The sequence below is a fragment of the Streptomyces sp. A 4/2 genome (assembly GCF_940670765.1).
Lineage (GTDB): Bacteria > Actinomycetota > Actinomycetes > Streptomycetales > Streptomycetaceae > Streptomyces.
Genome location: NZ_CALNVW010000061.1, coordinates 1 through 57,087, shown reverse-complemented (window position 1 = coordinate 57,087; position 57,087 = coordinate 1). Strand labels below are relative to the sequence as shown.

Annotated in this window: 52 protein-coding genes; 23 read left to right on the top strand and 29 right to left on the bottom strand. The window is 71.3% G+C overall.

Annotated elements, in window-relative coordinates; translation table 11 throughout:
- Positions 1 to 274 precede the first annotated feature (274 nt).
- The 8 genes from NBY69_RS35810 to NBY69_RS35775 all read left to right on the top strand — a co-directional run bounded on the left by NBY69_RS35810 (position 275) and on the right by NBY69_RS35775 (position 9,300).
- Positions 275 to 2,494 (top strand): right-handed parallel beta-helix repeat-containing protein, encoded by a 2,220-nt coding sequence (locus tag NBY69_RS35810; protein WP_250306447.1) that lies wholly within the window; start codon positions 275 to 277, stop codon positions 2,492 to 2,494.
- Between the two features lie 186 nt (positions 2,495 to 2,680).
- A complete protein-coding gene (locus NBY69_RS35805; RefSeq protein WP_250306446.1) occupies positions 2,681 to 3,439 on the top strand; it encodes an SDR family NAD(P)-dependent oxidoreductase in 759 nt (252 codons plus the stop codon).
- Positions 3,440 to 3,479: 40 nt separating this feature from the next.
- Positions 3,480 to 4,223, top strand: coding sequence for a FadR/GntR family transcriptional regulator (locus NBY69_RS35800; RefSeq protein WP_250306445.1), 744 nt, complete (start codon positions 3,480 to 3,482; stop codon positions 4,221 to 4,223).
- The gene (gene dgoD / locus NBY69_RS35795; RefSeq protein ID WP_250306444.1) at positions 4,220 to 5,365 is read left to right on the top strand and encodes a galactonate dehydratase; all 1,146 of its coding nucleotides are present in this window, start codon (positions 4,220 to 4,222) and stop codon (positions 5,363 to 5,365) included. The genes NBY69_RS35800 and dgoD overlap by 4 nt, the downstream gene beginning before the upstream one ends.
- 5 nt (positions 5,366 to 5,370) lie before the next feature.
- Positions 5,371 to 6,249 carry a hypothetical protein gene (locus NBY69_RS35790; protein ID WP_250306443.1) on the top strand — a complete coding sequence of 293 codons (879 nt, stop codon included), beginning with the start codon at positions 5,371 to 5,373 and terminating at the stop codon, positions 6,247 to 6,249.
- The gene (locus NBY69_RS35785) at positions 6,237 to 6,890 is read left to right on the top strand and encodes a bifunctional 4-hydroxy-2-oxoglutarate aldolase/2-dehydro-3-deoxy-phosphogluconate aldolase (protein WP_250306442.1); all 654 of its coding nucleotides are present in this window, start codon (positions 6,237 to 6,239) and stop codon (positions 6,888 to 6,890) included. The genes NBY69_RS35790 and NBY69_RS35785 overlap by 13 nt, the downstream gene beginning before the upstream one ends.
- A 50-nt stretch (positions 6,891 to 6,940) precedes the next feature.
- Positions 6,941 to 7,888, top strand: a complete 948-nt coding sequence (locus NBY69_RS35780; RefSeq protein ID WP_308409520.1) for a sugar kinase — start codon at positions 6,941 to 6,943, stop codon at positions 7,886 to 7,888.
- A 404-nt stretch (positions 7,889 to 8,292) separates the two neighbouring features.
- Positions 8,293 to 9,300: a TIGR03842 family LLM class F420-dependent oxidoreductase gene (locus tag NBY69_RS35775; protein ID WP_250306441.1), complete on the top strand. Its 1,008-nt coding sequence runs from the start codon at positions 8,293 to 8,295 to the stop codon at positions 9,298 to 9,300.
- A 165-nt stretch (positions 9,301 to 9,465) separates the two neighbouring features.
- Here NBY69_RS35775 and NBY69_RS35770 read toward each other — a convergent pair whose 3' ends face one another.
- Positions 9,466 to 9,825 (bottom strand): SH3 domain-containing protein, encoded by a 360-nt coding sequence (locus tag NBY69_RS35770; RefSeq protein WP_250306440.1) that lies wholly within the window; start codon positions 9,823 to 9,825, stop codon positions 9,466 to 9,468.
- A 183-nt stretch (positions 9,826 to 10,008) separates the two neighbouring features.
- On the opposite strand from NBY69_RS35770, the gene NBY69_RS35765 reads away from it, so the two are divergent.
- Complete coding sequence (locus NBY69_RS35765; protein ID WP_250306439.1) at positions 10,009 to 10,899, top strand: LysR family transcriptional regulator; 891 nt, start codon at positions 10,009 to 10,011, stop codon at positions 10,897 to 10,899.
- A 169-nt stretch (positions 10,900 to 11,068) separates the two neighbouring features.
- Here NBY69_RS35765 and NBY69_RS35760 read toward each other — a convergent pair whose 3' ends face one another.
- Positions 11,069 to 12,118, bottom strand: a complete 1,050-nt coding sequence (locus NBY69_RS35760) for a biotin/lipoate A/B protein ligase family protein (protein ID WP_250306438.1) — start codon at positions 12,116 to 12,118, stop codon at positions 11,069 to 11,071.
- 127 nt (positions 12,119 to 12,245) lie between these two features.
- Positions 12,246 to 13,091, bottom strand: coding sequence for a hypothetical protein (locus NBY69_RS35755; RefSeq protein WP_250306437.1), 846 nt, complete (start codon positions 13,089 to 13,091; stop codon positions 12,246 to 12,248).
- A gap of 200 nt (positions 13,092 to 13,291) precedes the next feature.
- Between NBY69_RS35755 and NBY69_RS35750 the strand changes: the two genes are divergently transcribed.
- Positions 13,292 to 14,107 carry a hypothetical protein gene (locus tag NBY69_RS35750; protein ID WP_250306436.1) on the top strand — a complete coding sequence of 272 codons (816 nt, stop codon included), beginning with the start codon at positions 13,292 to 13,294 and terminating at the stop codon, positions 14,105 to 14,107.
- Here the strand turns inward: NBY69_RS35750 and NBY69_RS35745 are convergent.
- From NBY69_RS35745 to NBY69_RS35725, 5 genes are all read right to left on the bottom strand, one after another.
- Complete coding sequence (locus NBY69_RS35745; RefSeq protein WP_250306435.1) at positions 14,088 to 15,473, bottom strand: sensor histidine kinase KdpD; 1,386 nt, start codon at positions 15,471 to 15,473, stop codon at positions 14,088 to 14,090. The two genes, NBY69_RS35750 and NBY69_RS35745, sit on opposite strands and share 20 nt — an antisense overlap.
- Entirely contained in the window at positions 15,470 to 16,132 is a 663-nt protein-coding gene (locus tag NBY69_RS35740) for a response regulator transcription factor (protein ID WP_250306434.1), read from the bottom strand. Before NBY69_RS35740 ends, NBY69_RS35745 begins: the two co-directional genes overlap by 4 nt.
- A gap of 75 nt (positions 16,133 to 16,207) precedes the next feature.
- A complete protein-coding gene (locus NBY69_RS35735) occupies positions 16,208 to 16,966 on the bottom strand; it encodes a phosphatase PAP2 family protein (RefSeq protein ID WP_250306431.1) in 759 nt (252 codons plus the stop codon).
- On the bottom strand, positions 16,963 to 17,568 hold the full coding sequence (locus NBY69_RS35730) for a phosphatase PAP2 family protein (RefSeq protein WP_250306429.1): 606 nt from the start codon (positions 17,566 to 17,568) through the stop codon (positions 16,963 to 16,965). Before NBY69_RS35730 ends, NBY69_RS35735 begins: the two co-directional genes overlap by 4 nt.
- Positions 17,565 to 18,200, bottom strand: a complete 636-nt coding sequence (locus tag NBY69_RS35725) for a DedA family protein (RefSeq protein WP_250306428.1) — start codon at positions 18,198 to 18,200, stop codon at positions 17,565 to 17,567. Before NBY69_RS35725 ends, NBY69_RS35730 begins: the two co-directional genes overlap by 4 nt.
- Before the next feature lie 135 nt (positions 18,201 to 18,335).
- Between NBY69_RS35725 and NBY69_RS35720 the strand changes: the two genes are divergently transcribed.
- Positions 18,336 to 18,707 (top strand): BlaI/MecI/CopY family transcriptional regulator, encoded by a 372-nt coding sequence (locus tag NBY69_RS35720; protein WP_250306427.1) that lies wholly within the window; start codon positions 18,336 to 18,338, stop codon positions 18,705 to 18,707.
- A gap of 74 nt (positions 18,708 to 18,781) precedes the next feature.
- Here the strand turns inward: NBY69_RS35720 and NBY69_RS35715 are convergent, their stop codons facing one another.
- Genes NBY69_RS35715 through NBY69_RS35705 form a run of 3 tightly spaced genes read right to left on the bottom strand, consistent with a single transcriptional unit; the run spans position 18,782 to position 21,427 of the window.
- Positions 18,782 to 19,537 carry an FAD:protein FMN transferase gene (locus NBY69_RS35715; protein WP_250306483.1) on the bottom strand — a complete coding sequence of 252 codons (756 nt, stop codon included), beginning with the start codon at positions 19,535 to 19,537 and terminating at the stop codon, positions 18,782 to 18,784.
- 34 nt (positions 19,538 to 19,571) lie between these two features.
- Positions 19,572 to 20,015: an FMN-binding protein gene (locus NBY69_RS35710; RefSeq protein ID WP_250306426.1), complete on the bottom strand. Its 444-nt coding sequence runs from the start codon at positions 20,013 to 20,015 to the stop codon at positions 19,572 to 19,574.
- An 11-nt stretch (positions 20,016 to 20,026) separates the two neighbouring features.
- Positions 20,027 to 21,427, bottom strand: coding sequence for a ferric reductase-like transmembrane domain-containing protein (locus NBY69_RS35705; protein ID WP_250306425.1), 1,401 nt, complete (start codon positions 21,425 to 21,427; stop codon positions 20,027 to 20,029).
- 251 nt (positions 21,428 to 21,678) lie between these two features.
- Between NBY69_RS35705 and NBY69_RS35700 the strand changes: the two genes are divergently transcribed.
- On the top strand, positions 21,679 to 22,413 hold the full coding sequence (locus NBY69_RS35700) for a response regulator transcription factor (RefSeq protein WP_250306424.1): 735 nt from the start codon (positions 21,679 to 21,681) through the stop codon (positions 22,411 to 22,413).
- Positions 22,410 to 23,834, top strand: coding sequence for a cell wall metabolism sensor histidine kinase WalK (locus tag NBY69_RS35695; protein ID WP_250306422.1), 1,425 nt, complete (start codon positions 22,410 to 22,412; stop codon positions 23,832 to 23,834). Before NBY69_RS35700 ends, NBY69_RS35695 begins: the two co-directional genes overlap by 4 nt.
- Before the next feature lie 79 nt (positions 23,835 to 23,913).
- Here NBY69_RS35695 and NBY69_RS35690 read toward each other — a convergent pair whose 3' ends face one another.
- The 7 genes from NBY69_RS35690 to NBY69_RS35660 form a co-directional block, all read right to left on the bottom strand.
- Positions 23,914 to 25,080 carry an acyl-CoA dehydrogenase family protein gene (locus NBY69_RS35690; RefSeq protein ID WP_250306421.1) on the bottom strand — a complete coding sequence of 389 codons (1,167 nt, stop codon included), beginning with the start codon at positions 25,078 to 25,080 and terminating at the stop codon, positions 23,914 to 23,916.
- An 89-nt stretch (positions 25,081 to 25,169) separates the two neighbouring features.
- Positions 25,170 to 26,018: a thioesterase II family protein gene (locus NBY69_RS35685; RefSeq protein ID WP_250306420.1), complete on the bottom strand. Its 849-nt coding sequence runs from the start codon at positions 26,016 to 26,018 to the stop codon at positions 25,170 to 25,172.
- Entirely contained in the window at positions 26,015 to 27,523 is a 1,509-nt protein-coding gene (locus NBY69_RS35680; RefSeq protein ID WP_250306419.1) for an FkbM family methyltransferase, read from the bottom strand. The genes NBY69_RS35685 and NBY69_RS35680 overlap by 4 nt, the downstream gene beginning before the upstream one ends.
- A complete protein-coding gene (locus NBY69_RS35675) occupies positions 27,520 to 28,818 on the bottom strand; it encodes an alpha/beta fold hydrolase (protein ID WP_250306417.1) in 1,299 nt (432 codons plus the stop codon). Before NBY69_RS35675 ends, NBY69_RS35680 begins: the two co-directional genes overlap by 4 nt.
- Before the next feature lie 98 nt (positions 28,819 to 28,916).
- Positions 28,917 to 29,864, bottom strand: coding sequence for a chlorinating enzyme (locus tag NBY69_RS35670; protein ID WP_250306415.1), 948 nt, complete (start codon positions 29,862 to 29,864; stop codon positions 28,917 to 28,919).
- On the bottom strand, positions 29,861 to 31,705 hold the full coding sequence (locus NBY69_RS35665; RefSeq protein ID WP_284350276.1) for an amino acid adenylation domain-containing protein: 1,845 nt from the start codon (positions 31,703 to 31,705) through the stop codon (positions 29,861 to 29,863). The genes NBY69_RS35670 and NBY69_RS35665 overlap by 4 nt, the downstream gene beginning before the upstream one ends.
- 369 nt (positions 31,706 to 32,074) lie before the next feature.
- A complete protein-coding gene (locus NBY69_RS35660) occupies positions 32,075 to 33,790 on the bottom strand; it encodes a hypothetical protein (protein ID WP_250306411.1) in 1,716 nt (571 codons plus the stop codon).
- A 630-nt stretch (positions 33,791 to 34,420) separates the two neighbouring features.
- On the opposite strand from NBY69_RS35660, the gene NBY69_RS35655 reads away from it, so the two are divergent.
- Complete coding sequence (locus tag NBY69_RS35655) at positions 34,421 to 36,223, top strand: gamma-glutamyltransferase family protein (protein WP_250306409.1); 1,803 nt, start codon at positions 34,421 to 34,423, stop codon at positions 36,221 to 36,223.
- A gap of 41 nt (positions 36,224 to 36,264) precedes the next feature.
- Positions 36,265 to 37,092 carry an inositol monophosphatase family protein gene (locus tag NBY69_RS35650; RefSeq protein WP_250306407.1) on the top strand — a complete coding sequence of 276 codons (828 nt, stop codon included), beginning with the start codon at positions 36,265 to 36,267 and terminating at the stop codon, positions 37,090 to 37,092.
- A 283-nt stretch (positions 37,093 to 37,375) separates the two neighbouring features.
- Here the strand turns inward: NBY69_RS35650 and NBY69_RS35645 are convergent, their stop codons facing one another.
- Positions 37,376 to 38,179: a nucleotidyltransferase family protein gene (locus tag NBY69_RS35645; protein ID WP_250306404.1), complete on the bottom strand. Its 804-nt coding sequence runs from the start codon at positions 38,177 to 38,179 to the stop codon at positions 37,376 to 37,378.
- 87 nt (positions 38,180 to 38,266) lie between these two features.
- On the opposite strand from NBY69_RS35645, the gene NBY69_RS35640 reads away from it, so the two are divergent.
- Positions 38,267 to 39,682, top strand: a complete 1,416-nt coding sequence (locus tag NBY69_RS35640; protein WP_250306403.1) for an NAD(P)/FAD-dependent oxidoreductase — start codon at positions 38,267 to 38,269, stop codon at positions 39,680 to 39,682.
- 60 nt (positions 39,683 to 39,742) lie between these two features.
- Here the strand turns inward: NBY69_RS35640 and NBY69_RS35635 are convergent, their stop codons facing one another.
- Positions 39,743 to 40,318, bottom strand: coding sequence for a TerD family protein (locus tag NBY69_RS35635; protein ID WP_250306401.1), 576 nt, complete (start codon positions 40,316 to 40,318; stop codon positions 39,743 to 39,745).
- Between the two features lie 151 nt (positions 40,319 to 40,469).
- On the opposite strand from NBY69_RS35635, the gene NBY69_RS35630 reads away from it, so the two are divergent.
- The 7 genes from NBY69_RS35630 to NBY69_RS35600 all read left to right on the top strand — a co-directional run bounded on the left by NBY69_RS35630 (position 40,470) and on the right by NBY69_RS35600 (position 45,778).
- On the top strand, positions 40,470 to 40,919 hold the full coding sequence (locus NBY69_RS35630; RefSeq protein WP_250306399.1) for a sec-independent translocase: 450 nt from the start codon (positions 40,470 to 40,472) through the stop codon (positions 40,917 to 40,919).
- 52 nt (positions 40,920 to 40,971) lie between these two features.
- Entirely contained in the window at positions 40,972 to 41,202 is a 231-nt protein-coding gene (locus NBY69_RS35625; RefSeq protein WP_250306482.1) for a hypothetical protein, read from the top strand.
- Between the two features lie 42 nt (positions 41,203 to 41,244).
- On the top strand, positions 41,245 to 41,766 hold the full coding sequence (locus NBY69_RS35620; protein ID WP_250306398.1) for an O-acetyl-ADP-ribose deacetylase: 522 nt from the start codon (positions 41,245 to 41,247) through the stop codon (positions 41,764 to 41,766).
- 49 nt (positions 41,767 to 41,815) lie between these two features.
- Positions 41,816 to 43,285 carry a DNA-3-methyladenine glycosylase 2 gene (locus NBY69_RS35615; RefSeq protein WP_250306397.1) on the top strand — a complete coding sequence of 490 codons (1,470 nt, stop codon included), beginning with the start codon at positions 41,816 to 41,818 and terminating at the stop codon, positions 43,283 to 43,285.
- 12 nt (positions 43,286 to 43,297) lie between these two features.
- Complete coding sequence (locus NBY69_RS35610) at positions 43,298 to 43,804, top strand: methylated-DNA--[protein]-cysteine S-methyltransferase (protein WP_250306396.1); 507 nt, start codon at positions 43,298 to 43,300, stop codon at positions 43,802 to 43,804.
- A 226-nt stretch (positions 43,805 to 44,030) separates the two neighbouring features.
- Positions 44,031 to 45,191 (top strand): glycerate kinase, encoded by a 1,161-nt coding sequence (locus NBY69_RS35605; protein WP_250306395.1) that lies wholly within the window; start codon positions 44,031 to 44,033, stop codon positions 45,189 to 45,191.
- A 137-nt stretch (positions 45,192 to 45,328) separates the two neighbouring features.
- Entirely contained in the window at positions 45,329 to 45,778 is a 450-nt protein-coding gene (locus NBY69_RS35600) for a MarR family winged helix-turn-helix transcriptional regulator (protein ID WP_250306394.1), read from the top strand.
- Positions 45,779 to 45,859: 81 nt separating this feature from the next.
- Here the strand turns inward: NBY69_RS35600 and pssA are convergent, their stop codons facing one another.
- From pssA to NBY69_RS35555, 9 genes are all read right to left on the bottom strand, one after another.
- Positions 45,860 to 46,717 (bottom strand): CDP-diacylglycerol--serine O-phosphatidyltransferase, encoded by an 858-nt coding sequence (gene pssA, locus NBY69_RS35595; RefSeq protein WP_374211379.1) that lies wholly within the window; start codon positions 46,715 to 46,717, stop codon positions 45,860 to 45,862.
- Positions 46,710 to 47,354, bottom strand: coding sequence for a phosphatidylserine decarboxylase (locus NBY69_RS35590; protein ID WP_250306392.1), 645 nt, complete (start codon positions 47,352 to 47,354; stop codon positions 46,710 to 46,712). The genes pssA and NBY69_RS35590 overlap by 8 nt, the downstream gene beginning before the upstream one ends.
- 169 nt (positions 47,355 to 47,523) lie before the next feature.
- Positions 47,524 to 48,729: an acyl-CoA dehydrogenase family protein gene (locus tag NBY69_RS35585; protein ID WP_250306391.1), complete on the bottom strand. Its 1,206-nt coding sequence runs from the start codon at positions 48,727 to 48,729 to the stop codon at positions 47,524 to 47,526.
- A gap of 27 nt (positions 48,730 to 48,756) precedes the next feature.
- Entirely contained in the window at positions 48,757 to 49,260 is a 504-nt protein-coding gene (locus tag NBY69_RS35580) for a MaoC family dehydratase (protein ID WP_250306390.1), read from the bottom strand.
- A 3-nt stretch (positions 49,261 to 49,263) separates the two neighbouring features.
- A complete protein-coding gene (locus NBY69_RS35575; RefSeq protein ID WP_250306388.1) occupies positions 49,264 to 50,238 on the bottom strand; it encodes a CoA ester lyase in 975 nt (324 codons plus the stop codon).
- Complete coding sequence (locus NBY69_RS35570; protein WP_250306387.1) at positions 50,235 to 52,247, bottom strand: protein meaA; 2,013 nt, start codon at positions 52,245 to 52,247, stop codon at positions 50,235 to 50,237. The genes NBY69_RS35575 and NBY69_RS35570 overlap by 4 nt, the downstream gene beginning before the upstream one ends.
- Before the next feature lie 9 nt (positions 52,248 to 52,256).
- Positions 52,257 to 53,618, bottom strand: a complete 1,362-nt coding sequence (gene ccrA, locus NBY69_RS35565) for a crotonyl-CoA carboxylase/reductase (RefSeq protein ID WP_250306385.1) — start codon at positions 53,616 to 53,618, stop codon at positions 52,257 to 52,259.
- Between the two features lie 395 nt (positions 53,619 to 54,013).
- Positions 54,014 to 54,847, bottom strand: a complete 834-nt coding sequence (locus NBY69_RS35560; protein WP_374211378.1) for a TetR family transcriptional regulator — start codon at positions 54,845 to 54,847, stop codon at positions 54,014 to 54,016.
- Between the two features lie 73 nt (positions 54,848 to 54,920).
- Positions 54,921 to 56,702 (bottom strand): 3-hydroxyacyl-CoA dehydrogenase family protein, encoded by a 1,782-nt coding sequence (locus NBY69_RS35555; RefSeq protein WP_250306381.1) that lies wholly within the window; start codon positions 56,700 to 56,702, stop codon positions 54,921 to 54,923.
- Positions 56,703 to 57,087 lie beyond the last annotated feature (385 nt).

The following is a 57,087-nucleotide window of genomic DNA, read 5'->3' as shown; positions in this document are numbered from 1 at the left end:
TTATCGATAGCGACCTCACCATCGGGGAAGTTCCGGGCAGCGGTCAAGGGTTGGCAACAGCAGCGTTACCTGTTCGCAACCTGCGAGGGGTGTGAACTCGGTTTCTTGCGGCGGGTTTTGAAAGATCCCTTGACACGCGCCGCCGCCGACCCGCTACTTGGCGCTCAGCGATTATCGATTAGCCGGAGCATCGCGTAACGAGGGCTCGGCCGGAGGCGCTGTTCGCCCCGGATCGAGGACCCGGTTCCGGTAGGTATCTACGAAAGGGCACTACATGTCCAGATTCTCGCGACGTGATCTTCTCAAGGCCGCCGGGGCCGTCGGCGTAGGCGCGTCCGCAGCCTTCGTCGCCGGGCCGGCCTACGCCGGTACCGGCGCCCGCCGGGGCCGGGCCGAGGACCAGAAGTCCTTCTTCGTGGCTACGGACGGGAAGGACTCGAACCCGGGTACCCAGGCCGCGCCGTTCGCCACGCTGGAGAAGGCGCGCGACGCGGTCCGCGCCTGGCGGGGGGCGGCCCGTGGCCGTGCCACGGCGCCGGTGACCGTCTTCCTCCGGGGCGGCACGTACCGGCGGACGCAGAGCTTCACCCTCGACGCGCGGGACTCCGGTACACCGGGCGGGCCGGTCACCTACGCCGCGTACAACGGCGAACAGGTCCGGCTCGTCGGCGGCGTGGACCTCCCCGCCACCGGGTTCGGGGCGGTCACCGACGAGGCGATCCGCGACCGGCTCCCGGCCGGCTCGCGCGACATCGTCCGCGAGTTCGACCTGAAGGCGCTCGGGATCACCGACTACGGCCAGATCGTCCAGGCCGGCTACGGCCTGCCGCGCTCGGTCACCCCACCCGAACTCTTCTTCAACAGCGAGGCGATGACCCTCGCCCGCTACCCGAGCACCGGGTTCCTCACCACCGGCCAGGTCCTCGACCCGGGCGGGAACCCCCGTAGCGTCCTCGGCGACCCCGACAAGATGGCCGCCGAGTTCGCCAAGGGCGCCACGTTCAAGTACACCGACACCCGGCCGTCGACCTGGGCCGACACCAGCGACGTGTGGATGCAGGGCTACTGGTTCTACGAGTGGGCCGACGGCAACCTCCAGATCAAGGCGATCGACCCGGCGGCGCAGACGATCTCCACCAGGACCGCCAGCATGTACAGCGTCAAGGCGGGCCAGCGTTACTACTACTACAACGTGCTGGAGGAGCTCGACTCTCCTGGCGAGTGGTACCTCGACCGGTCCACCGGGAAGCTGTACCTGTACCCGCCGAGCGACCTGTCCGGCGCTTCGGTGCAACTGTCGCTGCTGGCCGACCCGATGGCCGTCCTCGACGGCTGCTCGAACGTCACGTTCTCGAACCTGGCGTTCGAGGGGTCGCGCAGCGACGGCATCGTCATCACCGACGGCACGTCCAACACGGTCGAGGGCTGCACCCTGCGGCTCCTGGGCGGTCGCGCGGTCGCGATCGGTGACTCAAGCGTCTCGGCCGGGCCGCGCGGCGGTTCGGACAACGAGGTCCGCGGCTGCCACATCCAGGCCACCGGCCAGGGTGGCGTCGCCCTCGCCGGCGGTGACCGGGCCACCCTCACCCCGGCGAACAACCGGGTGGTGGGCAACGAGATCCACGACTACAGCCGCCTCCAGCTGACGTACAGCCCCGCGGTCGAACTCGCCGGTGTCGGAAACCATGTGGCCAACAACCACATCTACGATGCGCCGCACGTCGCCATCGTCTTCCGCGGCAACGACCACGTGATCGAGTACAACGAGATCAACGACGTGGTGAAGGAGACCAACGACGCAGGGGCCATCTACGCGGGCCGGGAGTGGACCGGACGCGGCACGGTCATCCGCTACAACTTCCTGCACGACATCGTGGGCAGCGGCGGGTCCCTCTTCGCCTCGGGCATCTACCTCGACGACTGCTTCTGCGGCACGACCGCGTTCGGCAACATCTTCTACAAGGTCGACACCGCCTTCCAGATCGGCGGCGGCCGGGACAACACCATCAGCAACAACATCATCCTGTCGTCCAGCCACTCGGTGACGCTCGACGAACGGGGACTCAACTGGGCGGCGGGGGACCTGGCACCCGGCGGCGCGTGGGGGATGTACGACCTGCTGGCCGCCGTTCCCTACCAGCAGGAGCCGTGGCGGACGCGCTATCCGCACCTCGTGACCATCGCCGACGACCAGCCGGCGTACCCGAAGTACGACGTCGTCGAGTACAACGCGCTCTGCTCCGTCCCCGCGCTGAGCATCGCCCCGTCCGCGCGCACGTACGGAACGGTCGACCACAACCTGACACTCACCGCCGACCCCGGCGTCGTGACGGTCGTGGACGGGAAGCCGACCCTGGGCAACGACGACGTGATCGCCGCTCAGCTCTCCGGCTACCAGCGGATACCCATGGACCGGATCGGGCTCGACGCGAACCGTGCGACCGGGAGCCACCGTCCGGGACGCCGTCCGGGCCGAAGCCGGAAGATAAATTAGTAATTAATCTTGACGGTGGCCCGGTTGCCCCGTCAGGCTGTACCAGCGGAACGAGGGGTCCGGCCGCCTGGGTCAGGAGGCCGGACCCCGTGCCGTGGGCGCGTCGGCGGAGTCCTACGCGCACCACCGCACCGAGCCGACCGCTTCACCACCCGAGTCCACCACCCGAGGAGTCGACCCCGCCCCATGAACGGAAACACCCGCTTCGCCGACAAGGTGGCCGTGGTCACCGGAGCCGCCTCGGGCATCGGGGCGGCCACCGCCGAACGGCTCGCCGAGGAAGGCGCCGCGGTGGTCCTCGCCGACATCGCCGCGGACCCCGGCGAGAACGTCGCAGCCGGTATCCGCGCACAGGGCGGCCGGGCCGTCTTCGTCCGCGCGGACGTCTCGGACGAGGGCGACTGGGCACGGATCGTCTCCGCGGCACACACCTTCGGCCCCGTCGGCGTCCTGGTGAGCAACGCCTACACGGTCGACGTCACCCCCGCGCACGACATGACCGTCGCCTCGTGGGAGCGCCAGCTCGCGGTGAATCTCACCGGGGCGTTCCTCGGCTTCCGCGCGGTCCTGCCCGACCTGCGTGAACAGCGCGGCGCGGTGGTGGTCACCTCCTCCGTCCACGCCCACAAGGGCATCCCCGGGCACCCCGCCTACGCGGCGTCCAAGGGCGCGCTGCTCTCCCTGTGCGGACAACTCGCGGTGGAGTACGGGCCCGAGGTGCGGGTCAACGCGGTACTGCCGGGTCCCATCCTCACCGCGGCCTGGGACCGGGTGTCGGAGGAGGACCGCAGGAAGAGCGTCACCGAGACCGCCGCGCAGCGCTTCGGAACGCCCCAGGAGGCAGCGGCAGCCATCGCGTTCCTCGCTGCCGACGAGGCGTCCTACATCACGGGATCCAGTCTGCTCGTCGACGGCGGCTGGTCCGTCCTGAAGGCCTCGGCCTGACCGGCGCCGTACCCGACGCACATCAGAAAGGCACACAGACATGACGCCATACGCGCGTCGCGGAGTGCACGGCCAGACCGTGGAGACTCTCGCGCGCCGGGTGCTGAGTGGCGAGATTCCCGAGGGGGCGACCCTCGACCTGGTGACGCTGCAGGGCGAGTTGGACGTCAGCCTGACCACCCTGCGCGAATCCCTGAAGGTCCTGGCGGCCAAGGGAATGGTCGATGCCCGCCAGAAGCGCGGAACCTTCGTCCGCGCCCGCTCCGACTGGAACCTCCTGGACGCGGATGTGCTGCGCTGGCAGTTCGCGGTCGCCACCGGGACGGGTACCGACCTCGGGCTGCTGCGCGATCTCGGTGAGGTCCGCGGCATCATCGAGCCGGCCGCCGTCCGGCTGGCCGCCGAACGCCGCACCGACACCGACCTCGCGGCCCTCGAAGCGGCCCTGACCGCCATGAGCGAGCAGGAGGGCGGCGCGACCCACGCGGTCGAGGCGGACCTCGCTTTCCACCGCGCGCTCCTCGCGGCCACCCACAACGAACTGCTGGACCGTATGGAGATGGTCATCGAGTCCGGCCTCGCGCACCGCGACGAGATCGTGCACTCCTCGCCGCACGGCGAGGACCCCGTACCCAGCCACCGTGCCGTCCTGGACGCCGTACGCGACCAGGACCCGGCCGCGGCCGAACGCGCCATGCGGGCTCTGCTCGACCAGGCCGTACGCGACCTCGACCGGGCGCACGGAAGCCGACCTGCCGCAGACGAGGGGACCACGGCCCTGTGAAGATCACGCGTATCGAGACCTTTCTCGTACCGCCCCGCTGGCTGTTCTGCCGGATCGAGACCGACGAAGGCGTCGTCGGCTGGGGCGAACCCGTGGTCGAGGGCCGGGCCGAAGTGGTCCGTACCGCCGTCGACGTCCTCGCCGAATACCTGATCGGCCAGGATCCGCTGCGTATCCAGGACCACTGGCAGGTGCTCAGCAAGGGCGGCTTCTACCGGGGCGGCCCGGTACTCTCCAGCGCCGTCGCCGGCATCGACCAGGCGCTGTGGGACATCGCCGGCAAGTCCTACGGCGCCCCCGTCCACGCCCTGCTCGGCGGCCCGGTCCGCGACGAGGTGCGGGTCTACGCCTGGGTCGGCGGCGACGAACCCGCCGAGCTCACCGAACAGATCACCGCCCAGGTCGAGGCCGGCTTCACCGCCGTCAAGATGAACGCGGCAGGCCGCACCTCACCTCTCCCCACCCCCGCCGAGACCGCCGGCGTCGTCGACCGGGTGGCCGCCGCCCGCGCGGTTCTCGGCCCCGGCCGTGACGTGGCCATCGACATGCACGGCAGATTCGGACCGGCCGGCGCGCGCCGTGTCCTGCACGCCATCGAGCCCCTGCACCCGCTGTTCGTGGAGGAACCCCTCCTTCCCGACCAGGGACACCTGCTGCCCTCCCTGGTCGCCGGCACCTCCATACCCATCGCCACCGGCGAACGGCTCTACGGGCGCGCCGAGTTCCTGCCCGCACTCACGGCCGGCATCGCGGTCGCCCAGCCGGACCTCTCGCACGCCGGGGGCATCTCCGAGGTCCACCGCATCGCCTCGCTCGCCGAGACCTACGGGGCACAGCTCGCCCCGCACTGCCCCCTCGGCCCCATCGCGCTCGCCGCCAGCCTCCAGGTCGCCTTCGCCACCCCGAACTTCCTCATCCAGGAACAGAGCCGGGGCATCCACTACAACAAGGACGCCGACCTGCTGTCGTACGTGGTCGACACCGAACCCTTCCGCTTCGTCGGCGGACGGGCGCGGCGCACGGACCTGCCGGGGCTCGGCGTCACCGTCGACGAGAAGGCCGTACGCGCGGCCGACCGGACCGGGCACGCCTGGCGCAACCCGGTGTGGAGGCACGACGACGGCGCCTTCGCCGAGTGGTGAGCACGGTGACAGCTCCCCGCATCGAGACCGACCCGGCCCACGGCGGACGGTGGACGTCCCTGCGTGCCGCCGGCCGCGAATGGCTCTGGCACCGCGACGAGCCACGCCGCCCCGGCGCCGTTCCGGGCGACGCCTTCGCCGACGCCGGTGGACTGGAGGAATGCGTACCGACCGTACGCGGCACACCCGACCACGGCGCTGCCTGGACCCGGCCCTGGCAGCGGTCCGACGGCACCGAGTCCGTCGACTGCCCGGACTTCCGGCTCAGCCGCCGGATCCGCAGCGACGGGGACCGCGCAGTGGCCGACTACCGGCTCACGGCCGAACCCGGCTACCGCTTCCTGTGGGCCGCGCACGCGCTGCTCGCTCTCTCGGAGGAGGCCCGTATCGGGATCAGGGACGGAACGCCGACCCGCCTCTACCCCGACGGCGGCGCCCGGTGGATCCCCTGCTCCTGGCCGTCGCAGCCCGGACGGACGGGAGGGCTCGACCGGCTCGGGCCGGACGACGGGACGGCCGTCGGCGCCGTCGTCGACACCCCGCAGGTGTACGTACGCGACGGCGCGGCCACCTTGCGCATGGCCGTCGAAGCGGAGGGGCAGCCGGTGTCCGTGGCGGTGTGGCGCAACCTCGGCGGCTTCCCCGAGCAGGAGCCGTACCGGTCCGTCGGGGTCGAGCCGATGCTCGGCCGGGTCTTCGACCTGGCGGCCGCAGGGGACGGGGACGCCGCGTGCGTCCCACCCAGTGGCGAGGTCCGCTGGCGTCTCACCCTGACCGCGCAGACATCTGAGCCGTGCGCACCACCAGCGCCCCGCACGGAACCGGAAGCCGACACGGCACCGGAAGACACAGACAGGAAGGAAACCCGCCCGTGGATCTGCTGACCGCGCTGCGCACCCACCGGATCGTCGCCATCGTGCGCGGCGACGACGCGGACGCCGCGCTCAGGACCGTACTGACCCTGGCGGAGGAGGAACTCCCGCTCATCGAGGTCTCTCTGAGCGGACGGGACGCACTCGACGTCATCCGCCGGGCCCGCGCCGAACTGGGCCCCGCCGCACCCCTGGGCGCAGGCACCGTACTGACCGCGCAGGACGCACAGGCGGTACGCGACGCGGGAGCCGACTTCGTCGTCACCCCTGCGGTCTGCGAAGCCGTCACGGAGGCCAAACGGCTCGGGCTGCCCGTGCTCGGCGGGGTGATGACCCCTACCGACATCGTCGCCGCACAGCGCCTCGGCGCCGACGCGTTCAAGATCTTTCCTGCGGCGCAGGCCGGTGGCCCGGGATATCTGAAGGCGCTGCACGGGCCGTTCCCGGACGCGCCGTTCGTGCCGGTCGGGGGAGTGGACGCCGACGTGGCCCGGACCTACCTCGCGTACGGGGCCACCGCGGTGGGTGTCGGCTCGCCGCTGATCGGTGACGCGGCCGACGGCGGCAGCCTCGACGCCCTCCGCGAGCGGGCGCGCGCCTTCCGCGACGCCGTGGGCGCCGCCACCTCCGGGGACGCGGGCGGAACCGAGTGACGGTGACGCACACGCCCTCCGGATCCGGCCGGCGACCGGTGGCGGGACCGGTGACCTGTATCGGCGAGACCATGGCCGCGCTGGTTCCCGAACCCACCGGCCCGCTGGACGGCGCCGGTCTGCTCGGGATCCGGATCGCGGGCGCCGAGTCCAACGTGGCGATGTACCTCGCCGATCACGGGGTGCCCGCCCGTTGGGTCTCCGCGCTGGGTGACGACCCGTTCGGACGCCGGATCCGCGCCGAGGTGGCCGCGTCCGGGGTCGATGTCAGCGGCGTACGCACCGACCCGGACCGCCCGACCGGACTCCTCGTCAAGGACCCCGGCACCGAGAGCACCCGGGTCCACTACTACCGCCGCGGCTCCGCCGCCTCGGCCATGACCCCGGACCTCCTGGACGACGAGGCCGTGCGCTCCGCCGGGCTCATCCACCTGAGCGGCATCACCCCGGCGCTCTCGGCGGGCTGCCGGGACCTGGTCACCGCGCTGCTGGAGCCCGGCCTCGCCGAACGCCCGTGCCCGGTGAGTCTCGACGTCAACTACCGGGCCGCTCTGTGGGCGGACGGTGCGGCGGCCACCGTGCTGCTCGGGCTCGCCCGGCGGGCGGACATCACGTTCGTGGGCCTCGACGAGGCGCAGGCCTTGTGGGGAGAGGGACTGACCGACGCCGCTGCCGTACGGGACCTGCTGCCACAGCCGCCCGTTCTCGTCGTCAAGGACGGTGCGCGGGCCGCCACCGCCTTCGACGGAGCCGGGGTCCACACCGTGCCCGCGCGCAGGGTCGAAGTCGTCGAACCGGTGGGCGCCGGTGACGCGTTCGCGGCCGGGTTCCTCGCCGGGCTGCTGCGGGGCGAGGACACCGTACGGGCGCTGCGGCTGGGGCATCTGACGGCGGGCGCGGCACTGCGGGTGCCCGGCGACCACGGCCCGCTGCCCAACCGGGCCCGCCTTGCCGAACTGCTCGACGCGGCCCCCGGGGAGTGGGCAGAAGGCGAGTGACCCGGCGATCGGTTTCCGCGGCGCCGGGTGCGCTCCGCGGAAACCGGCCGCGGTTCCGGAACCTCGTTCACCAGCCAGGAGCGCTCGGCGCCGCCCGTGCTCACGGAGGACCGGTGGGCGCGTGCGGGACCTCTTCCCAAAGCCCGGACAGCGGTCCAGAATCGTCCCCCTACTCGCGTTCGGGGCGGCGTTGCACAAGGTTCGGTGCTGCCTCATGTGGAACGATCCGCCGGAGCACGTCACTCAAGGGCGGCGCCCCCAGCACCTCTGCCCGTGTGCGGGCCACCTGCCAGTTCCTGACCCGCCCCACCCGCGCGCCGCAGCACGCACCTGGATTCGCGTACCGGATCCCCGCGCCGGGGTTCGCGCACCCGGATCCCCGCACCCGGACAAGGAGCCCCGTCATGGACTTCGGCCTCGTCCTGCAGACCGATCCGCCCGCATCGGCCGTCGTGGAACTGATGCGGCGCGCCGAGCGCAACGGCTTCAGCCACGGCTGGACCTTCGACTCCGCCGTGCTCTGGCAGGAGCCGTTCGTCATCTACAGCCGCATCCTGGAGCACACCACCGATCTCGTCGTCGGGCCCATGGTCACCAACCCGTCCACCCGGACGTGGGAGGTCACCGCCTCCACCTTCGCCACGCTCAACGAGATGTACGGCAACCGCACGGTCTGCGGGATCGGCCGCGGCGACTCGGCGATGCGGGTCGCGGGCCGCAAGCCCGACACCCTGGCCACGCTGGGCGAGGCGATCGGTGTCATCCGCGACCTCGCCGAGGGACGCGAGGCCGGGGTCGACGGCCGGACCGTACGGCTCGGCTGGGTGAAGGACGGGAAACTGCCCGTCTGGATGGGAGCCTACGGTCCCAAGGCGCTCGCCCTGGCCGGGCAGCGGGCCGACGGCTTCATCCTCCAGCTCGCCGACCCCTTCCTCACCGCGTCGATGGTCACCGCGGTGCGGACGGCGGCGTCCGACGCGGGCCGCGACCCGGACGCGGTGACGATCTGCGTCGCCGCGCCCGCCTACGTCGGTGACGACCTCGCGCACGCCCGCGAACAGTGCCGCTGGTTCGGCGGGATGGTCGGCAACCACGTCGCCGACCTGGTGGCCCGCTACGGAGCGCACTCCGGGCTGGTCCCGGAGGCGCTCACCGCGTACATCGAGCAGCGTGAGGGGTACGACTACAGCCACCACGGCCGCAGCGGCAACCCCGACGCCGCGTTCGTGCCCGACGAGATCGTGGACCGCTTCTGTCTGCTCGGCCCCGTCGAGGCCCACGTCGAGAAGCTCCGGGCACTGCGGGACCTGGGCGTGGACCAGTTCGCGGTGTACGCGATGCACGACGCCCGGGAGGCGGTCATCGACGCGTACGGCGAACACGTCATTCCGGCGCTCAACGGATCCCACTGAGGTCCAGCGGATCGTCAGGGCGAGGAGCCTGCCGCAACGGCGTCCCCCGCAGCAGTGCGCTGTGGCCTCCCGCCACCTGCCGGGAGGCCACAGCGCACTTGAGGGCTTCGACACACGAGCGGGGGCGCGCAGAAAGAGCGTATTCCCACTCAGTGGCCCGGCCCGTCAGCAGGGTTTGGTTGCCCCGCCGTCGTCCAGGTTGCCGTCGTAGATCCAGCCGCTGATCTCGGTGCCCTCGATGCGCGCGTGGGTCCACGTGTTGCCCGCGGAGTTGTACACGTAGCAGTGGTAGTAGAGCTTCGCACCGTAGATCGTGGCCGTGGTGGGGCAGTCGGCGTTCGGACCGGTGCGCAGCGGCGCGGAGCTGCCGGACACGTACCCGTAGCCGGCATCCTTGTTCGCCCACCCCGGATGCGTACACGCCGCGGCTGTGGCGGTCGCTGCGCCTGCGGTCGGGGCGGAGACGAGGGTGGCCGAGACGGCCAGGACGGGCAGAGCGAATCCGGTCAGCAACTTGTGTCTCATCGTGTTCCCCATTCGATGATCGGCCACCGGGCGGCGGCGCGAGGTTCTGACGACCTCCTCTGAGCGGTGTGCTCGGAGGAGGACCTGCCTCAGGATGCGGTGGGGGAAGGGGGGCGAACAATTGTCAGCTGTACATGGTCTGATAACCCCACAGTTATGTGGTGGGGGCTGGGGGGCACTCGGGTGGAGCTGCGAGACATCGAGATTTTTCTGACGCTGGCCGAGGAGCTGCACTTCGGCCGGACCGCGGACCGCCTGCACGTGTCGCAGGCGCGGGTGAGCCAGGTGATCGCCAAACAGGAGCGACGGATCGGCGCGCGCCTGTTCGCCCGCAGCAGCCGCCGGGTCGAACTCACCCCTATCGGAGCTCAGCTACGCGAGGACCTCAGCGTGGGCTACCAACGAATACTCGACGGTACCCGTGCGGCCACCGCGACTGCCCGCGGAGCCACCAGCACGCTGACCCTCGGGTTGCACGGAGCCCAGGCGCACGAGTGTGCGCACATCATCGATCTCTTCCGCGCCCGGCATCCCGAGGTGGACATCCGCATCCAGGAGATCCACTTCACCGACCCCTTCGGCCCCCTCCGGGACGGCTCGGTCGAGGTGGCGACCTCCTGGCTGCCGGTCCGTGAGCCGGACCTCACCGTCGGTCCGCTGGTCGGTTCCGAACCCCTGATCCTCATGGTCGCCAGTGATCATCCCCTCACCTCTCGTGATGAGGTCGGCATGGAGGACCTGGCCGAATGGTGCCTGCCACAGTCCGCGCTGCCCATCCCGGAGTACTGGCAGCAGGTGCTCGTCCCCACCCACACCCCCGGCGGCCGGCCCATCCGGCGTGGCCCGAAGGTCTCCACGTTCCAGGAGGTCGCCGCCGTGGTCGCGGCGGGCGAGGCGATCTGCCTCGTCCACGGCGACGCCGCCCGCTACTACCAGTGGCCCGGCCTCCGGTATCTCCGCCCGTACGACGTCCCGACGGGCAGCTGGGTCCTGATCTGGCCGACGGCCGGAGAGACAGGTCTCGTCCGCGCGCTCGCGCGGGCGGCACAGGACGCGGGCAGGCGGGCAGGGTGACCCAATGCCGGACACATGCGATATTGCTGCGGGAGTGCGGAGCGGCGGGTTGCGATGCCCGCTGCCGCAAGCCACGAACGTGATTACGGAGCGGGGCGGACGCGGGCGCCGCATGACGGCAGCATCCCGCCCGGCCGCTGTGAGCCGGGCGGGATGCTGCCGGACAGGCCTACGGCACGCGCGCCGTCCACTCCGCCGTGCTGAACTTGGTCTCCGCCAACTCCCGTGCCCGCGCCATCTCTTCGCCCGTCACCGTGCTCTCGGTGAGCCCGTAGCGGCTGCGGAAGGAGGCGATCATCCGCTCGATGACCGCCTCGCGCGGCAGGCCCGTCTGCCGGGCCAGCGGGTCGACGCGCTTCTTGGCGCTCTTGGTGCCCTTGTCGGAGAGCTTCTCCTTGCCGATGCGCAGCACGTCGAGCATCTTGTCGGCGTCGATGTCGTACGCCATCGTCACGTGGTGCAGCACCCCGCCGCCCGCGATGCGCTTCTGTGCGGCGCCCGCGATCTTGCCCGCCTCGGTGGCGATGTCGTTGAGCGGCTGGTACCAGGCCTTGATGCCCATGTCGGAGAGCGCGCCGAGAACCCAGTCGTCCAGGTACGCGTAACTGTCGGCGTACGACAGACCGGACACCAGGGACTCCGGGACGGACAGGGAGTACGTGATGGTGCTCTTCGGCTCCACGAACATCGCCCCGCCGCCGGACACCCGCCGGACGACGGTGATGCCATGGCGCTCGGCCCCGGCCGGGTCGACCTCGTTGCGCAGCGACTGGAAGCTGCCGATGATCACGGCGGGGGAGTCCCACTCCCAGACCCGGAGCGTCGGCGGGCGCCGTCCGGCGGCGACCTCGGCGGTGATGACCTCGTCCAGGGCCATGTGGAGGGCGGGGGACTGCGGGCGGTCGTGGATCAGTTGCCAGTCGTGGTCGCTCCACTCGGTGGCGTGGGCCAGGGCCCGGCGTACGGCGATGGCGACGCCCTCCGCCGAGAGGCCCAGCATCACGGTGGAGTCGGGCAGCGCCGCCGTGACGCGGGCGGCGAGCCCCGCGGCGTCGGTGTTGGCCGGGGCGCCTTCCAGCGCGGCGTCGATCATCAGGATCGCCTCGTCCGGCTCCAGGAAGAAGTCCCCGGCCACCCGTACGTTGCGCAGCGCGCCGCCCTCGACGTCCAGGTCGACCACGACGAGCTTGCCGCCGGGAACCTTGTACTCACCGTGCACCGCGACTCCTCCAGTTTCGCCCGACTCTTCCGCGAATCGGCTCTGATCAGGCACAACGTCACCGCTGTTCGGTTTAATCCGCACACGCGCAGTGACAGGCCGGTTCGCGGGGCGGCCCGCCGGGTGGTCAGCCCGCCCGGTGCGCCGCTCGGGGCCTCGGCGCCGCGCGGCGTTCGCTCACGGCCAGGTGGTTGACGAGGAGCAGGATCGGCACCAGCAGGGCGAGGGTGACGGGGCCGGTGCCCCAGCCGAGGCCGCTGCGCTGGGTGGACACGCCCATCCAGTCGGCGAACGAGGCGCCGAGCGGCCGGGTCAGCACGTACGCCCACCAGAAGGCGGCGACCGCGTTGAGCCCGAGGAAGCGCCGGGCCAGCGCGGGTACCGCGATGAGCGCTGCGAAAGCCACGCCCGAGGTGAGGTAGCCGAGGTGCAGGGTTCCGGCCGTGAGGTCGCCGACGGCGGTGCCCAGGGCGAAGGTGGTGAGCACGGTCGCCCAGTAGAAGCCCTCGCGGCGGCGGGTGCGGATGCTGTGGATGGAGAGGGTGCCCTCGGAGGCGTACCAGGTCATCAGGACGGCGGTCAGGACGACCGAGAATCCCACGGTCGAGACCAGGTAGGGGACGCCCGCCACCACATGGACGACGTCGGCGGCCATCGTGCCGAACACGCTCACCATCACGATCGCCGACCAGTACGTCCAGGCGCCGTAGCGGGCCGTGCGGAACTGGAGCACCAGCAGGGCCACCAGACCGACCAGCCCGATGCTGCCGGCCGGGATCGGGCCGAGTACCCGGGCGAGGTAGTCCGAGGCGGTCTCGCCCGCCCCGGTGGTGAGTACCTTGACGATCCAGAACCAGGCGGTGACCTCCGGTACCTTGCTCCAGCCCTGCACGGCCCGCGCTGCGCCTGCGCTGCGCGGGCCTCCGTTCTCGGGTGCCGGTTCGACGGCCGGTCGGGTCACTGGCTCTCGCATGGTCTGTTCCGCCCCTCCAGGCGCCGGGCGCCGTGTCAACTGCCGTTCCCCGTCCGGGCATGCCGCGGCCGGGGAATCCGGCGGGCAGCCGTGGACCGCCCATCGAGCGTCTACGTTACTGTAGACGTACAGAGGTGGCAGCCGGTCCGCGGGGCGGCGCTCAGGATGTGTTCAGGTTCCCGGTGGCACGGTCTGGCGTCATGACATCCGATACGTACAGCAGGCCCGGCGCCGCCCGCGGTCACGGCCTGCGCTGGAACAAGGTTCCCGAGGTCACCCTCTACTTCTGGGTGATCAAAGTGCTCTGCACGACGGTCGGCGAGACCGGGGCCGACTACCTCAACTCCCAGCTGGGGCTGGGGCTGACCGGCACCTCGCTCGTCATGAGCGTGCTGCTGGTGGCGGCCCTGGTCTGGCAGTTCCGCTGCCCCGCCTACCGGCCGGGCATCTACTGGCTGGCCGTGGTGCTGATCAGTGTGGTCGGGACTCTGATCAGTGACAACCTCACCGACAACCTGGGAGTGCCGCTGCAGGACACCACCGCGGTGTTCGCGGTGGTGCTCGCGGTGGTGTTCGTCGCCTGGTTCAGGGCCGAACGCACCCTCTCCATCCACAGCATCGACACGGTGGGCCGCGAGGTCTACTACTGGCTGGCCGTCCTGTTCACCTTCGCGCTGGGCACCGCCGCCGGCGACCTGGTGGCCGAGCAACTGTCCCTGGGCTACTGGGTGTCCGCGGTGCTCTTCGCGCTGGCCATCGCCGCGGTCGGGGTGGCGCACTTCGCGATGGGCCTGAACGCCGTATGGAGCTTCTGGATCGCCTATGTGCTCACGCGCCCGCTGGGGGCGTCCATGGGTGACTACCTCTCGCAGCCGACCGGCGACGGCGGGCTGGGCCTGGGGACCGTGGTCACCAGCGTGCTGTTCCTGGCGGTGATCCTCGCCCTGGTCGTGTATCTGACCGTCGCGCGCAGGGACGCCACGGAGCGCGTGGAGCTCACCCGGCCGGCAGACTGACCACGAACCGCGCCCCGGTGGCGTGCAGTTCGTCGTAATGGACATCACCTCCGGCGGAGCGGGCCAGGCGTCGCGCGAGCGAGAGACCCAGGCCCGCTCCGGTGTGCCCGTCGTCGGGCGTAGCGCGCTGTCCGGGGTGGAAGAGGTACGGCGTGAACGGACCCGGCACCCCCGGCCCGTCGTCGGTGACATCGATCCGTACGGCGCCGGGCAGCCGGACGGCCCGCACGGTGACGCCCGAACCGGCATGGCGCAGGCCGTTGTCGAGGAGCGGGCCGACGATGCGTTCGAGCAGCGCGGGGGAGACCCCGGCGGTCAGTTCCGGGTCCTCGCCCACGACGGTGACTCCCGGTGCCCGGGGACCGTCGGGGCCCTCCTCGGCAACGGTCTGCGCCAGCCGGTCCAGCACCGGCAGTACGACGGCGGTACCGGGCGAGCTGCGGGCGCCCGCCCGCGCGTCGTCGAGCAGGGTCTCGCAGATCGCCCGCATGGACTGCGCGGCGTCGGCGACGGCCGTGTGGCAGGTGCGGGTGTCCTGCGCCGAACGGGGACGGTCCTGCAGCCAGTCGAGTTCGGCGATGATCCGGGCCAGCGGGTTGCGCAGCTCGTGCGACAGCTCCTTGGTCAGCTGCTGCTCGTGCCGCAGCACGGCCCGTATCCGGTCCAGGAGCGCGTCCAACGAGCCGCCCAGCTGGGTGAGTTCGGTGGGACCCGCCCGGCCGCGGAAGCGTTCGTCGGAGTCGGCGGCGCTCCACCGGGCGGCCTGGTCCGTCATGGTGTGCACCGGGCGCAGTGCCCGGCCCACTGCCAGCCGGGTCAGGGCGTAGGTGCAGGCCAGCATGGTGACGTCCAGTGCGACGGACGCGAAGAGCAGGGTGTCGGCGGAGCTGAGGTAGGGCGCGAGGTCCAGGGCGGTGACCACCACGGCGCGGGAAGCGGCGCCGCCCGCGGTGGGGACGGGAACCGCGCACAGCCGGACCGCTCGGCCGGTGTGCAGGGTCGTACAGCCCTGCCCGCCGTGTCCGGCGAGAGCATCGGCGGCGCGGGTGAGGGGGTGCGTGGCGGAGGTGCTCGGCGGATGTTCGAGCAGGTGCCCGCCCGCGTAGATCCACACGTTGTCGTCCAGCAGTGTGTCGTTCGGCGACTCCAGCACGTGGACGGAGCCGCCACCGGTGTCGACCGTCGTGGCGACCGCGGTGGCCCGGGTGCGCAGGTGGTCGTCGGCCTGGTGCTGGAGGTGCTGCCGGGCGACCGTGTTGAAGACGACGGTGAGGATCGCCATCAGGAGCGCCGCGGTGGTGACCGCGACCAGGGAGAGCCGGCCGCGCAGGGTGCGCGGCCACCAGCGGGACGGGAAGGCCGTCATGAGAGCCGGTGGCCGACCCCGCGGGCCGTGCTGATCGTCAGCTCGCTGCCCGCGTCGCGAAGCTTGCGGCGCAGCCGGGTCAGGTACTGGTCCAGGGTGTTGTCACTGACCTGCGAGCCCTCCGGCCAGCCCGCCCTGATCAGTTCGCGTCTGCGGACGAGACCTCCCGCCGATGCCATGAGCGCGGCCAGCAGCCGGAACTCCGTCGGGGTCAGCCCGGCGGAGGTGCCCCGGACCGTCATGGAGTGCCGTACGGCGTCCAGGACCAGGTCTCCTGCCGTGGCGGGGGCCGTCGGGCCGGTGCGCTTGAGCGCCGCTCGCAGCCGGGCGGCGAGCTCCGCGAGGTGGAACGGCTTGGGCAGGTAGTCGTCGCCGCCCGCGGAGAACCCGGTGAGCCGGTCGGTGAGCCGGTGATGGGCGGTCAGGAAGATGACGGGGGAGAGGAAACCGTTCGCCCGCAGCGCCTGGCAGACGTCCCGGCCGTCGGCGTCGGGCAGCCCGACGTCCAGCACCACCGCGTCGACGCCGTCGGCCGCCAGCCGCAGGGCGCTCGCGCCGTCCTGCGCCGGGACCGTCTCGAAGCCCTCGTCGCGCAGGCCGCGCCGCAGGACGTCCCGCAAGGCGTGATCGTCCTCGACGACCAGGATCCGCTGCTGCACGGTCGGCCTCCTCTCTGCGGCGTGGGTTGTCAGATCTACGGTTCTGCGGTGAGGTGCCGGATCTGCGGCGGGTCGTCAGATCCGCGGCGAGCGGTCCGACAGGTGGGCGGGTCCGGCGGGTCCGGCGGGTCCGGCGGGTTCGGCGGGTTCGGCGGGTTCGGCGGAGGGCGGCCGGGACCGTGGCCCGTACCGTCCGATGTCCGGGCGGAACCGGACCAGCAGCAGGATGCCGACGCTCAGCCAGAAGACGCTGAACAGCCAGCCGCCGATCACGTCGGTGGACCAGTGGACCCCGAGATACACCCGGCTCAGCCCCACCAGCACGGCCCAGCAGCCGATGAGCGTGGCGAGCACCCGCTTGTTGCGCGGCGCCCGCAGCAGCACCGCCGCCATGAGCAGGCCCGCCGTGGCCGCGGACGTGGTGGTGTGCCCGGAAGGGAACGACCAGCCCGAGGCGCGGGCGGCCCAGTCGCCCATCGGCGGACGCGGTCGCGCGAGGGCGGACATCACCCCGTACCGCACCAGCTGGACCGCGCCGAGGAAGGCGAGCGCGGCGACGGCGGAGACCACCCGCTGCCGCGCACCGCGTCCGACCACGACGCCCGCCAGCGCGGCGAGCAGGTACGGGATCACTCCGGTGCCCGTGGAGGTGATGCCGCGCGCCACGGCGACCGCCATCGCGGGCCGGTGCCGCACCGACCAGGACTCCAGCGCACTGTCCATGAGCAGCGGAGCGCCGTGGTGGCCGGCCACCTCCACGGCCAGCAGCGTGAACGCCACCAGGCAGCCGAGCGCCGCCGGCAGGGCGGGACCGGCGGCGCTGCGGTGATTCACGACGAGACCAGCAGCGGACGCAGCCGGGTGTCCGTGAGCCTCCTCGCCAGGGTCTCCGGCCGTCGGCGCAGGGCTGTTGCCAGCACCAGTGCGACCAGCGCGCCGACCAGCGCGCCCACGGCCACGTCGTGCGGGTAGTGCGCGCCCACCCAGACCCGCGACGCGGCCATCGCGACGGCGCAGACCAGGGCCACCAGGCCGAGGCGCCGGGAGACGAAGAACAGCGCCACCGCCGCGGCGAAGGCGAGAGCCGCGTGGTTGCTGGGGAACGACCAGTCGCCCGGGGCCGGGCACGTCTCCAGCGTCGTCACATGCAGGCTCTGACAGGGACGGTCCTCCCGCACCACCAGCTTGACCGCGTCGTTGACGCAGTACGCCAGCACCACGATCACCGGCGCGGCCAGCGCCATGAGAGCTGCCGGGGCCCCCTCGCGGCGCGCCCGCCACCATCCGACGAGCATCAGCACGGCGAACAGGGCGAGCCCGTACGACGACCAGGTCGAGATGAGGGAATCCAGCCAGGCGGGTGCCCGGTGCGCCAGATCGACGGTGCTCGTGTAGGCACCCCCGTCGATGGAGGATCCGTTGTAGGCGAGGTTCATCCGCTGACTCCGTTTGCTCGCGTGCGGTTCTTGCGGGAGCGTCGCAGCTCGATGGCGAGAGGCAGCAGAGACACGACGACGATCACCGCGATGATCGGCAGCAGGTAGTGGTCCACGTTCGGGATGGACGACCCCAGCGCGTACCCGGCGAGCGTCACCCCCTGGCTCCACACGATCCCGCCGACCACCTGCCAGAGCGTGAACGTCCGGACCGGTACGCCCAGGGCGCCCGCCATCGGGTTCAGCACGGTGCGCACCACGGGGACGAAGCGGGCGAGGACGATCGCCTTCGCGTAGCCGTACCGTTCGAGGAGTTCCTCGGCGCGCGCCGCCCCCTTCCGCAGGTGTTCCGAACGGCTGCGGGCGAGCAGCGCGCCCCCGGCCTTCCGGCCGATCAGGTACCCGCACTGCGCACCGGCGAGAGCGCCCAGCGCGGAGGACAGGAGTACCAGGGGCAGCGACAGGTTCAGGCTGCTCGTGGAGGTGCCCGTGCACAGCAGCCCCGCGGTGAACAGCAAGGAGTCGCCGGGCAGGAAGAACCCGACCAGCAGACCGGTCTCGGCGAACAGCACCGCGGCGATTCCGGCCACGCCGAAAGCGGTCAGCAGGGATTGCGCGTCAAGAACGTTCACCGCGAGTGAGGAAGCTGCAAACAAGGATCCCGGCCTTTCTTGTAGGACGAGGAGAGGGTGGCGGACCACCGAAGCGACTACAGTTCAGTAGACGGTCTACGTAACTGTAGACGATAGCGGGGTGAGGAGCGTTCCATGACAGGCAGCAGTGCCGACCGCCGTCAGGCGGGCGAACTCGAAGCGAGCGTCGTGGCGGCCCTCTGGGCAGCCGGTGCGCCACAGACTCCGGGGCAGGTGCAGCAGCAGCTCGCGCCGCCGCCCGCCCGGACCACGGTGACGACCATCCTGTCCCGCCTGTACGACAAAGGGGTCGTGACCCGGGAGCGGTCCGGCAGGGGCTATGCGTACACCCCGCTCCAGGACGCCCACGGGCTCACCGCACGCCGGATGCACCGGGCGCTGAACAGCGACAGCGACCGCGGGACGGTGCTGGCCCGCTTCGTCGACGGACTCGGCGCCGACGACGAGCGGCTGCTGCGCGAGCTGCTGGAGGACGGTTCGCTGTGAGCGCCCGCCCTCCCGCCGGGGCAGTACTCCCGGACCGGGGCGGTCCGGGAGTACTGCCGTCATCCGGCGCGTAGTCACCGCGCGCGGTCACCCGGCGGAGGCGCCGCAGGGCTGTCCGGTGCCGGGAAGCCAGGGGTCCGCCACATCCGGCCGTCGGGCAGCACGGCGAGTGCCTCGTACCCCGCCAGCGACTCCACCCACGCGTACGCACCGTCCGCCATGGCGAACGCGGCTGTCGCGTACGCGTCCGTCATGGTCAGCAGCGGACCCGTCACGGTGATGGACGCCAGGCCCGAGGCGGGTGTGCCCCGGTGCGGATCCAGGATGTGCGGGCCGCGTTCGGCGGTGCCGGACGTGGCGACTGCCAGATCGCGGCCCACCACGACCGCGGCCTGTGCGGCCGGGCGCAGCGGGTGGGCGATGCCGACGCGCCAGGGGATCCCGGGGGCGGCCTCGCCGCGGAGCTGGAGGTCACCCCCGGCGTTGACACAGGTGTTGCTCGCGCCCGCCTCGTGGAGGAGCAGGGAAGCGGCCTCGCCCGCCCAGCCCTTGACGAGCCCGGACGGGTCCAGGGTGCCGTCCGGCACGATGCTGAACCAGCCGTCGCTGACCCCGGCCACCCGCGCGCAGAGCGACAGCACCTCGTACACCTCCGGCGGGCAGTCCTGGAGCGTCAGTTCACCGCGGTCGAGCCGGCTGATGGCGCTGTCCGGACGGTAGGTGGAGAACACGGCGTCGACCCGGTGCAGATCGCGGACGGCCTGTGCGAGGGCCCGGTGGACGGTGGCGGTGGGGGCGTCGCGGATGTCGAAGGAGAAGACGGTGCCCATCACGTGCTCGACATGGCGCAGCCCGCGCCCCGCCTCAGCCACCGGACCGGTCCAGCGCGCTCTGCAGGGACCGCACATATCCCTGGCTGGTGTAACTCGCCCCGGAGACCGCGTCGATGTGCGCGCTCTGGGCGCCCAGCGCCTCCCGGGTCAGCCGGGGCAGCGCGTAGGCGGCGATCTGCTGGTCCCGCCCGTTGCTGTCGGGCGCCCGGAGGACCCGTATCGCGGTGATCCTTCCCCGCGCCAGGGTGGCGGAGACCTGCACGGTGCCGTACTGCGTGTCGACCGGGTCGCCGGTGAACGTGCCGGTACGGGACCCGCCGGCCCCCGGCCCGGCCCCGGTGGTGGCGTGCGGCGAAGCGGTCTCCGCCGGGCGCGGGGTCACCCCCGCCAGTGCCGGCGGCTGGTGGGGTTTGAGCGCGAGCAGGGCGACGACCAGCGCGCTGCCCGCGGCAGTGATGAGGACGGCTCTGCGCATGACTGCTCCTCTCAGAGCGCGAACGACTCGTGGTGGATACGGTGCGACGGCACCCCGGCATCGCGCAGGGCGGTGATCGCGGCCTCCGTCATGCCGGGTGGACCGCAGAGATAGACCTCGTGCGCGGCCAGATCGGGCACCAGACCGCTCAGCGTGCGGGCGGTGAGCGGGCCCGGACGGTGGCCCGGCCCGCCGGTCAGCGGGTCCGGCCCGTCGACGAGATAGTGCACGGCCGCCCGGCGCCGGGCGGCTATCGCGTCCAGCTCCGACCGGTGCACGAGGTCCGCCGGGCGCCGGACCCGGTGGATGAGCGTCACCTGCCCCGGCAGCGTCTCGAACAGGGCCCGCAGGGGCGTGATGCCGACGCCACCGCCGAGCAGCAGCACCTTGGGCACGGTCTGCCGGCGCGCGGTGAAGCTGCCGTACGGACCCTCGGCCCAGACCCGGGTGCCCGGCCGGAGCCCGGCCAGGGCCGCGCTGTGCCCGCCCGCCGCCTTCACCGTGATGCGCAGCGCGTGCGGCTCGGCGGGGGCGGAGAGCGAGTACGGGTTGGCGGTCCACCACAGTCCCGGGGCGAGGAAGCGCCAGCGGAAGAACTGGCCCGGCTCGGCGCCGAGTTCCGTCAGATACCGGCCGGTGAAGTGGACCGAGACCACGCCGGGCGCCTCGGGGCGCACCGCGGAGACCCGCAGCCGGTGGCGCAGTCCGCGCCGTACGGGCAGCACGAACCGGTACACGAGCACCAGCGCGCCGACCCCCAGGAAGAGCGCGTACCAGGCGAGTTGGGCCTTCTGGTTGCCGACGAAGTCCGCACCGTTCGAGAGCTGGTGGAAGAAGGTGAGGAAGACCGCCAGATACGTGGCGAAGTGCAGGAAGTGCCACTTCTCGTAACTCATCCTGCGGCGCGCCGCACGCGCCGAGAGCACCCCGGTGGCCAGGAACAACAGGAACCCGGCCGTCCCCTTCAACAGGTCCGGGTAGTGCAGGACCAGGTCCGTGCCCTGGCTCACCACACCCGTGTGCGCGGTCAGCGAGTAACCCCAGATGATCAGCAGGGTGTGGGCCAGGGCCAGCGACACGGTGCACCGGCCGCCCAGCGCGTGCCACCGGGCCAGCCGGTCGGTGCCGATGCTGTGGTCGAGCAGCGGAACCCGGGCCATCAGGGCCAGCAGAACGGCGCAGGCGTACCCGGCGAGCAGGCCGGTGATGCGGCCCGCACCGGTCAGCCAGCCCGCAGGGCCGACGACGGACGTCGTGTCGCTCCACCACAGCGCGAGCACCCCGGCCGCGCCCGCCCAGATCACCAGGGGCACGAGCCGGGGCACCAGGCTGCGCCGCGGGCGCCGGTGGCGCAGGCCGCGGTTCACGGAGGTGCGGGCGGGCGTGGTGGTGGAGGCGGAGGTGCTGGCCATGGGTCTCCTCGGCGGGGTCGGCTCCGGCGACGGGCGGTCAGCCTCACAGCTCAACCTCTGTGTACTTTCTGAACGCGGGCCCGGAGCGCCGGGCGGCGCGGGCGCGCCCTCCCCTCCCCACCGGGGTTCGGCCCGCCGTCCCACCCAGGCGCCGTCCCGGGACCGTCCCGCGTTCCGTCCCGGAGTTCAGAGGAAACTCAGAGGCGAGGCCGCCCGCGTGGACCGCCCGCGCGGGGGATGCTGGGCAGATCATGGAAGATCCACGCACACAGTCCTTCCTCCGCCGCCCCGACGGGGACCCGGTACGGGTCCTGGTCGTCGACGACGAACCCGACCTGACCGAAGTGCTCGCCGGGGTGCTCGCCGGAGAGGGCTGGCAGGTCCGTACGGCGGCCGACGGCGCCTCGGCGCTCGCGACCGCCCGGGACTTCCGCCCGGACGCCGTCGTCCTCGACTGGATGCTCCCCGACCTCGACGGCCTCCAGGTCCTGCGCGAACTGCGGCAGGAGGCGCGCAGCGTCTGTGTCCTGTTCCTGACCGCACGCGACGCGGTCGAGGACCGCATCGCCGGGCTCACCGCGGGCGGCGACGACTACGTGACCAAGCCCTTCAGCCTGGAGGAGGTACTCGCGCGGCTGCGCGGCCTGCTGCGCCGGGCCGGGATGACGGCGGCGCCGGGCGAGAACTGGCTCACGGTCGGCGACCTGATGATGGACGAGGAGGCCAGGGAGGTCAGACGGGACGGCAGCGTCGTCGACCTCTCCCGGACCGAGTTCGAGCTGCTGCGGTTCCTGATGCGCAACCCGCGGCGGGTGCTCTCCAAGGCGCAGATCCTCGACCGGGTGTGGGCGTACGACTTCGGTGGCCGGGCCCACATCGTCGAGCTGTACATCAGCTATCTGCGCAAGAAGATCGACGCCGGCCGGACCCCCATGATCCACACGGTCCGGGGTGTCGGCTACGTGCTCAAGCCGGATTCCAGGTGAGGCGCCCGCCCCCGCACACCCTGCGCGGCCAGCTCACCGCCGGACTCGTCCTGCTGCTCGCCGCGGCCTGTCTGGCGGTGGGCGTCACCACCGCCCTCGCCCTCCAGGGATTCCTGCTCGGCAGGCTGGACCAGCAACTGGAGTCCTCCGGCGGCCGGTTCGCCGCCAGCCTGGAGCACGAGGCCCGGCCCGACGCGGACAACCGGCCCGACACCCGCGGCCAGGCCGATGCCACGTTCGGCGCCCGGTTGCTGAACGGCGGGGTCACCCAGGCCGCCGTGGTCGACGAGGCGACGGACCACGAGGTGACGCTCAGCACGCACGACCGGGCCGCGCTCGCGGACGTGCCCGTCGACGACCGGGGCCACGACGTCCGGCTGTCCGCACTGGGCGCCTACCGGGTCACCGCCGTGCACGGCGACGACCACGACATCATGATCACCGGTCTGCCGCTGCGTCCCGTCGAGGAGACGGTCCACCGCCTCGAAGCGGTCGAGGCCGCGGTGTTCGGCGCGGCGCTGATCGCCACCGGTGTGGCGGGAGCCCTGTGGGTACGGGTCTCCCTGCGCCCCCTGCAACGCGTCACCTCACAGGCGGTGAACGTGGCCCGGCTGCCGCTCGCCAGCGGAGAGGTCGCCATGCCCGCCCCGCTGCCGCTCACCGACCCACGGACCGAGGTCGGCCGGGTCGGTACCGCGCTGAACCGGATGCTCGGTCATGTCGAGGACGCCCTCACCCGCCGCCAGGCCAGCGAGGAACGGCTCCGGCACTTCGCCGCTGACGCCAGCCACGAACTGCGCACCCCGGTGGCCAACATCCGCGGCCACGCCGAACTCGCCCTGCGCCACGACGGTTCCGTACCCGCCGAGGTCCGGCACGCGCTGGAGCGCATCGAGTCCGAATCGCAGCGGATGAGCCGTCTCGTCGACGATCTGCTGCTGCTCGCCCGTCTCGACGCCGGGCGCCCGCTCGAACACGAGACGGTCGATCTGACCCTGCTGGTGCTCAACGCGACAGCCGACGCCCGCGCCGCGGGCCCCGCACACCGCTGGCTCCTCGACCTGCCCGAGGAGCCGGTGACCGTCACCGGCGACGCCCACCGGCTGCAGCAGGCCATCGGCAATCTGCTCGCCAACGCGCGGACCCACACCCCGAACGGCACCGAGGTGACGGTCACGCTCACCGCCGACGGCGCCACCGCCCGGCTCACCGTCACCGACAACGGCCCCGGCATCCCCGCGGAGCTTCAGCCGGAGGTCTTCGGCCGCTTCGTCCGCGCGGACCACAGCCGCTCCCGCAGTACCGGGAGCACCGGCCTCGGCCTCGCCATCGTGCACGCCGTGATCACCGCGCACGGTGGCACCGTCACGCTGGCCAGCGAGCCCGGCCGCACCATGTTCCTGCTCACCCTCCCGCAGTGACCGGGCGCCCGTGCGGCGGCAGCATCGGTCCCCGTCCCCGTCCCCGGCCCGGCCGCCGGTTCCGGCAGGATTCCCAGGCTCAGCCCATGGCTCCCGGCAGATCCCCGGCGACGATGTCCCGCATCACCTCGCTGGGACCGGCGGCGATGGTCGCGGCCCGTGCGTCCCGGTACACCCGGGCGGCCTCGGACCCGTCCTGATATCCGTGGGAACCCTGTAACTGCAGGCTCAAGTCGGCCATCCGGCACGCCAGTTCGGTGGTGTACAGCTTGGCCATCGAGCATGCGGTCACCGGGAGTTCCCCCTGCTGGAGGAGCCAGGCCGTGTGGTGGACCAGCTGGCGGGCCGCCTCCAGTTCCGTCGCCAGTCCGGCGAGCCGGTGCCGGGGCGCCTGGAGTCCGGCGAGCGGCCCGTCGAAGATCCTGCGGCCACGGGCGAAGCGGAGGGTCTGTTCGAGGCAGCGGTCCATTCCGCCCAGCGCGAGGGCCGCAGCCGCGAGCCGTTCGAGCTGGAGTCCGCGCATCAGGTAGTAGAAGCCGCTGTCCTGCCGCCCGACGAGGTTCCCCGCGGGCACGCGCACCCCGTCGTACGTCACGCCCGCGGTACCTGCCGCGCGCCAGCCGAGGGTGGGCTGCGGTTCTACGGTGACTCCGGAGGCGTTCGCGTCGATGACGAGCAGCGACAGTCCGGTCCGGCCGCTGTGCGCCCCGTCGGTCACCGGGGTGGTGCGGACCGCGGTGACGTGGAAGTCGGCCGTGGTGCCGTTGCTGACCATGCTCTTCGCGCCGCGCACGACGTAGTGCTCGCCGTCCCGCGAGGCCGTGGTGGACAGCCCGGACAGGTCCGATCCCGCCCCGGGTTCGGTCAGGGCCAGCGCGGCGACGCGTTCACCCCGGACGGCCGGGGTCAGATAGGCGGCGCGCAGTTCCGGACTGCCGACGGCCCCCAGATAGTGCGTCGCCATGTAGGCGTGGACGGAGACGGCAGCCCGCATGCCGCCGTACCCGGTGCGGCCCAGTTCCTCCAGGAACACGACCGAGGTGAACAGATCGCGGTCGGTGCCGCCGTTCTCCCGTGAGTGGAGCAGCCCGAGGAGATCGTGGTCCGCGAGCGTCTTCCACAGGGTGCGCGGCACACGGCACTCCCGTTCCCAGACATCGGCGGCCCCCTCCGTCTCGGCTGCCAGTACGGCACGCACCTCCTGGCGGAAGGCGTCGTGCTCGGCTGTGAAGTACGGGGAACGCATAGGGTCCGGGCCTCTCCGCGGGTGTGGGAACGGGGGGTGAGGGGATGTCAGACGGCGCGGGGATTTCGGGCGGCCGTCACCGGTGGGCGTCACCGGGTCGGGACGCGCCCCGCCGCCGGGAGCAGTTCGCCGCGCAGCAGCGTCAGGAAGCGCTCCGGGTCTTCGTGGAGGGTGAAGTGACCTCCGGACAGATGGTGCGCCCGCACGCCCAGCGGCGCGTACCGCCGCCAGCCGGCGACCGCCTCGGGCGGCGCCATGACATCGTCGGACGCGTCGAACACGGTGAGCGGTACCGGCAGGGGGAGCGGTTCGCGCCACGGCCAGGTCTGGGCCAGTTCCAGATCGGCTCGGAGCATCGGCTCCAGCAGGCCCAGCAGCGCGCGGTTGCGCAGGACCTCGGGAGGCGACCCGGCCAGCGCGGCGAGATCGGCGGCGAACCGGTCGCGGGGCACGTCGTGGAGACCCGGGTGCGGTGACGGTACGTCGGGGGCCCGGCAGCCGGCCAGGATCAGGCGCTCGGGCAGCTGCGGGGCGGGTGGTGCGGCGCCGGACGGCGGGGCGGTGGACGCCCCGCGCATCGTCAGTTCGTACGCGAGCATGCCGCCCAGGCTGTGCCCGAACAGGACGTACGGCGCGGGGACTTCCCGGGCCAGTGCGTCGGCCACCACGTCCACCAGCGTCGTCCACGAGGTGAACGGGCGCTCCCGGATGCGGCTCTCACGGCCGGGCAGCCGTACGGCGACGAGCTCCACGTCCGCGGGCAGGCGCGCCGGCCAGTCCCGGAACACCGAGGTCCCACCGCCCGCGTGCGGCAGGCACACCAGCCGCAGGGCGGCGTGCGGGCGGGGCAGGGGCCGGTGGAAGAGGCCGCTCGGCGAAGTCGTGTGCGGCGGCCCGGGTCCGTCCGGGGCGGACGCCGCTCCGGCGGGTGCCGTCACCGTGCGCCGGGCCGGTCGGGGTGCGGTGCGCCTCCCGGCGTACCGGCGGATTCCTCCGGTGGCAGTCCGGCCTCCAGCGCGGCGGCGATCTCCGCGAAGTTGTCGGCGGTGAAGACGGTGTCCGGTGCCAGCACGTCCTCCCCGAGCCGGTCCTCCAGCTGCGCCAGCAGACGGACCGCGGTGAGGGAGTTCCCGCCGAGGGCGAAGAAGTTGGCGTCGGGGCGCACGGTGCCGGGACCGAAGATGTCCGTCCAGATCTCGGCGAGTACGGCGGTGCCGGGCCCGGACGGGAGCTGCGGCGAGCCGCCGTCCCCGGTGGGCGCGGTCCGGCGGGCCTCGTCGAGATCCGCCACGACGGCGAAGCGGCCGGGCACCGCGAGGCCGGGGGCGTTCCGGGCCGCGAGGTCCCGGAGTTCGCGTTCCAGCACCCGCAGGGTGGGGCCACCGGGCCGGCCGGCGGTGTTCGGCGGTGCGGGCGGCAGCTGCCGGGCCGGACGGTGCGGCGCGTAGGCGTAGACATTGTGACAGGGCGTCAGCACGAGCCGGGGGTCCTGGTCGTGAGAGACCTCGAAGCCCCGGTCCCGCAGCAGCGAGACCAGTTCCTTCAACCGTCCGTCGAGGTCGTGGACTTCCATGGCGATGCGGTCGATGCGGCTCCACGACGCGTCGTCGATCCCCGCCAGTACCTCGGCCTCGGCCTTCTCCACGTCGATCTTCAGCAGGTCGATCCGCTCCAGCCGCTGTTCGGCGATCACCCGCGTCAGGGTGCTGACCTCGCAGCGGCGGGCCTCTGCCGTCAGCCGGTCGGCGGCGAGCCTGCCGAGCTGCGGGCCCTGAGTGGCCTCCTCGCCGGTGACGAGGTAGCGCCGCAGCACCTCGACGTCCTCGTCGGGATGCGCGAACCGGCCGGACATCACGCTGTTGCCGGGGTAGTAGGTGAAGTCGCTCTCGCCCGTGACGCTGCCCAGGGCGCAGTTCAGTACGGTGACGTCGAGTCCGTACAACTCGGCGTTGAGGGCGACGGCCGCCGCGAGTTCGGCGACGGGTTCCACGGCGACGATCCGGGCGCCGGGACTGGCCAGGGCGGCGCGGAGGGTGAACATCCCGATGTTGGCGCCGACGTCCAGCACGACCGCGCGGTCCGGCAGGGTGATGCCGTGTCGCAGATAGGCGTTGTCGGTGAAGATCTCGCGGTACAGGAAGTCGGTCTCCGTGCGGCTGACTCCGGCGACGAGCAGGTCGTCCGCCGGTTCGTGCCAGCTCAGCCGCCCCAGCCTCCCGGCGGCCTCCAGCGCGGCGGCCCGGTGCAGGAGCGCGGCGGCTTCCGGATCGGGGAGGAGACAGGCGGTGCGGTCCGGGGCGCCCAGGGCCTGTCCGAAGACCGGCCGGACAGGTCCCAGGACATCGGCGTCCAGGACGGCGGGGTGGGTACGGAACGCCGCTGTCAGGGCTCGGTCCGCCTCGGCGTCGGCGGCTGGTGCGACGGGAGTGGTCAGGTCGGTCATGTGTCCCTCTCGGTCGTCCCGTGGATGTCCCGCATGAAGTCCGACAACAGGCCCACGAGTCCGGGGTCCGCGCCGAAGGCCGACAGGTGATCCCCGTGCGGCATCATCCGCAACGTCGCGCAGGGCAGCCGCTCCGCGACCTGGACGGACCCCTCGGGATGGGCTGTCGTGTCCTGTTCGCTGGAGACGACCAGCGTCGGCTGCCGCACCTCCCTGAGGAGCGGACGGTAGTCCGTGCTCATGATGACGCCGTTGAGGAGCCCGTAGCGGTGCATCAACTCCGGTGAGGCATAAGGGTGGAGAAGGTGGTGGGCGACCTCGGGACGCAGCGCGTCCAAGGCCTGTGGCCTGCGCATCATCCGGTGCAGGCCCTCGGCGTGCCGGGGGCTGCGGCTCGCCATCGCCAACAGGCCCTCGACGTCACGCTGATGGGGTGTCTTGGGGGCGTCCTCGCCCAGTTCGTAGTCGCCGTGCCACAGGCTGAGCGAGGTCACCCGGGGCGAGGCCGCGGCAGCGGCCAGCGCGAGGGCCGCGCCGCCGCACAACCCCATGACGTGCGCCTCACCGATGCCGAAACCGTCGAGGACGGCAAGGACGTCGGCTGCCTGCGCGGCGAGGTCGTGTCCGGTCAGGGCGGGCAGCCCCGGACCGTCCCCGGCGGCGAACATGCCACGGCTCTCCCAGGTCACCACCTGGCAGGTCCCGGACAGCGCCCGCAACCAGGGGGCCGCCAGGCCGACCGGCATGCCGCAGGCCATCACCACCACCACGGCGGGTGCGTCCGCCGCCCCTGCCCGGTAGCCGCGCAGCGGGGTGCCGTCGTGGGCGCGCAGCGGGACCGGCCGGCCCGGGGGAGTGGCGTGTACGGCCCGCACGGCGCGGTCGACCGCGGAGGCGTCCGCGTGGATCACCGCCTCCGCCGGCGCCGTGCCGAGCGCGCGGGCCAGCCGTCTGCTGACGGCCAGTTCCACGGACCACAGCCCGTCGCCGGACGGGACGACAGTGACCCCGGGCATGTCCAGCCGGGCCGCGAGCGCGTCCAGCGCCGCTTGCAGCACCCGTACGGAGCCAGGGTCCGACCCCGCAGGCGGAGTCACCCGCAGGCGCTCGGGCACGGCGCTCAGGAGCGGTTCCAGATCGAGCAGGGCGGCGGCGAGTTCCTGCAGCGGTACGGCGTCCGCGCTGCTCTGCGCCGATCGCGGGCCGTTGCCCGGTGCCGATCGCGGGCCGTTGCCCGGTGCCGGTCGCGGGCCGTTGCCTTGTGACAATCGTGGACCGGCCTCTGTGTCAGGCATGGTTGATGCGCTTCCCTCCTCCATCGGACCGCCTCTCGGTACGGGGAGCCGACCGCCCGGCGACCCGGTGGCCACGGACACCGCCCGCGTACGGTCCCTCAGACGCCCGGAGCCCGGAACGGGCGGTTGCGTGTGGTGTGCGTCGCGATCCGGTTGTGGGTGTGCGTGTTCTCGCCGTGCACCAGGACCGCGCCGTAGCGGTCGAGGCTCACTCGGCCTCCGTACTCCTCGATGGAGTCCGTGCCGGGGTAGACCTCCACGGAGGTGGGCACGTAACGGGAGGCGAAACCCATCCGCATGTCGCGGCTCCGGCCGCTGTGCGGGTGGGAGGCGTGCATCAGGGTGGACCAGAAGACGATGAACTGGCCCGCCCGCATCTCCATGTTCACGGCCTGCGACTCGTCAGGGGTCCAGTCCTCGTCGATCTGGAGCTCGCGGTAGTCGTAGCCGAAGAAGCCACGGCGAATCCCGTCCTTCTCCACGGAGTTGACCTTGTCCGGGACGTAGTGCATGCGCTTGGTCTCGTCGTAGTACATGGTGCGGTGGGTGCCGGGGATGAACTGCAGGCACCCCATATCCACGCTCGCCTCGCTGAAGGCGGTCCACACGGTGATCGTGCCACCGAAGTCGGAGCCGTCCGGCCACTGGATCTGCGGGGTGCCGGAGGCGTTGGCGAAGGTGTCGGCCTGGTGCCAGTCCGTTCCCTCGTCGCCCGGGTACTTCGGGAAGAACTCGGTGCGCCAGCACAGCACGTCCGGCCCGAGGATGCGGCTGACCCGGTCCACGATCTCCGGCCTGGTGATGTGGTCGGCGAGGAAGTCGGAGTCGAGATGCCGGTCGTAGTTGGCGATGTTGGTGGTGCCGGACACCGCGGCGCGGTCCTGGTAGACGGCGTCCGTGCGGTCCAGCAGCCGCAGCCGTTCCCGCCGCCAGATGTCCTTCATCTCGTCCGGTTCGTAGAGCGTGAACGGACCCGCGTATCCGCGCGCGTGGAAGTCCGCCAACTGCTGTGCGTCGAGGGCGAAGCTCTCTGCCTGCGAAGTCATCCGAACTCCTCGGTTCGTGGGAGGGGGCTGCCCGGTGCGGCGACGGCGGCCACATGGGAGGCGAGGTTGCGTACCGTCGCGCCCTCGATCAGCACCGTGATGTCGAGGTCCGTGCCGAAGGCCTTGTTCACCTGCTCGAACATGCGCAGCAGAGTCAGCGAGGTGCCGCCCAGGTCGAAGAAATCGGCGTCGGGGCCGATGTCGTCGATGTCGATGACGGAACGCCAGATCGCTGTGACACGCGCCTGGACGGCGGCGATTCCCGCGCCGGCCGCGTCCGCGCCGCCAGTCTCCGTACTGTCGGTCCGGTGGCGGTCCCGGACCAGGGCGCTCAGCGCCGCGCGGTCGGCCTTGCCGTTGGGCGTGAGCGGCAGCGTCTCCAGAAGCTCGTACGCGGAGGGCCGCAGCTGGTCCGGCAGGCCGAGCGCCAGGTCGCGCAGTTCGTCGACGAGCTTCTCCGGCGCGCCGTCGGTGGACCCTTCGGTGGGCACGACACAGGCGATCAGCCGGACGTCGTCCTCTCCGTAGTCGCGAGGCAGCACGACGGCGGACGCCACCAGCGGGTGCCGGCCGAGCAGGGCTTCGACCTCCCCGGGCTCGACCCGGAAGCCGCGGATCTTGATCTGGTCGTCCGTGCGCCCCAGGTAGCCGTACTGCCCGTCGTCGAGGCGGACCACGCGGTCACCGGTGCGGAAGGTACGGCAGGCCCGGTGCGCGCTCGCGGCCTCGCTCCGCTCGCCGGTGTGCGGGGCGCTCCCGGAGAAACGTTCCTGTGTGAGTTCGGGGCGATGGAGGTATCCGGCAGCCACCCCCGGCCCCTCGATGTGGAGTTCACCGGGCTGCCCGTCGGGGACCGGCTCGCCGTCCGGGCCCCGTACATGGAACGTGAGGTCCCGCAGCGGGACTCCGATGGGGCTGGGGCCGTCCGCGTCGAGATCCGCCCGTGACAGGCGACGGTACGAGGCATGCACGGTCGCCTCGGTGATGCCGTACATGTTGACCAGCTCCGGGCGCTCGTCGCCGTGCCGGTCGATCCAGTCGCGCAGCGTCGCGGGGTCGAGCCGCTCGCCGCCGAGTACGACCGTGCGCAGACTCTCCAGCGGGAGCGGTGCTCGCGCGTCCACCGCGGCCAGCCGCCGGAAGGCGGCCGGAGTCTGGTTGACGACAGTGACCCTTTCGGAGCGCAGCAGTTCGTGGAAGGCCGCCGGGGAGCGGGCGACGTCACGGGGGACGACGACCAGCCGTCCGCCGTGCAGCAGGGCGCCCCAGATCTCCCATACGGAGAAGTCGAAGGCGGCCGAGTGGAAGACCGTCCACACGTCGTCGGGCCCGAACCCGAACCACTCCCGGGTCGCCGAGAAGAGGCGCACGACCTCGTGGTGCCCGACCAGGACGCCCTTGGGCTCACCGGTGGAACCCGAGGTGTAGATGATGTAGGCGGGGCCGGTGCCGCCCGGGTGTACGGCGTCGGGCCGGGGCGCGCCACTCGCGGGCAGCAGGTCCAGGCGGACGGTCCGCACATCGAGTCCGGTGAACGCCGGGGCGAGATCCGACGTGGTCACCACGGCCACTGACGCACTGTCACCCACGGTCCACCGTGCACGCTCGGCAGGGTAGTTCGGGTCGATGGGTACATAGGCCGCGCCGCATTTGAGAATTCCGAGCAGACCCGCCACCGTCCCGGATCCGCGGGCGACGTACAAGCCGACGTGGCTGCCCGCGACGACACCGGCGGAAAGCAACTCGTCGGCTATCGCATCGGATTTCGCGTCGAGTTCCCGGTACGTCAGTTCACTGTCGCCATCGGTCACCGCGATATGGTCCGGATACTGCCGGACCACGGCCTTGAACAGATGGGTCAGGGAAGACTCCGGACCATCGGGCGGAGTTCCGTTTACCGTAGTGCCGTTAGTCTCGATTTGCGCTGCTGATTGCACTCACGTGTCCCCTCAAGAGAATTCGGAATGCGGTAACGGATCGCACAATGCATTACGAGCAACTTGATCGTCACGGGCCGTCGATTAGGCTGCCACTTTGTCCGGTTGAGCGTCAACCCCCTCTGTTGACAGCCGGTCAGGGTTGGCTGGTACCCGTTTAAATGCATTACCTCGAAACCACAGGAGTCTCAGCAGCCCCTTTCGGCTTCGGCCGGATCGCGGTTTCCCGGTCGGGGAAACCGCGATCCGGTGGCTTTGTGCGCGGCGGCGCGGTCAGCCGCGGTGGCGCAGCACCGTGCGCAGCAGCCCCTCGTCGTACAGGTGTTCCTCCAGTGCCAGTACGGCCTCAGCGGCCTCCTGGGGCTCCTGGCACGCGACCGCGATCAGGCCCCAGCGGGACGGCACGGAGGTGATCACCCGCGTGTGGTGCCCGGTGTCCGCGGCGTCGACGGCGGCTTTCAGCCACCGCAGGTCGGTTCCCGCGGTGGGCCGGACCACCTTCGTCGCCGCGTGCACGCCCGCGCCGCGCACCTCGCGCGCCTCCCGGAGGAAGGCCCGGACGTACTCGGCCCCGTTGGACGAGAGGTTCAGGTCCTGCATGCCCACCACGGGCCGTTCGCCGAACCGTCCACCGATCCGGGCGATCGCGAAGTCGACCCCGCCCTTGACGAAGCCGAGACTCCGGCCGTTGCCCTCGAAGGCGCCGAGCAGCTCGCGCATCCCCTCCCGCACGAAGCGGAAGTGCTCCACCGTGATGCCCACGTTCCGGCAGGAGTGCTCGTCGATGTAGACGCTGCCCTCCCAGACGCTGCCGCGCGTGATCTGGATCGTCGCCCCCTCGGCCAGCCGCCCGGCGACGACGTGGGCGGACGGCGCGAGGATGAAGTCGTAGCCGTCGATCGGGTGCCGCAGGTAGTCGGTGTGCGCCTCCAGTACGTAGTCCTCCTCGGTCTCCATCGCCTGGCGCGCCAGCGCGCCCAGCGCCTCCTCGTCGCCGAGCGGGACGGCGGTGCGGATCCTGCTGCCGGTCAGTCCCGTCGCCGGTTTGAAGCAGCCCAGGGGGAGGCCGTAGCGCTCCCGCAGCAGCCGCGCCGCGCCGGCGACCCGCGCGGTCACCTCGGCCAGGCCGGCCCCGGCCCTGCTGATCGAGTATCCGGGGACCCTCGGGAGCACGACGCCGAACTCGCGGTGGAACGGTGTCAGATGCGACTCCGCCGCGAGCAACTCGTACGGATCCGCCCGCCGGGCGCCGTCGGCCAGCCCCTCGGCCTCCTCGACGGTGGGGTAGAGCGTCGTCTTGTGGTTCCACAGCCGCCCGATCTCCGGACCGTTGGCATCCACCCGCAGACGGGCCGGGCCCGCCGTACGCCGCAGCCAGACCAGGAGGATCTGTGCCTCCAGATCGAGGGCGAAGAGCCGGACCACGGTGTGCGGGGCTTCGCGCAGGCGGCTCACGATGCGGTGCATGCCGGTCCGCTCCCCGGACTCGGCATACGTCATGGCCTGCGTCAGCAGGGCGTGCGTGAGGTAGTAGAACTCCAGGCCGGGAACCTCCACCCCTTCGGCCTCGCTCGCGGCGACCGCCTGCCGCCAGGGCTCGGTACGCCCGACGACGAGGTCACCCGGTCCGGCGAGATAGACCGCGCGGGCTTCGTTGTACGACGCGAAGTCGTCAGGCGACGTGCCCTCGACGACATGCGCCAGATCGGCTTCGAAGCATTTCTTCAGGCTGGTGGCGGCACCGATGACGACGGCGGGCTGCTCGCCCCGCAGGGCTCCGTACGGCTCCAGTTCGGCGCGTGCCGCCGCCGGTACCTGGGACAGATCGAGGCCGAGCAATCGGTGGGAGACCGCCTGCAAATCGTCCGGGGAAAGCACCACGGGCCCGGTACAGAAGCCCTCCCACGGCACGGTGCGCCCGTCGGGGGCGACGACCGGGACGGGTTCGTCCGCGGCTGTTCGGACGGAACTGGTATATGCCTGCAACATGGTCTCCTGACGGGGGACGAGAGAGCGAACCGGTGGGCCGCCGTGCCGGGCCCGGCCGGGAATCCGAAGAGACGAAGAAGTGCTGACGAGGAGTCGGTGCCCGCATGCGCCGACGTGTTCATACCCTGGCGGTACAGGCGTTCCGCATGCTATCGGGAAAGAGGTGGCGATCCGACGGGGACGACGCTCGCGTATTCCCGGAAGAAATTCCTCTCCCGAAGAGCGCGGCGAGCGGGTCGAATTCGGGATCCGGGGCGGGGGCCGGGACCAGAAGTGGTAGGCCGCAGCAGGCGGCGCCGACGGAAACGGCCGAATGGGAGCCGGGGCTCGGTATTCGGAACGGATCGCGGCGCTACGGGACCTGAACTCCACCGACCGGACCATACCCGTCACCGATCGGGAGAACCACGGCTGAACTCCCCGGATCCGGGCCCGTAACCGGGCGGAAGGCGAAGGAGTACGCCGGCGCTTCCTTCCGGAGGCGGGTCGTGAGCGGCGGCGCGAGATCGATAGCCTGCTCGAAGACGAGGTGAGCGAGCGGGCAGGGACGGGATCCCGCGGATCCTCCCGGGCCCCGGTCGTGAGCCGTGATCGGTCCGCCTGCACGTACAACTGACGAGGTGACGCGTGATGTTCACGACCCGGCCCACCCTCCAGGGCAGCTTCGGCATGGTGTCGTCCACCCACTGGCTGGCCTCGCAGTCCGCGATGGCCGTTCTGGAGGCCGGCGGCAACGCCTACGACGCCGCCGTCGCCGCGGGCTTCGTCCTGCACGTCGTCGAGCCGCACCTCAACGGCCCGGCCGGTGAGGTGCCGATGATCCTCGCCCCGGCGGACGGCCGGGTACAGGTGCTGTGCGGACAGGGCGTCGCCCCCGCGGGTGCCACCGTCGCCCACTACCGCTCGCTCGGGCTCGACCTCGTTCCCGGCACCGGACCGCTGGCCGCCGCGGTGCCCGGCGCCTTCGACGCCTGGATGATGCTGCTGCGCGACCACGGCACCAAGTCCCTCGCCGAGGTGCTGAAGTACGCCGTGGGGTACGCCGAGGACGGACATGCCCCGGTCGAACGCATCGGCCTGACCGTCGAGTCCGTACGCGAACTCTTCGAGAGCGAGTGGCGTTCCTCCGCCGACGTGTACCTGCCCGGCGGGAAGTCCCCCGCGCCGGGCGAGCTGTTCCGCAACCCCGCGCTCGCCGCGACCTGGCGCCGGGTGATCGCCGAGGCCGAGGCGGCGTCCGGCGACCGGGCCGGGCAGATCGACGCGGCCCGGACGGTCTGGCGCGAAGGCTTCGTCGCCGAGGCGCTGGTACGCCAGGCGGCCAGGCCCACCCTGGACACCAGCGGCAAGCGGCACACCGGCACCCTCACGGCGGCCGACCTCGCCGGGTGGTCCGCGACGTACGAGGAACCCGCGACGTACGACTGGAACGGCTGGACCCTGTGCAAGGCCGGCGGCTGGAGCCAGGGCCCGGTCCTCCTCCAGCAGTTGGCGATCCTCCCGCCGGAGCTTCCGCTCTACGGATCCGCCGAGTACGTCCACCTCCTCGTCGAGGGCTGCAAGCTCGCGATGGCCGACCGGGAAGCCTGGTACGGCGACGCCGCCGGCGTACCGCTCGACACGCTGCTCTCCGCCCCGTACAACACGGAGCGCCGCGCCCTCGTCACCGACCGGGCCTCGCACGAACTGCGCCCCGGCAGCCCCGGGGGCCGCGAGCCGCGGCTCAGCAGGCAGGCCACCGCCGTCGCCGCTGGTGAGCCCGGCTTCGACGCGTTGGGCATCCCGGCCGCCGGGGCGGGGGAGCCGACCGTCGCCCGGGACGGCGCCACCCGGGGCGACACCTGCCACCTCGACATCGTCGACCGCTGGGGCAACATGATCTCCGCGACCCCGAGCGGCGGCTGGCTCCAGTCCAACCCGGTCGTCCCCGAACTGGGCTTCCCGCTCGGCACCCGGCTCCAGATGGCCTGGCTGGACGAGGGGCTGCCGAACTCCCTCACCCCCGGCTGCCGCCCGCGCACCACCCTCACCCCGTCCCTGGCACTGCGCGACGGGGTCCCGGTGCTCGCCTTCGGTACGCCGGGCGGCGACCAGCAGGACCAGTGGCAGCTGCACTTCTTCCTCGCGGTGGCGCTCGGCGCGACCGTACGGGGCGGCCTCGACCTGCAAGGCGCCATCGACGCCCCGAACTGGCACAACGACTCGTTCCCCGGTTCCTTCCACCCCCGCACCATGCGGCCCGGCAGCGTCACGGTCGAGTCCCGCATCGGGCAGGACGTCATCGACGAGCTGCGCCGCCGCGGCCACGACGTGACGGTCGGCGACGCCTGGTCGGAAGGCAGGCTGTGCGCGGTCGCCCGGGATCCCGGAACCGGCGTACTGAGCGCTGCGGCGAACCCCAGGGGAATGCAGGGTTACGCCGTCGGTCGCTGAGCGGGCCCCCGCCCGTCACTGCCGTGTGCTGAGATGGACACATGATCGAACAACTCCTGACGAGGGACTTCTCCGATGTCGAGGCGGCGGTCCGCGAGGCCGCCGCCGCCGAGATCCTGCCGCGTTTCCGGCAGCTCGCCGCCCACGAGATCGCCGAGAAGAGCGGCCCGCACGACCTGGTGACCGTGGCCGACCGCGGCGCCGAGGAACACCTCACCGCCTCCCTGACCGCGCTGCTGCCGGGCTCGGTGGTGGTCGGTGAGGAGGCCGTCGCCGCCGACCCGTCCTCGTACGGAGCGGTGCGGGGCGAGGCGCCCGTCTGGATCGTCGACCCGGTCGACGGCACCCGCCAGTTCGTCCGCGGCGAACCGGGCTTCTGCACCCTGGTGGCGCTCGCCCACCGGGGCGAAGTGCTCGCCTCCTGGACGTACGCCCCCGTGCTCGACGAGATGGCCGTAGCGGTACGGGGCGGTGGCGCCCGCCTCGACGGAAAGCCGCTCGCCGCGGGCTCACCGGCTCCCGGCGCGGTGCTCGAAGTCGCCACGTCCCACCCGGACTTCACCACACCCGAGCAGAAGCGCTCCCTGCTGAACCTCCGGACCGAGGGGATCAGCACCAGGCCGTGCGGATCGGCGGGCCTGGAGTACCTGGCCGTCGCCCGTGGCGCACTCGACGCGGTCGGCTTCACCTGGGAGCTGGCCTGGGACCACGCCGCGGGCCTGCTGCTCGTGGAGGAGGCGGGCGGCGCCCATCTGACGCTCACCGGCGAGCCGTTCCGTATCACCGGTGGGAACGCGTTGCCGTTCACCGCGGCGCGGGACGCGGCCACCGCCCGCCGGGTGCACGAACTGCTCGCGGCGGGCGCCTGACGCGCGGACGCACCGCCGCCCGGACGCCTGAGGTGCGCAACTCACCGCCCGCCGCACACCTGGGACGCGCAACTCACCGCCCGCCGCCGGACGCCCGCCCGGGTCCCGTCAGGGATTCCGCCGGGCACACCTCGGCCATCGGCGAGAGCAGGCCGAGGAGGCGCAGGGTGCCTGCGTGAATAGAGACGGAGCCGGGCGAGGGCGCCCGGGGCGGCCCGGGGGACCAGGACGTCCTGGGCACGTACCGGCCAAGCCCTGACGGCGCCCGCCGCCGTCCCGGCCGTCAGCCCCCGGAACCCAGTACCGCGCGTACGTCCGCCACCAGGGCGGCGGCCGTCTCCACCGCCGGCGCGTCCAGTGCGCCGAGCGCCGACGACACCCGCTCGGCGAAGCCCGGCGGCGTGTCCGGCAGAGCGGCGGCCGACGCCAGCGCGCCCTTCTCGTTGACGCACCACGTGCGGTGGTGGGCGTGCAGGGACTGGGCCAGGATGCCGAACGCCCGGGACAGACAGAGCGACACGTGCAGGACGTCCCCGCTCCCCGCCGACTTGCGTGCCGCGTCCACCGAGAACTCCGCCTCCCAGGCGGCCTCCGTCAACGCGGTGCGCAGCGGCTCGGGGTAGTCATGCGTCTGCGCCCGCAGCGCGGTCAACTCCCCGGCAGGGTCGGCGAGTACGCGGCTCAGCGCCACCTCTCCGGCATACGCCGGGGACCAGAAACCCAGCGGGTGGCCCGGCTGGATTCCCACCTCGTAGCGGCCCTCCCGGCACTGCGCCCAGACCCGCTCCACGCGGTCGAGGTCGCGCAGGATCCAGTCCACCGCCACCCCGTCGACGGACAGCCAGGCACCGCCGTCGACCCAGGGCCCCCAACCGCCCGGACCTGCCACGTCGACCGGCCGGCCGGTGAAGTCCGCGGCGAGTGCGGTGAGCGCCGGCAGGTCCGGGCGCCCCCGGTAGTAGAGGCCCAGGTCCCAGTCCGAATCGGGGCGTTGGGTGCCCCGGGCTCGGCTGCCGCCGAGGGCCACCGCCCGGATACCGGGGAGGGTGCAGAGCCGGTCGGCCATGTCCGCGATCGTGGAGTTCATCGGCTCCGACGCTACCCGAGACCGCGCTGTCGGTGCGCGGGAATATCCTTGGGGCCTCTTGCCATCGGCTGACAAAGGAGTCCGAAGGTGCCGTCGATGCTCGATGCCGTCGTCGTGGGGGCGGGACCCAACGGACTGACCGCTGCCGTGGAACTGGCCCGCCGTGGATTCGCCGTGGAGGTCTTCGAGGCCCGGGACACCGTCGGAGGAGGTGCGCGGACCGAGGAGCTCACGCTGCCCGGATTCCGGCACGACCCCTGCTCGGCGGTGCATCCGCTGGCCGTCAGCTCACCGGTGTTCAAGACCATGCCCCTGGCGCGGTACGGCCTGGAGTGGCTCCACCCCGAACTGCCCATGGCCCACCCCTTCGACGACGGTACGGCCGCCGTGCTGTCCCGCTCGGTCGCCGAGACCGCCGCCTCGTTCGGGCCGCGCGACGCCGGTGCCTACCGGCGACTCGTCACCCCCTTCCTCGGCAAATGGGACACCCTCGTCAAGGACTTCATGTCCCTGCCGCTCACCGCCCTGCCGCGCGACCCGGTGACCCTCGCCCGCTTCGGACTGGTGGGCCTGCCCCCGTCGACCTGGCTGACGAAGCGCTTCCGCGACGACCGGGCACGTGCCCTCTTCGCCGGGCTCGTCGCGCACGTCATCGCCCCGCTCGACGGCTTCGCCACCGGGGCCGTCGGTCTGATCTTCGCGCTCGCCGCGCACGCGGGCGGCTGGCCGCTGCCGCGCGGCGGCTCCCAGTCCATCTCCGACGCGCTGACCGCGTACCTGCGCGATCTGGGCGGCGTGGTGCACACCGGATTCGAGGTCAAGCGGCTCGACGACCTGCCACCGGCCCGCGCGTACGTCTTCGACACCTCACCGACGGCCGCCGCGCGCATCGCGGGCCTGGGCCGGGCGTACGACGGCTACCGGTACGGGGCGAGCGTCTTCAAGATCGATTATGCGCTGGACGGGCCGGTGCCCTGGACGGCGGAGGAGCCGCGGCGCGCCGGGACCGTGCAGGTCGGCCCCGGCAGCCGGGACATCGGCACGGCCCTGCGCCAGGCGGCGGGCGGCCGGGCCCCCGGCACACCGTTCCTGATCAGCGCCCAGCCGAGCCTGGTCGACCCCTCCCGCGCACCCGAGGGCAAGCACGTCTTCTGGACGTACGGACATGTCCCGAACGGCTGGGACGGCGACCTCACCGAGGCCGTCGAACGACAGGTCGAGCGATTCGCCCCCGGATTCCGGGACCGGGTCCTCGCCCGCGCCACCGCGGGACCGCCCGAGCTCTTCGAGCGGAACGCGAACTACGTGGGCGGGGACATCGCCTGCGGGGCGGCCTCGGGGCTGCAACTGCTGCTGCGCCCGAAGCTGTCCCTGTTCCCGTACACGACCTCGCACCCGGCGGTGTACCTCTGCTCGTCCGCGACCCCGCCTGGCCCCGGCGTGCACGGCATGTCCGGGCACAACGCGGCGAAGGCGGTGTGGCGCAGGCTGCGCCAGGTGTGAGGACCGCAGTGAGGTGCCGTACCAGGCGCCCCGGGCCCGGCCAGGATCGGCCGAAAGGTCCTAGATGTTGACCCCGTAGTCGGAGGCGATCCCCGCGAGACCCGAGGCGTAACCCTGGCCGACGGCGCGGAACTTCCACTCGACTCCGTGCCGGTAGAGCTCGCCGAAGACCATCGCGGTCTCCGTGGAGGCGTCCTCGCTGAGGTCGTAGCGGGCCAGTTCGGCGCCGCCCGAGCGGTCGAGCACGCGGATGTAGGCATTCCGGACCTGGCCGAAACTCTGGCCGCGGGAATCGGCCTCATGGATGGAGACCGGGAAGACGATCTTCGCGACCCGCTCCGGGACCGCTGTCAGGTCGACGTGGATGGTCTCGTCGTCGCCCTCACCCTCGCCCGTGAGATTGTCCCCGGTGTGCTGGACCGAACTGTCGGGCGAGGTCAGGTTGTTGTAGAAGACGAAGTGGCTGTCGGACAGCACCTTGCTGCTCTCGTCGCACATCAGCGCGCTGGCGTCGAGGTCGTGGTCCGCGCCGGTGGTCGTCCGTACGTCCCAGCCCAGGCCGACCGTGACTGCTGCCAGTCCCGGAGCCTCCTTGCTCAGTGACACGTTGCCGCCCTTGGCCAGGCTCAGGCTCATGATCTTCCTCCGCTGTTCTGCTGGTGGTGCGCTGTCGTCGGCTCCAACGTCCGGTGGGACGCTATGGTTCCATAGTTGCGCAATATCTAAAGTGTGTTGCGGGGTGGCGGCGCAGCTCTGCCCCCGTCCCGACGGATCGAGGAGTGGCGCGGTGTTCTCCGATGTGGGACCCCTGGAAGTGATGACGCTGGCAGCCCTGGCCGTACTGCTCTTCGGTCCGGACAAACTGCCGGAGGTCATTCAGAAGACCGCGGACTTCCTGCGGAAGATCCGTGCGTTCTCCGAGGAGGCGAAGCGTGAGGTCCGCTCCGGACTGGGCCCCGAGTTCGAGGACTTCGAGTTCGAGGACCTTCATCCCAAGACCTTCGTCCGCAAGCAGTTGATGGGGGGCGACGGGCTGGGGATCGACGAGATCCGCAGCGCCTTCGATCTCCGGCGGGAGGCGGCGGACGTCGCGGACGCGGTCCGGCAGGTGTCGGTGGAGGGGGAGGCGGGTGACCCGGGCAGCGGCGGCGGATCGTCGGCGCGCGTCGACCTGCGCAAGTCCGGCGACGCGACCGTCCCCGCGGAGCGCGGCGCCTTCGACTCCGAGGCGACGTAGGGGGATTCCGACAATCTCCGACTTGCGCAACACATAAAATGTTGGCATGGATATGGAGACGGAAAGCACCACGAACTGGGAGGCCGCCGTGCTTGTCGGTGGGCCCGCGAACGGACTTCAACTGCGCGTCGCCGACCGGCCGTGGGTGGTACAGGTGACCTACCCCTGCGAGCACGACTCGCCTGCGGGAGGGGCCCGGGTGCAGGCGCTGTACGTCTACCGGCGGGACCCCCGGGCCGCCGGGCAGCCGGTGCGGTACGGCTTCGACGTCGCCAGCCCCTGACATCGGCGCCCCGGCCCCCGCCGCACCGGGCATGATGGCCGCATGACGACCATCACCCTCGTACAGGGCGACATCACGGGGCAGCGGGTCGACGCCCTCGTCAATGCCGCCAACTCCTCGCTGCTCGGCGGCGGGGGCGTCGACGGGGCGATCCACCGCCGTGGCGGCCCCGAGATCCTCGCGGAGTGCCGCAAGCTCCGCGCCTCGCACTACGGCAAGGGGCTGCCGACCGGCCGGGCCGTCGCCACCTCCGCGGGAGAGCTGGCCGCCCGGTGGGTGATCCACACCGTGGGACCGGTCTGGTCGGGCGAGGAGGACCGCTCCGCGCTGCTCGCCTCCTGCTACCGCGAAGCACTGCGGGTGGCAGGGGAGTTGGGGGCGCGGACCGTGGCCTTCCCCGCCATTTCCACCGGGATCTACGGGTGGCCGATGGACGACGGGGCGCGCATCGCGGTGCGCACCGTACGGGAAGCGGCGGCCGATCCGGTCGAAGAGGTACGGTTCGTGCTCTTCGACGCGTACGCCTACGGGGAATTCACCGAAGCCCTGGCTTCCCGAGGCTGATGTCGGATTCTCGCCAGCCTCAGCGGCCGGCGTGTCCGATGCTGGAGACATGCACACCGACACCGAGCGCTGCGTACGCGCCGTCCAGTCGAAGGACGCCCGCTTCGACGGCTGGTTCTTCACTGCCGTCCTGACGACCAGGATCTACTGCCGCCCCAGCTGCCCGGTCGTGCCGCCCAAGGTCGAGAACATGACCTTCTACCCGAGCGCCGCCGCCTGTCAGCAGGCCGGGTTCCGCGCCTGCAAACGCTGCCGCCCCGACACCAGCCCCGGCTCGCCGGAATGGAACGCCCGTGCCGATGTCGTCGCCCGTGCCATGCGGCTGATCAGGGACGGCGTCGTCGACCGTGAGGGCGTGCCCGGTCTCGCCGGGCGGCTCGGCTACTCGACCCGCCAGATCGAGCGGCAACTCCTCGCGGAACTCGGCGCCGGTCCGCTCGCGCTGGCCCGCGCGCAGCGCGCCCAGACGGCGCGGATCCTGATCGAGACGACGGACCTGCCGATGGCGGACACCGCTTTCGCCGCCGGGTTCTCCTCCATCCGCACCTTCAACGACACCGTCCGTGAGGTCTTCGCCCTCGCTCCGGGCGAACTGCGCACCCGGGCCGCGCACGGCAAGCTGTCGCAGGCCCCCGGCGTGATAGCGCTCCGGCTCCCGTTCCGCGCCCCGCTCAACCCCGACAACCTCTTCGGCCACCTGGTGGCGACCGGCGTACCCGGCGTGGAGGAGTGGCGCGACGGCGCGTACCGCAGGACGCTCTCGCTCCCGTACGGGCACGGCATCGCCGAACTCACGCCCCGGCCCGACCACATCGGCTGTGTCCTGTCCCTGACGGACCTGCGCGACCTCACCCACGCCATCAGCCGATGCCGCTGGATGCTGGACCTCGACGCCGACCCGGTCGCCGTGGACGGCCGGCTGCGTACCGACCCCCTGCTGGCCCCGCTGGTCGACAAGGCGCCGGGCCGCCGGGTGCCCCGTACCGTCGACGCCGCGGAGTTCGCGGTACGGGCGGTGCTCGGCCAGCAGGTGTCGACCGCCGCCGCCCGCACCCATGCCGGCCGACTCGTCGCCGCCCACGGGGTGCCCGTGGACGACCCGAGGGGCGGACTCACCCACCTCTTCCCGTCACCGCGGGCGCTGGCCGCACTGGACCCGGAGGCCCTGGCCCTGCCCCGCAGCCGGCGCACCACCCTCACCACGCTGGTCGGCGCCCTGGCCGACGGCTCACTGCGTCTGGGCATCGACAGCGACTGGGACGAGGCCCGCGACCACCTCGTCGCGCTGCCCGGGTTCGGACCCTGGACGGTCGAGGTGATCGCGATGCGCGCCCTCGGCGATCCCGACGCCTTCCCCGCCACCGATCTGGGTGTCAGAAGGGCGGCGGGCGGCCTCGGCCTGCCGTCGACACCCGCGGCGCTCACCGCCCGCGCGGCGGGCTGGCGGCCGTGGCGCGCCTACGCCGTGCAGTATCTGTGGGCCACCGACAGTCATCCCATCAACAACATGCCCGTGTAAGGGAGTTGGACCATGTCAGTCACACAGCACACCGTCGTCGACAGCCCGTACGGCCCGCTCACCCTCGTCGCGACCGACGGCGTACTGAGCGGCCTCTACATGACCGACCAGCGTCACCGCCCACCCGAGGAGACCTTCGGCGAACCGGACCCTCACCCGTTCGGTCAGGTCGTCGACGAACTGACGGCGTACTTCGCGGCCGAGCTGACGGAGTTCACCATGGAGCTGCACCTGGCGGGCACCCCCTTCCAGCGCAGCGTCTGGGACCAGCTCCAGCAGATCCCGTACGGCGAGACCCGTTCCTACGGTGACCTCGCGGACCGTCTCGGAAAGCCGGGCGCCTCGCGGGCCGTGGGCCTCGCGAACGGCAAGAACCCGGTCGGGATCATCGTTCCCTGCCACCGGGTCATCGGCTCGACCGGCAGTCTCACCGGCTACGGCGGCGGACTGGACCGCAAGCAGCGACTGCTGGCCTTCGAGCGCGGCGGCACGGACCCGGGGGACGACGTGCTCTTCTGAACCGGCGGTGATCCGGCGCGGGAACGGGCGGGTGGTCCGACGGGTGGTCCAGTGGGTGGTCCAGTCGGGCCGCCAAGAAGATCAAATACCGGTGCTACGGATGGAATTGCCACGATTCGGTGTGCCGTTCCGGGGGCCTGGCGCCCAGCGCCCATGGGCAGTGGGCAAAGGGTGCGGATAAGGTCGGAGCGGCGCGACTGCCTGTTCGAAAGCAAGGGATGAGCAAGTGACGGACGGAGCAGTATCTGAAGCCCCACGGGTGCTCGTGGCGGCGGACAAGTTCAAGGGATCCCTCACGGCGGCACAGGTCGCCGAGCGGGTGACGGCCGGGCTGCGAAGGATCGCTCCCGGTGTGGAGGTCGAGACACTGCCCGTCGCGGACGGCGGGGACGGCACGGTCGCCGCCGCGGTCGCGGCCGGATTCGACCGGCACGAGATACCGGTCACCGGGCCCCTCGGCGAGCGGCGGAATGCGGCGTTCGCACTGCGTGACGGTGTCGCCGTGGTGGAAATGGCCGAGGCGTCGGGCCTCCAGCACCTCCCCGCGGGAGTCTTCGCACCGCTCACCGCGACCACGTACGGTTCCGGCGAACTGCTGCGTGCGGCGCTCGACGCGGGGGCCCGTTCGATCGTCTTCGGTGTCGGCGGCAGCGCCACGACGGACGGCGGCGCAGGCATGCTGGCCGCCCTCGGCGCCCGCTTCCTGGACGCCGCCGGGCAGCCCGTGGGACCGGGCGGGGGAGGGCTGCGCGACCTGGCGTCCGCGGATCTGACCGGCCTCGACCCGCGTCTCGCCGGTACCGGGATCGTGCTGGCCAGCGATGTGGACAACCCGCTGACCGGCCCGAAGGGCGCGCCCGCGGTGTACGGACCGCAGAAGGGTGCCTCCCCGGAGCAGGTGGAGACACTGGACGCGGCGTTGGCGCACTACGCCGCCGTACTGGAGGAGTCCCTCGGGTCCCGGGCCGCCGACGCCGCGCTGGCGCCGGGTGCGGGCGCCGCAGGTGGCATCGGCTACGGAGCGCTCGTCGGGCTGGGAGCGAGTTTCCGCGCCGGTATCGAGGTGATGCTCGACGTCCTGGGCTTCGCCCCGGCGGTCGCCCGCGCGACGCTGGTCATCACCGGTGAGGGCTCCCTCGACGAGCAGACGCTGCACGGCAAGGCCCCTGCGGGCGTCGCCGCCGCGGCCCGCGCGGCGGGCAAGGAAGTCGTCGCGGTCTGCGGCCGGCTCACACTTCCGGCGGAGGTCCTCGGGGGCGCGGGGATCCGCCGTGCGTACGCGCTGACGGACCTGGAGCCCGATACGGCCCGCTGCATCGCGAACGCGGGGCCCCTCCTGGAGCAGGTCGCGGAGAACATCGCCCGTGACTTCCTGAGCAGGCCCTGACGCCGGGCACGGCTCGACCCCCGGAGCGGCCCGGACCTCGGAACAGGTCCGGGCCGCTCCGTGTCCCGACGCTCCCTGCCTTCCGAGCGGGTTCGCAATCTTTGAGATGGTCAAGCTTCCCGGCGTAAACTGCTCTCATGCCAGAGACTCCCAGGACCGGTACCGCGCAGCTCATGGAGCTGCTCTCGGCGTCGCTCGTTGCCTACTACGGCGACTTCACCGCCGCGTCCGCGACCGAGGGGCTCACCGCCAGCCAGGGCAGGACGCTCGGCGTGCTGCGCCGGGGGCCGTCGGCGATGCGTGCCCTCGCCACCACTCTGGCCTGCGACGCCTCCAACATGACGGGCATCATCGACCGTCTGGAGAAGCGCGGTCTGGTGCTCCGGGAGCCCAGCCCCACCGACCGGCGCGTCAAGAACGTGCTGCTGACCGCGGACGGCGAGCGCACCATCGACGCGATCCGCGCCCGCATGCACACGACCCTCGCCGGGCTCGACGCACTGGGCGACGAGGACCGAGCCGCACTGGCCGGGCTCCTGGAGCGGGTCTTCGTCCGGCCGCCTGCCGCGGATGACTGCCGCGGATGACTAGGAGAGCCGAACAAGGGCCCTGAACAGAGCTGAGGCCCCGAGTGCACTGCACTCGGGGCCTCAGCTCTGTTCAGGAAGCTACGGCAGCTGCGCCGTACGCGCCTCACGACGGTTACCGCGGAAGGTGTTGACCCGGCGGGCCGTGGCGAAGAGCGGGATGACCGCGCCCAGTACCACCTGGAGCGCACAGCCGGTCTGGAGCAGCAGCTGACCACCCGGCGCGTCGAACGCCCACGCGGCGAGCAGCCCCATCGCGCCCACGATCCAGCTCAGCATTCCCACCGCGAGGACACCCCGCGGCTTCGGGTACTCGACCCGGCTCACCATCAGCCAGGCGACCCCGATGACCGCGAGCAGCGTCGGTACGAAGGGCAGCTCCAGCAACACGATCGAGACGACCGTCAGCGCGCCGAAGGGCGACGGCATGCCCTGGAACATGCCGTCCTTCAAGGTCACGCACGAGAACCGCGCAAGCCGCAGCACCACCGCCAGCAGCACCACGATCGCCGCCACCGCCGCGACCCGCTGGTGGGCGTCGTCCGCGACCATTCCGTACACGAGCACGAAATAGGCCGGGGCGAGCCCGAAGCTGATGAGGTCGGAGAGGTTGTCCAGCTCCGCGCCCATCGGCGAGCTGCGCAGCTTGCGCGCCACGAGCCCGTCACAGAGGTCGAAGATCGCGGCGAGCAGCATCAGGATCACGGCGGTCGCGGCGGAGTGCCGCGCCATGCCGGTCTCCTGGCTGCCCTGGAGATGCGGGATGAGGATTCCGGTGGTGGTGAAGTACACCGCCATGAATCCGCACGTGGCGTTACCGAGGGTGAGCGTGTCCGCTATCGACAACCGCAGTGAGAGAGGAATGTCCTCGCTGCTGTCGATGTCCCTGTCGGTGTCGGCCTCGGGGACCCAGCCGGCCTGTGTCTCCGGATCAATCACGGTCAATTCGAGTCACCCCCGCGGTGGTGGCCTGGCCGACCTCGACCGCGACATCGATACCTTCCGGAAGGTAGATGTCGACGCGTGAGCCGAACCGGATCAGGCCGATCCGCTCGCCCTGTTCCACCTTGGTGCCCTGCGGGACGTACGGCACGATGCGCCGGGCCACGGCACCGGCGATCTGCACCATCTCGATGTCGCCGAGCTCGGTGTCGAAGTGCCAGACAACGCGCTCGTTGTTCTCGCTCTCCTTGTTGAACGCCGGGACGAAGCCGCCGGGGATGTGCTCGACGGACGTCACGGTGCCCGCCAGCGGAGCGCGGTTCACGTGGACGTTCAGCGGGCTCATGAAGATCGCGACGCGGGTACGCCCGTCCTTCCACGGCATGATGCTCTGCACTACACCGTCGGCCGGGGAGATGACCCGGCCCTGTGCGATCTCCCGCTCGGGGTCGCGGAAGAACCACAGCATGCCCGCCGCGAGGGCGGTGGTGGGCACGGCGACAGCAGCCCAGCGGCCGGACCTGCGGGCCCGGGTCAGGCTGAGTGCGGCCGTCGCGACAGTCGGCAGGAGCCACGGCGATGCTCCGCGCGCAAGACGGACGCCGCGTGGTGCAGAGGTTTGGCTGTGGGGCATGAATGACCTTCGTAGCGGATGATGCCGCGCGGGAACGGGGGACGGCGGCTTTCGGGCGATGCTATCGGTTGGGGACCACAACTGGGCAAGCCAGGAAGCCGAGTCGGCGGCCTGAAGATGATGACTGGCTGTGATCTTCTTCGCTGATATATCGCCCGCAACCGGACAATCAGCCCTGGAATCGGTACTCTTCGAGGAGTCGTCGACCGATGATCATTTTCTGAATCTCGGCGGTACCTTCGCCGATCAGCAGCATCGGGGCTTCGCGGTAGAGCCGCTCGATCTCGTACTCCTTGGAGAACCCGTATCCGCCGTGGATACGGAAGGCGTCCTCCACGACTTCCTTGCAGTACTCGGAGGCCAGGTACTTCGCCATCCCCGCTTCGAGGTCGTTTCGTTCCCCGGAGTCCTTTTTGCGTGCCGCATTGACCATCATCGCATGGGCGGCCTCGACCTTGGTAGCCATTTCGGCCAGCTTGAACTGGATCGCCTGGTGCTGAGCGATCTGTTTGCCGAACGTATGCCGTTGCTGCGCGTAGTCGATACCCAATTCGAAGGCGCGTTGTGCCACTCCACAGCCACGCGCTGCGACATTTACCCGGCCTACCTCCACTCCGTCCATCATTTGGTAAAACCCTCGGCCGGTAACCCCACCAAGTACGCGATTGGCCGGAATTCGCAGTCCGTCCATGATCAGCTCGGTGGTGTCGACGCCCTTGTAGCCCATCTTGTCGATCTTGCCGGGGATGGTCAGCCCCGGCCGGACCTCGCCGAAGCCCGGCTCCTTCTCGACGAGGAACGTCGTCATCGACTTGTGCCGGGGGGTCCCCTCGGGGTGACCCTCGTCACTGCGGCAGAGCACCGCGACGAGCGAGGACGTGCCGCCGTTGGTCAGCCACATCTTCTGGCCGTCGAGCACGTACTCGTCGCCGTCCTTGATCCCCTTCGAGGTGATCGCCGACACATCCGAGCCGAGCCCCGGCTCGGACATCGAGAACGCGCCGCGCACGTCGCCGGCCGCCATCCGCGGCAGGAAGGTGTCCTTCTGCTCCTGGGTGCCGTGCTGCTTGAGCATGTACGCCACGATGAAGTGGGTGTTGATGATGCCGGACACGCTCATCCAGCCACGCGCTATCTCCTCGACACAGAGCGCGTATGTGAGAAGGGACTCACCCAGCCCCCCGTACTCCTCGGGGATCATCAGCCCGAACAGGCCGAGTTCCTTGAGGCCCTCGACGATCTGGGCCGGGTATTCGTCGCGGTGTTCCAGCGCGGTGGCGACCGGCAGGATCTCCTTGTCGACGAAGTCCCGCACGGTGGCCAGGATTTCCTGCTGGACGTCGGTGAGACCCGGGGTCCGGGCGAGTCGGCTCATGGCTGCTTCTCCTGTGGCTACACGCGGTCAGTTGGCAGGCGTCGGGCGGCCGGGCTGTTCTCCGCCGCGCTCCTTGATGTACGTCGCGGTCGGGACCATCACCTTGCGCCGGAACACGCAGACGACGGTGCCGTCCTGCTTGTAACCCCTGGTCTCGACGTACACGATCCCGCGGTCGCTCTTCGACCTCGAAGGGGTCTTCTCCAGCACGGTGGTCTCGCCGTAGAGCGTGTCGCCGTGGAACGTCGGAGCGATGTGCTTCAGCGACTCGACCTCCAGGTTGGCGATGGCCTTGCCGGACACGTCGGGGACCGACATGCCGAGCAGCAGCGAGTAGATGTAGTTGCCGACGACGACGTTCCGGCCGAAGTCGGTGGTCTCCTCGGCGTAGTTGCTGTCCAGGTGGAGCGGATGGTGATTCATGGTCAGCAGGCAGAAGAGGTGGTCGTCGTACTCGGTGACGGTCTTTCCCGGCCAGTGCTTGTAGACCGCGCCGACCTCGAACTCCTCGTAGGTGCGTCCGAATTGCATCGCTTACGCCTCCGGGGCCTCGAACGTGGACGTACGCCGCATCCCGGCCGCCCGGCCCTTGCCGGAGATGACCAGGGCCATCTTGCGGCTGGCCTCGTCGATCATCTCGTCGCCGAGCATCGCCGAACCCTTCTTGCCGCCCGCCTCGGAGGTGCACCACTCGTACGCGTCGAGGATCATCTCGGCGTGGTCGTAGTCCTCCTGGGACGGCGAGAAGATCTCGTTCGACGCCTCGACCTGGCCCGGGTGGAGGACCCACTTGCCGTCGAAGCCGAGCGCCGCCGCCCGCCGGGCGACCTCGCGGTATCCGTCGACATTGCGGATCTGGAGGTACGGGCCGTCGATCGCCTGGAGGTCGTACGTCCGGGCCGCCATCAGGATCTTCATCAGGATGTAGTGGTACGCGTCCGCGCCGTAGCCGGGCGGCTGCTCGCCCACCACCAGGGTCTTCATGTTGATCGACGCCATGAAGTCGGCCGGGCCGAAGATGATGGCCTCGTTGCGGGGTGAGGCAGCCGCGATCTCGTTGACATTGACCAGACCCTTGGCGTTCTCGATCTGCGCCTCGATGCCGATCTTCCCGACCTCGAAGCCCATCGTCTTCTCGATCTGGGTGAGCAGCAGGTCGAGGGCCACCACCTGCTGGGCGTCCTGGACCTTCGGCAGCATGATGCAGTCGAGATTCTGGCCCGCGCCCTCGACGACCGTGACGACATCGCGGTACGTCCAGTGGGTGGTCCAGTCGTTGACCCGTACGACCCGGGTCTTGCCCGTCCAGTCGCCCTTGTTCAGCGCGTCGACGATGGTGTGCCGGGCGCCCTCCTTGGCGAGCGGCGCGCAGGCGTCCTCCAGGTCGAGGAAGACCTGGTCGGCCGGGAGCCCCTGGGCCTTCTCCAGGAAGCGCGGGTTCGACCCGGGGACGGCCAGACAGGACCGCCGCGGGCGCAGACGGTTCACGGGGCTCGAAGACGCGGTCATGCGGGGACCTCCAAGGGGTCGAGCTTGTTCGCTTTCCGGATCACTTCGACGATACGTCCGATGATCTCGGTGATACCGAAGTCCTTCGGGGTGAAGACCGCGGCCACGCCGGCCTCCATGAGCTGCGTTCCGTCGGCGTTCGGGATGATGCCGCCGACGATCACGGGAATGTCGGACGCGCCCGCCTCCCGTAGGCGCTGGAGCACGTCGGGGACCAGTGCGGCGTGCGAGCCGGACAGGATCGACAGGCCCACGCAGTGCACGTCCTCGGCGAGGGCCGCGCCGACGATCTGCTCGGGTGTCAGCCGGATGCCCTGGTAGACGACCTCGAACCCGGCGTCGCGGGCCCGTACGGCGATCTGCTCGGCGCCGTTGGAGTGCCCGTCCAGGCCCGGTTTGCCGACCAGGAGGCGCAGCCGTCCGCTGCCGAGGTCTTGCGCCGTTCGGGTCACCGCGGCGCGTACGGCGGCGAGCGGGGAGCCCTCCTCGGCGGTGACGGCGACCGGCGCGCCGCTCACCCCCGTGGGGGCACGGAACTCGCCGAAGACATCGCGCAGCGCCCAGGACCACTCGCCGGTGGTCACGCCCGCACGGGCGCAGTCGAGGGTCGCCCCGAAGAGGTTTCCGGTGCCCGCCGCGGTCGCCTTGAGGACGGCCAGCACCTCCTGGGCACGGCCCTCGTCGCGGTTGTCGCGCCAGGTGTGCAGGGCGGCGACGACCTGTGCCTCGTTCGCCGGGTCGACCGTCATGATCGCCGTGTCGAGGTCGGCGGTGAGCGGGTTGGGTTCCGTGGACTCGTAGCAGTTGACGCCGACGATCTTCTCGTCGCCACCCTCGATCCTGGCCCTGCGCTCGGCGTGCGAGGAGACCAGCTCCGACTTGAGGTAGCCGGACTCGACGGCTGCCATCGCGCCGCCCATCTGCTGGATGCGGTCGATCTCCGCGAGCGACTGTTCGACGAGTTCGCCGACCTTGGCCTCGATGACGTGCGATCCGTCGAAGATGTCCTCGTACTCCAGCAGGTCGCTCTCCTGGGCGAGGACCTGCTGGATCCGCAGGGACCACTGCTGGTCCCAGGGGCGGGGGAGTCCCAGCGCCTCGTTCCAGGCGGGCAGTTGCACGGCGCGTGCGCGGGCGTCCTTGGAGAGGGTGACGGCCAGCATTTCGAGCACGATGCGCTGGACGTTGTTCTCCGGCTGGGCCTCGGTCAGGCCGAGGGAGTTGACCTGGACGCCGTAGCGGAAGCGGCGCTTCTTGGCGTCCGTGATGCCGTACCGCTCACGCGTCACCTGGTCCCAGATCCGGCCGAAGGCGCGCATCTTGCACATCTCCTCGATGAAGCGGACGCCCGCGTTCACGAAGAAGGAGATCCGTGCGACGACCGCGTCGAACTGCTCGGGAGGGACCTGCCCGGAGTCGCGGACGGCGTCCAGCACGGCGATCGCGGTGGACATCGCGTACGCGATCTCCTGGACCGGTGTGGCACCCGCCTCCTGGAGGTGGTAGCTGCAGATGTTGATCGGGTTCCACCTGGGGAGGTGGGCGACCGTGTACGTGATCATGTCGGTGGTCAGCCGGAGGCTCGGTCCCGGCGGGAACACATGGGTCCCGCGCGACAGGTACTCCTTGACGATGTCGTTCTGCGTCGTCCCCTGGAGCCTGGTGGCGTCCGCGCCCTGTTCCTCCGCGACCACCTGGTACAGCGCCAGCAGCCACATGGCCGTCGCGTTGATGGTCATCGAGGTGTTCATCTGCTCCAGCGGGATGTCCTGGAACAGCCGCCGCATGTCGCCGAGATGGGACACCGGCACGCCGACCCGGCCGACCTCGCCGCGGGCGAGGACGTGGTCCGGGTCGTACCCGGTCTGGGTGGGCAGGTCGAAGGCGACCGACAGACCGGTCTGGCCCTTGGCCAGGTTGCGCCGGTACAGCTCGTTGGACGCCTCGGCGGTCGAGTGCCCCGCGTACGTCCGCATGAGCCAGGGGCGGTCCTTGTGACGTTCAGTCATCTGCGGGCCTCAGACGTTGCGGAAGCGGTTGATGGCGTCGATGTGCTGCGCGCGCAGCTCCGGATCGCGTACGCCCAGACCTTCGCGGGGCGCCAGCGCGAGTACGCCGACCTTTCCCTGGTGGCGGTTGCTGTGCACGTCGTACGCGGCCTGTCCGGTGTCGTCCAGCGAGTACACCTTCGACAGCGTCGGGTGGATCTTTCCCTTGGCCACCAGCCGGTTGGCCTCCCAGGCCTCGCGGTAGTTGGCGAAGTGGGACCCCACGATCCTCTTCAGCGACATCCACAGATAGCGGTTGTCGTACTCGTGGGTGTAGCCCGACGTCGAGGCGCAGGTGACGATCGTGCCGCCCTTGCGGGTCACGTACACCGAGGCGCCGAAGGTCTCGCGGCCCGGGTGCTCGAAGACGATGTCCACGTCCTCGCCACCGGTCAGTTCCCGGATGTCCTTGCCGAACCGCTTCCACTCGCGCGGGTCCTGGTGGTGTTCGTCCTTCCAGAACTTGTAGCCCTCGGCGTTGCGGTCGATGATCGCCTCGGCGCCCATCTTCCGGCAGATCTCCGCCTTCTTGTCGCTGGAGACGACACAGACCGGGTTGGCGCCGCCGGCCAGCGCGAACTGCGTGGCGTACGAGCCGAGTCCACCGCTCGCGCCCCAGATCAGCACGTTGTCGCCCTGCTTCATCCCGGCGCCGTTGCGCGACACCAGCTGGCGGTACGCGGTGGAGTTGACCAGACCGGGGGCCGCGGCCTCCTCCCAGCTGAGGTGCTGGGGCTTGGGCATCAGCTGGTTGGACTTGACCAGCGCGATCTCGGCGAGCCCGCCGAAGTTGGTCTCGAAGCCCCAGATGCGCTGCTCGGGGTCGAGCATGGTGTCGTTGTGGCCGTCGGAGCTCTCCAGCTCGACGGAGAGACAGTGCGCGACGACCTCGTCGCCCGGCTGCCAGGTGTTGACGCCGGGGCCGGTGCGCAGCACCACGCCCGCGAGGTCGGAGCCGATGACGTGGTACGGCAGGTCGTGGCGCTTGCTGAGCTCGCTCAGCCGCCCGTACCGCTCCAGGAAGCCGAACGTCGACATCGGCTCGAAGATCGAGGTCCAGACGGAGTTGTAGTTCACCGAGCTGGCCATGACGGCCACCAGGGCTTCGCCGGGACCGAGTTCCGGCACCGGCACGTCCTCCACGTGGAGTGACCGGCGGGGGTCCTTGTCGCGGCTGGCGAGGCCGTCGAACATCTCGGCCTCGTCCTTGTGCACGGTCACCGCGCGGTACGAGTCGGGGAGGGGCAGGGCGGCGAAGTCGGCCGCCGTGGCCACGGTTGAGCCACTGTCTGTTTCGGTCCGCGACTGGATCGCGTCCAGGATTTCCTTCACGGTGCTGCCTCCGGCGGATGGGGTCTCCCCGAGCGGAGCCGAGTGCTCGGGGACGCGTTGAGGGAACGCTGAGGGGGGTACGTCGGTGCTGGTCTGGAGGTGCCGTCGGTTCGGCGGAACTACGGGAGCGGCTGCGCGGTGGTGGGGCGCGGAGGGTGCCTGTGACGCAGGCGTCCGGGCGCGTGAACACGTGGTTCGCGGGGACAGCCGGCGTACGGAAGATCACTGCCCGCCGGCCGCCCGGACGCCTTCAACGTATGGCACCGCGTGCCAAGTGGCAAGACACTGAGTGCCAACAAATTCTCTCAGTTGTCACCCAGGAGTCACGGATGAGCAAAAACGGCCACCCCTGGAATGGGGCGGCCGTTCTGGTGAGGGTCGGGGGTCGGGTGTGGTCAGCGCTTCTTCAGCGCCTGCTCGATGGTCCGCATGACCTCGTCGAGCGGGGCGTCGGTACGCGCCACCGTCACCAGAACCTCGCCGCTGCCTCTCACCGTCGCAGCCGGGGTGCGCTCAGCTGTGCGGCCGGCGCCTATCCCGGTGCCGAAGGTGTCCCTGACGATGGCGAAGGCATGGTCGAGCCGGGCCTCCACATCGCCCTGCCCGTCGGCCCGCAGCCAGCGGCGCAGCACGTGGTTGTGCGCGGTGACCACGGCCGACGCCGCGACCTCGGCGAGCAGCGGGTCGTCATTGCCGTCGTGCTGGTCGTGCTCGTCGAAATGGCCCAGCAGATAGCGGGTGAACAGCCGCTCGTAGCGGGCCACCGAGGCGATCTCCGCCTCGCGCAGGGTCGGCACCTCACGGGTCAGCTTGTAGCGCGCCACCGAGACCACCGGCGACGCCGCGTACATCCGCATGACTTCCTTGATGCCCCGGCACACGGTGTCCAGCGGGTGCTCGTGCGGGGGCGCGGCGTTCAGCACCGCCTCGGCCCGCACCAGGGTGTCGTCGTGGTCCGGGAAGATCGCCTCTTCCTTGGAGCGGAAGTGACGGAAGAAGGTCCGGCGGGCCACTCCGGCCCGCGCCGCGATCTCGTCGACGGTCGTGGCCTCGTACCCCTTGGTGGAGAACAGCTCCATCGCCGCCGCCGCCAGTTCGCGGCGCATCTTGAGCCGTTGCGCGGCTGCGCGGTTGCCCGCGGCGCTCTCCGGGGCGTCTGACGACGCCTTCTTGCGGGCAGGCCGTCGGACGGGGCCAGTGGGCTGGGACATGGTCCGAACGTACTGCATCCGCCCGGCGATACGTGCTTGCGGGGGCGGGCCGCCACCCGGTTCCAGCAGCCCGCCCCAGTCCCCGTACGGATCAGCGCCGGGCATACTCGCGGAAACCACGCCCCGTCTTGCGGCCCAGGCACCCCGCCGCCACCAGATGTTCGAGCAGGGGCGCGGGTGCCAGACCCGGGTCGCGGAACTCACGGTGCAGCACCCGCTCGATGGCCAGCGAGACATCGAGCCCGACCACGTCGAGCAGCTCGAACGGCCCCATCGGGTAGCCGCCGCCCAGCTTCATCGCGGCGTCGATGTCGTCGAGCGTCGCGTAGTGCTCCTGCACCATCTTCACCGCGTTGTTCAGGTACGGGAAGAGCAGTGCGTTGACGATGAAACCGGCCCGGTCCCCGCAGTCCACCGGGTGCTTGCGGACCTCGGCGCAGACCGCCCGGACCGTGGCGTGCGCCTCGTCGGACGTCAGGACGGTACGGACCACCTCGACCAGTTTCATGGCGGGTGCCGGGTTGAAGAAGTGCATCCCGACGACGTCCTGCGGACGCGAGGTGGCGCGGGCGCAGGCGATGACGGGCAGTGAGGAGGTCGTGGTGGCGAGCACCGCGCCCTGCTTGCAGACCTTGTCGAGCGTCTCGAAGAGCTGCTGCTTGACCTCCAGTTCCTCGGCCACCGCCTCGACGGCCAGATCGACGTCGGCGAACGCGTCGAGCGAGCCGGCCGGAGTGATCCGGGCCAGCGTCTCGTCCCGGGCCTCCGCCGTCATCCGGCCCTTGTCGACGGAGCGGGCGAGCGACTTGGCGACACGGGACCTCGCGGTGTCGGCCTTCTCCTGGCTGCGGGCCGCGAGCACCACGGCGAACCCGGCCTTGGCGAAGACCTCGGCGATGCCCGACGCCATGGTCCCCGACCCGGCGACCCCCACGGACGAGATCCGGCGCCCGGTGCCCGGCTGTGCACCGTCGGGCGGGGTCAGCGCGTCGCGCACCACGGTGGGGCTGCCCGGGGCGTCGTACGAGTAGAACCCGCGCCCCGACTTACGGCCGCTCAGCCCCGCGTTGCTGAGCTGCTTGAGGATCGGCGCGGGGGCGTGCAGCCGGTCGCGGGACGCGGCGTACATCGCTTCCAGGACCGTGCGCGCGGTGTCGATGCCGATCAGGTCGAGCAGGGCGAGCGGACCCATCGGCAGCCCGCAGCCGAGCCGCATCGCCGCGTCGATGTCCTCGCGGGAGGCGTACTTGGCCTCGTACATCGCCGCTGCCTGGTTGAGGTAGCCGAAGAGCAGCCCGTCGGCGACGAAACCCGGGCGGTCGCCGACCGCGACGGGCTCCTTGCCGAGGTCCCTGGCGAGCGTGGTGACCGCCTCGACGGCCGCCGGTGCGGTCAGCACCGAGGAGACCACCTCGACCAGCTTCATCACCGGGGCCGGGTTGAAGAAGTGCAGGCCGAGGACGCGCTCGGGGTGCGCGGTGTCCGCGGCCAGCCGGGTCACCGAGAGGGCGTTGGTGCCGGTCGCCAGGATCGTGGTGGGGCTCACCACGGTGTCGAGCGCGCGCAGGACCTGCTGTTTCGTCTCGTACGACTCCGGCACGACCTCGATGACCAGTTCGGCGTCGGCCGCCGCGTGAAGGTCGGAGAAGGTACGGAACCGGGCGAGGACGTTCCGCCGTTCCTGCTCGGTGAGGCGCTCGCGCCCCACGGCGCGCGCGGTGGACTCTTCGAGCGCCGTCACGGCGCGTCGCGTCGCGTCGGCGCTGATGTCGATACCGATGACCTCGCGTCCGGCGCGGGCCAGGACCTCGGCGATGCCGGTGCCCATGGTGCCGAGGCCGACCACGGCGATGGTGTGCAGAGGGGTGTCCATCAGGGGACTCCAGGGATGAGTGACGACTGAGGGGCGCACGAGGTGCGGGGCTACCGGGAAGGGAGGCCGGGCATCCGTGCGTGAGGTGTCGTGGAGAGGGCCGACCGGCCCGGTCCCGGGGCCGTGTCGTACAGAACTGCCGAACCGACAAACACACAGAGCGCAGAACGCGGAACTCGGAGAACTCGTGGCGGCTGCGTCACCAGGCCGCCCTGAGGGTGGAGCGAAGCGGGCTGTAACCCGCTCACTTGAGAGTAACCGGCCGGTAACGAGCGCGCCAGACCGGAGGCGATGTGATCTGGATCGCCCTCTGCCGGGCTGTCGCCGCACCGCCTGGGGTCTTTCGTCTGGATCCCCGCGAGCCCGGCGCGAACCAAACGAGAGG

Coding starts and splice junctions, on each gene's coding strand:
- NBY69_RS35705 (WP_250306425.1), bottom strand. CDS start 21,427: ATGGCCAGCACCTCCGCCTCCACCACCACGCCCGCCCGCACCTCCGTG.
- NBY69_RS35625 (WP_250306482.1), top strand. CDS start 40,972: ATGGAGACGGAAAGCACCACGAACTGGGAGGCCGCCGTGCTTGTCGGT.
- NBY69_RS35650 (WP_250306407.1), top strand. CDS start 36,265: ATGATCGAACAACTCCTGACGAGGGACTTCTCCGATGTCGAGGCGGCG.
- NBY69_RS35560 (WP_374211378.1), bottom strand. CDS start 54,847: ATGCAGTACGTTCGGACCATGTCCCAGCCCACTGGCCCCGTCCGACGG.
- NBY69_RS35580 (WP_250306390.1), bottom strand. CDS start 49,260: ATGCAATTCGGACGCACCTACGAGGAGTTCGAGGTCGGCGCGGTCTAC.
- NBY69_RS35720 (WP_250306427.1), top strand. CDS start 18,336: ATGACAGGCAGCAGTGCCGACCGCCGTCAGGCGGGCGAACTCGAAGCG.
- NBY69_RS35555 (WP_250306381.1), bottom strand. CDS start 56,702: ATGGACACCCCTCTGCACACCATCGCCGTGGTCGGCCTCGGCACCATG.
- NBY69_RS35620 (WP_250306398.1), top strand. CDS start 41,245: ATGACGACCATCACCCTCGTACAGGGCGACATCACGGGGCAGCGGGTC.
- NBY69_RS35585 (WP_250306391.1), bottom strand. CDS start 48,729: ATGAGCCGACTCGCCCGGACCCCGGGTCTCACCGACGTCCAGCAGGAA.
- NBY69_RS35690 (WP_250306421.1), bottom strand. CDS start 25,080: ATGCGTTCCCCGTACTTCACAGCCGAGCACGACGCCTTCCGCCAGGAG.
- NBY69_RS35660 (WP_250306411.1), bottom strand. CDS start 33,790: ATGTTGCAGGCATATACCAGTTCCGTCCGAACAGCCGCGGACGAACCC.
- NBY69_RS35575 (WP_250306388.1), bottom strand. CDS start 50,238: ATGACCGCGTCTTCGAGCCCCGTGAACCGTCTGCGCCCGCGGCGGTCC.
- NBY69_RS35590 (WP_250306392.1), bottom strand. CDS start 47,354: ATGCCCCACAGCCAAACCTCTGCACCACGCGGCGTCCGTCTTGCGCGC.
- NBY69_RS35655 (WP_250306409.1), top strand. CDS start 34,421: ATGTTCACGACCCGGCCCACCCTCCAGGGCAGCTTCGGCATGGTGTCG.
- NBY69_RS35700 (WP_250306424.1), top strand. CDS start 21,679: ATGGAAGATCCACGCACACAGTCCTTCCTCCGCCGCCCCGACGGGGAC.
- NBY69_RS35615 (WP_250306397.1), top strand. CDS start 41,816: ATGCACACCGACACCGAGCGCTGCGTACGCGCCGTCCAGTCGAAGGAC.
- NBY69_RS35680 (WP_250306419.1), bottom strand. CDS start 27,523: ATGACCGACCTGACCACTCCCGTCGCACCAGCCGCCGACGCCGAGGCG.
- NBY69_RS35775 (WP_250306441.1), top strand. CDS start 8,293: ATGGACTTCGGCCTCGTCCTGCAGACCGATCCGCCCGCATCGGCCGTC.
- NBY69_RS35805 (WP_250306446.1), top strand. CDS start 2,681: ATGAACGGAAACACCCGCTTCGCCGACAAGGTGGCCGTGGTCACCGGA.
- NBY69_RS35770 (WP_250306440.1), bottom strand. CDS start 9,825: ATGAGACACAAGTTGCTGACCGGATTCGCTCTGCCCGTCCTGGCCGTC.
- NBY69_RS35810 (WP_250306447.1), top strand. CDS start 275: ATGTCCAGATTCTCGCGACGTGATCTTCTCAAGGCCGCCGGGGCCGTC.
- NBY69_RS35750 (WP_250306436.1), top strand. CDS start 13,292: ATGACATCCGATACGTACAGCAGGCCCGGCGCCGCCCGCGGTCACGGC.
- NBY69_RS35600 (WP_250306394.1), top strand. CDS start 45,329: ATGCCAGAGACTCCCAGGACCGGTACCGCGCAGCTCATGGAGCTGCTC.
- NBY69_RS35755 (WP_250306437.1), bottom strand. CDS start 13,091: ATGCGAGAGCCAGTGACCCGACCGGCCGTCGAACCGGCACCCGAGAAC.
- NBY69_RS35745 (WP_250306435.1), bottom strand. CDS start 15,473: ATGACGGCCTTCCCGTCCCGCTGGTGGCCGCGCACCCTGCGCGGCCGG.
- NBY69_RS35570 (WP_250306387.1), bottom strand. CDS start 52,247: ATGACTGAACGTCACAAGGACCGCCCCTGGCTCATGCGGACGTACGCG.
- NBY69_RS35800 (WP_250306445.1), top strand. CDS start 3,480: ATGACGCCATACGCGCGTCGCGGAGTGCACGGCCAGACCGTGGAGACT.
- NBY69_RS35730 (WP_250306429.1), bottom strand. CDS start 17,568: ATGAACCTCGCCTACAACGGATCCTCCATCGACGGGGGTGCCTACACG.
- NBY69_RS35670 (WP_250306415.1), bottom strand. CDS start 29,864: ATGACTTCGCAGGCAGAGAGCTTCGCCCTCGACGCACAGCAGTTGGCG.
- NBY69_RS35675 (WP_250306417.1), bottom strand. CDS start 28,818: ATGCCTGACACAGAGGCCGGTCCACGATTGTCACAAGGCAACGGCCCG.
- NBY69_RS35715 (WP_250306483.1), bottom strand. CDS start 19,537: ATGGGCACCGTCTTCTCCTTCGACATCCGCGACGCCCCCACCGCCACC.
- NBY69_RS35635 (WP_250306401.1), bottom strand. CDS start 40,318: ATGAGCCTGAGCCTGGCCAAGGGCGGCAACGTGTCACTGAGCAAGGAG.
- NBY69_RS35710 (WP_250306426.1), bottom strand. CDS start 20,015: ATGCGCAGAGCCGTCCTCATCACTGCCGCGGGCAGCGCGCTGGTCGTC.
- NBY69_RS35610 (WP_250306396.1), top strand. CDS start 43,298: ATGTCAGTCACACAGCACACCGTCGTCGACAGCCCGTACGGCCCGCTC.
- NBY69_RS35645 (WP_250306404.1), bottom strand. CDS start 38,179: ATGAACTCCACGATCGCGGACATGGCCGACCGGCTCTGCACCCTCCCC.